The following is a 57,671-nucleotide window of genomic DNA, read 5'->3' as shown; positions in this document are numbered from 1 at the left end:
GATGAGCCCTATACCATAATGTGCAACTAAATATTTGATTGCAATTGGTAAGAAGTGACGTTCAATTTTGAAGCTTAACATCACACCAAGAAGTATCATGGATAATGGCATATTAGCTTTAGAAATGATAGTGAAGAAATCAATTGAAACTTTAGGAAGATGAATGTTAGACATGTTAAGAATAAACATCACAATGTAAGTAACTAGAGGAACAGAAGTAATTAATTTTTTCCCTAAAAATTTAAAATTAAATTGGTCTCCTCCCTCACTAAAATAACTTCCTACGAAATAAGTCACACCAAACATAATTACTGCGCCACCTATATCAGCCATTCCGAAATATATCATGCCGTTTTTCGGCCAAATTGCATCGACTAAAGGATAAGCAAACAAGCCAATGTTAAGTGCTGCTGTCATCATTCCTACTGAGCCTTTAATATGGTTATCATATTTTCTAAATAGCCATACGACAATTATCTTTGAAAGTATACCGTAAATAATCATCATTACTGGTAAGATTGAGAAAGAAAAGTCTAATTCTGCACTATTTAAATTAACGATAACTAAAGAAGGTAACGTGACATTTAAAACAAGCGTGGATAACACTTGACTGTCTGTTGCTTTTAGAAAGTTAATTCGTTTTAAGAAATACCCTAATACAATTAAGAGGATAATCATTACGAATTGCTCTGTCACACATATCCCTTCTTTCTTGCTTTACTTTAATATTACAGTTAAATACTGTAACACAATTTCCATAAATTTTAGAAGTGTCTTGTTTCATGCTATAATTCTAATGATTAAGATATATAAGATAAAGGAGTTAAACTAACTATGGACTTAGAATCACAATTAGCTGAACTTAAATATGATTATACACGTCTACAAAATGACCTTGAAAAGCGTGAATCATTAAATCAAAATATTGATCCTTTATTACAACAACTAGAGAACATTGAGAAAGAAATCTCGGAAGTTCGTTCAAAATTACGTCAGAAATAGCGTGTTACATCGTCTAGTCATTAAATCAACAACATGCTATTATTAGTCATAGTAGAAAGGATGTCATCTGGTGAAACTTTACCTAATATTATTACCCGTATTATATCTTTTTGTTAGCTACATAAGTATTTTTAAAATGAATTCAATTTTCACTCGTATTTTACGTATTATTATGGGAATTTTACTGTTATTTGTAGTAGCAATTACAACCTTACAATTTCCAGCTGAAAATTGGTGGGTCTTCATCGTTTTATTACTTTTAGTAGGTAACGTTGAGGTTACTGCGTTCAAATCATTAAAAAATGATCATAAAGGTGTTTCAATTTTAAACATCTTATCAATTATATTATTTGTTATCTATATTATTTTAACTTTCGTAATGTATTAAACATATACTTAGTCAGTTCAAATTATACTGAGAACTTATTCTCATAACATAATAGCACCGCTTGGAAGGATGAAGTTCCCTCCGAGCGGTGCTTTTCTATATCATAATTAAATTTCGTTTCTAACACAGTATTGTAGCTATGACTGCTTCATGGTAATTAAACACAGTCATAGCTCAATTTACGTAAGATTACTTACGCATTATTTTATTTTTTAACGTGAATAATATTTCATAAATCACTGGTACCAAGATTAGAGTAAGAATAGTTGAAGATACTAATCCACCAATTACAGTAGCAGCCATACCTTTTGAAATTAAGATTGAGCTGTCTTGTCCAAATAGTAATGGTAGTAACGCACCTATTGTAGCAATGGCAGTCATTAAAATAGGTCTAATACGTGTGCCACCTGCTTCTAACAATGCTTCTTTCATAGTCATTCCTTGTTGCTCATTCGTAATCACCCTATCGATAAGTACGATGGCATTAGTTACGACCAGACCAATCAACATCAACATACCTATTAAACTAGGAACAGAAATAGTTTCACCTGTAATCAGTAATGCAAAGACTACTCCGATGACCGTAAATGGTAGTGAGAATAGAATAGTGAATGGTGCTAGGCCGCCTCTAAATGTAATGACCAAGACTAGATAAACAATTACAATAGCCACTAACATTGCAAACGCTAATTGATTCATAGCTTGATTGATATCATCTGAAGCGCCACCAACGTTAACTTTTACGTTATTAGGCTTATCGATGTTATCTACTTCATTCATTACCTTACTTGACGTACCGCCTACGTCAGAAGCAGTGACTTTACCTGAAATCGTTGTAGCGTAGTCGCCATCTTCTTGTACTAACTTACTTGGTGTCGTAGTACGTTCAAGTTTCGCTATATCTTTAAGTTTTACAGTTTCACCAGTTGGAGATTTTAACTCAATATTATTTAATTTATCTTGAGACCAATCAGTTTGTTTATTTTGTTTTACTTTTACATCTATTTTATTACCATTTTCCTTAACTGTGGTAATTGTTTTCTCAGGTAAGTTTTCATTAAGATTTAAAGCTAATTGGCTAGCAGAAATCCCTTTATCTGTCGCTTTATTTTGATCAACTTTAATTTCATATTGATCATATGTTTGTGATAAATCAGATTTCACATTTGCTAATCCATCGATAGACTTCATCTTATCTTCTATTTTAGCTACAGTACCTTTAATATCTTTAGTTGAAGGTCCTTTAACTGTTACTTCAATAGAATCATTTCCCATACCTGTGCCCATGTTTTGATTTTTCCATTCGCCTGGGTCTTTCATCTTAGATAAATGAGAAATAACTTTATCTGGTTCTTCATCAAAGTTAGGCGTGTTTTTATCATATTCCACCATAATCGCCATACTATTAGTACTACCTGTTGGATCGGCTGGTGATGGACCACCTACAGAGTATTGTACCGTTTTAACTTTATCTTTACTTTGAAGATATTGTTGTGCTTTTTCTGCATGATTGAGTACTGCTTTTTCAGTTTCGCCTGGTTTAGGCGTATAAGTGAGTGCTAAGAATTTATCATCACCTGTTGAAATAAAGCTTGTACCTAATTTGGTAGCACCTAATCCAATACTTCCAATTAATATAACTAAACTTATAATTAACACTATCCATTTATGGTTAAGCGACCATCCTAATACTTTACGATAGCCACTACCTACTTTACCAGTGTTGTTTTCATGCTTGTCATTAGCATGTTGTTTCGTTTTAATTCCTTTTTTGAAAAAGGTAGAAGCTAAGGCCGGCACAACGGTAATAGATACGAGTAGCGATGCTAATAAACTAAAGGTAATCGCTAACGCAAATGGTCTAAACATTTCCCCTACCGAACCTGAAACAAAGGCAAGTGGTAGGAAGACAATAATAGTTACGATAGTTGAAGATAAAATAGGTTTAAATACTTCTCTCGTAGCACTTATAACTAAGTTATCGCCTTTAAGTTGTTCATGTGGATCAGATAACCGACGATATATATTTTCTACTACTACAATCGAGTCATCAATCACACGTCCGATCGCAATAGTTAATGCACCTAACGTTAAAATATTTAACGACACATCACTTAATTTTAAAGCAATAAGTGCGATTAAAATAGAAAGTGGAATTGAAACCACTGATATAGCTGTCGTTCTAATATTTCTTAAGAATAACAGTATAACGATAATAGCTACAATTGTACCTAATGCAGCTTTTTCAACCATTGTATAAAGTGAGTCTTCAATTGGTTTCGCTGTATCCATTGTCTTAGTAGCTTTAATGTCACTATTATTTTTAACAAATTCATCTATTTTCTTTTGAACGTTATGTGCAACTTGTACTGTATTTGCGTCTTGCGCTTTCATAATTTGAACATTTACTGCATCTTTGCCGTTCGTTTTAGAAATAGATTCACGTTCGTCGCCAACACTAACTTTAGCTAAATCACTTAATGGGACGCTTGGCATCTTACCACTTGAAGCTTGAGAAGCAGGTTTACTTTGAGATTGACTACTACTAGATGTTGAAGCTTCATCCCCAGTACTACTCATGCTTTCAGCGCCACTGTCGTCTCCACTAGATTGACCTTGTCCACTAATATTTAGAGGGATTTCTAAATCTTTTAACGCGTCGACTGATTTAAATTGACCATCGACTACGATTGATTTTTCATTTTCTCCAAATTGGAATAGTCCAAGCGGTGTTTCACGAGTGGCTGTTTTTATGTAGTTTTCAACATCATCCGCCGTTAATCCCGCTTCGTCTAACTTACTTTGTTTAAATTTCAACGTTACCTGACGTGTTGTTTGCCCGTTAAGTTGGGCATTTTGAACGCCATCAATAGTTTGTAGTTTAGGAATTAATTGGTTATTAATTTCCTTCGTTGTTGTTTTTAAATCATCATTTTTATTAGTAAATGAATACGCTGCTATTGGAAAAGCATCCATAGAGTTACGTGTTAATTCTGGTTCACTTACCCCATCTTTAAAGTCTAATTTATCAATTTCTTTTTTTAGTACTTCTTCTGCTTTATCCATGTCTGTATCATTATTGTATTCAACAGTAACGATGGATGCATTTTGTATCGATTGTGTCTTAACACTCTCTACATAAGCTAAAGAACGGACTTGAGTATCAATTTTCGAACTTATTTCATCTTGCGTCGTTTGAGGCGTAGCCCCTGGCATTGTGGTTTGAACAGAAATTACAGGATTCTCAACATCTGGTAATAATTCAAGTTTCAACTTTGCGCTTGAATATACGCCCCCTAAAATAACCAACACTATCATTAAGAAGATAGCGAACTTATTACCAAGAGAAAACTGTAGCATTTTTTTGATCATTCCTTCACTTCCTTTAACTCAACTTATAAACCGCTATATTGCTATTATTGTCCCATATGATTTGTGAATGTGAATTATCATATTAAGATTAGGACATATTTTGCGTAAATTAGTACTTCAATTTAATCTTTCAGTATTAAGTAGCAGCTATATATGTCCTATCTTCTATGCAACCTATATTGTTTACTATTTTGCCTTAAACAATAGGTTATATATTTCTAAAAAAACTGAACGCTACAATAATTGTAGAATCGTTCAGATTATAAGAATTATTTAAAAATGACTTTATTTACCTTTTAGCTTACGGGAAATTTTAATTTTAGCTTTAGTTAAGCGTGGTTTAACTTGTTCGATTAATTGATAAAGTGGTTGATTTAATACGTAGTCGAATTCACCAATTTTTTCACTTAAATAAGTTCCCCATACTTTTTTAAATGCCCATAAACCATAGTGTTCAGTACCTTTTTCAGGATTATTATCTGTACCGCCAAAGTCATATGATGTCGCACCATGTTCACGTGCATATTTCATCATTGCGAATTGCATGTGATGGTTAGGTAAGAAGTTACGGTACTCGTTTGAAGATGCACCATATAAATAATATGATTTTTCACCAGCAAACATGAGTAAAGCACCTGATAAATAAACACCTTCAGGATGTTCTTGTTCTAAGGTAACCATTTCATCTTTCAATTCACTTGTTTTAGAGATTTTACTCTCTAAATCTTTTAATTTGTTAGTTGTCTTCTTATCATTTTTCTTTTCAAGTTTCTCTTGTAATTGCGTCTTTTCTTGGTGTTGTTCTTCAAGTTCTTGATTGAGTTGTTCTAATACAGGTTTTGGTTCTAACTTAACTAAGAAGAGTTCAGCGTCACCATCTTCATGGAGCGCATCATAAATATTTTCAAAGTAACTTATGTCTCTTGTTAAGAAGCCATCTCGTTCACCTGTAATTTTCATTAATTCTGCGAAAGTTTTTAGACCTTCTCTATTTGACCGTTCTACTTTTGTGCCACGTTTAAGCGCTAATCTTACTTTAGAACGATTACGACGTTCATAGCTTTCAAAGATTTCATCATCTGTTTTATCAATTGGCGTAATCATTGTCATACGTGGTTGAATGTAATCTTTAGATAGGCCTTCTTTAAATCCTTTATGTTTAAACCCTAAAGCTTTAAGGTTCTTAAGTGCTTCAATCCCTTTATCCACTTCAACATCTGGGTCAATTTTAATAGCATATGCTTTTTCTGCTTTAGCAACTTTTTTAGTTTCTTCTAATAGCTTTTCTAGTGCAGCTTTATTACTATAATCTGTTACAAATCCACGAGATACATAGCATAATGTAAATGGTAACTTAGGCACTTTTTTAAATAATAATTGAGCTACACCTTTAATTTCACCATTTTCTCCAACTGCGACGCGCTTTGAATACCATCCAGTTAAGCGTTTTGTTTCTGCCCATTTTGTCAGTTGCAGTAAATCGCCATTCGGATGAGTTTTTACAAATGCGTCATGTTCTTGATTAGTGATGTTCATCTTTTCCATGCTATAAAAAACTCCTTTATCTTTACATTAATTACAATTATACAATCTACCTGAGTAGGTGTCGACAAACACGACACGTAAGTTCAATTTCCTTTAATATATATGCAAATTTGTTATACTTAACAGACTTAATAACGACCCGCACTTTAAATTTACACTTTATATAAAAGAGGTTTTATTCTTGAGAAATATCATTCTAACTATATTTATCATATGCAATTTAATCGCTATTATCTTAACACTTAGCCAACCACTTACTATCGCATATTTTAGTTTACGAGTAATGTTTGTCGCGTTGAGCTTCGTATTAACCATCTTCTTCCTTCTATTAAGAACGACTAGAATGTCAACAATATTAAGTTCTATCTCCTTAATTCTAGTTATTATCCATATTGCTTTAATTGCCCATAGCACGTACGTATATCTCTACTAAATATTAATCTTCAGGTTCGAAGCGATACTTTGCTCCTTTAATATTGATGGAATAAGGGGCTGTCGCTTCTTTATCTTTAAAAATGACAGTACGATATCCTGAATGTTGCCCATCTTGAATACGGTAGATGATGTTATCATCGGTTAATCGTAAATCCGTATAATTGTCCCCTTCTTCAATAACGCTCATTTTAAACCAAGTTTGCCATTTAGCTAATGTCTTAGCACGTTTTGAACTATCAATAATAATCTTATCGATTTTAAATTGCTTTTGGAAAAGGGATTCCAATTTTTTATTGCGTTGTGTTTCACTATCTTCCCATTGAATAAAGAATGGCGGTTTAACCATGTAATCTGGATCAGCAATATATAATAATTTCCATTTAACTTTATCACCTTTTTTATTTTCACGATGCATTTCAACTGGACCAATGGTTTCCACATGATGTTCTTCTAACGATTGTTTAATCGCCTCGATATCGGATGTTCTAAATGCCATTGTTTTAAAACCTTGTTTAAAGTTATCTTGCACAATTTTAGTTGCGAAAGCGACACGTCCCTCTTCAGTTTTTGCCTCTTTCTTCAGTTTTTCAGTATCTTCCACATCTAATAATTCTATATAGTTTTCATTGATAAAAGATAAACGATTAAACGTTCCAAATTTATGATGTTTCCCTCCAGAAGATAATTTTAAAATTTCCCCTGGGTATTTAAAATTCTTAAGGTTATCTACATAGTGAATAATATGATCAAATCTTAATTCCATTAGCAGTATGTCCCTTCACATATATTTCTACTTATCTCTATCTTATCAAACCTCTTACTAGATTACTTCATATGAATTCTACTATTGCATTTTAATCGTATAAGTCATATACTAATTTTTGTCATTAAAACTAGTTAGCAAAGCTAACTTTTAAAAAGGAGTTACTTGTATGCTTATAAATGAATTTTTCAATAGTTTTATTGGAATTTATCGTCCTTATATTAAGCGCACGCAATTTATATTAGATAAATTTGAACTTCACCCAGGTCAATGGTTAGTTCTAAGAGATATTGCAAATACTGGCCCTACAACTTTAGTACATATTTCTAAACGTCGCTTTATCGAAAAACCTACTGCCCGCAAAATTATTAAAATTTTAGCTGAAAAAGATCTTTTAGTTATAACGCCTGGTCAGGATAAACGTGAAAAGCTTTTAACTTTATCTGACAAAGGACAAACATTATTTGAAGATGTTAACCAACACATTATTCCTGTACAGAAAGCGCTCATCGAAAACTCTGGTCTTACGATGGAGGAACTAGAGAATATGATTTCTACCATGAATAAACTTCATCATACGTTGGCTAAGGAGGAAGATGAATGACTCAAACGGAAAATTTAAAGCAACCTATTTTTACAAAGAGTTTTACAGTTAACTTTACTATAAACTTCTTTGTTTATTTATGTATGTACTTATTACTTGTTATTATTGCAGATTATAGTAAAACGGCTTTCCATGCTTCTGATAGTTTAGCTGGGTTAGTAGTAGGCTTATTTATCGTTGGCTCATTGGTCGGTCGTTTTGGAACGGGGAAATACGTCAATAAATTTGGCCCTAAGAAAATTCTGATCGCCGGACTTATCTTTTTAATTATTACTCAATTACTTTATTTTATACCTGGATCAATTACGTTCTTAATGGTTATACGTTTACTCAATGGTATAGCTACTGCTATTGCTACTACTGCAACTGGGACTATTGCAGCACACGTCACACCTGTAGAACGTAAAAGTGAAGGGATAAGCTTATTCTCATTAAGTTTAGTTTTAGGAACAGCTATTGGTCCATTCTTTGGTATTTTGTTATTGAAATCTTTCTCAATTAATTTATTATTTATCATCTGTGTCATATTAGGAATTTTGAGTTTGATTATTTCTTTATTTATCAATATAGATTTCAACCCTTCTACTAATAAAACCGATGAAAAAGTTGCTAAAGCGTCTGACTTTAATATTCATAGCTTTATCGCAAAAGAAGCTGTACCTGTAGCTATCGTAATGATGATTATTGGTTTAAATTATGCTTCGATTTTAACGTTCTTAAAATCATTCGCAGAGCAACGTGATTTAGTAGAAGCATCTAGTTATTTCTTTATTTGTTATGCTGTGGCTTCTCTAATAACTCGTCCTATCGCAGGTCGTCTTATTGATGCACGTAGTGAAAATGTAGTCGTTTATCCCGCATTTATTGCCTTAATCATTACATTTATTTTACTTGTCTTTAGTCATAACAGTTGGATGTTATTACTATCAGGTGTCTTTTTAGGCATAGGTTATGGTAATTTATCTTCTTCTATGCAAGCGATTGCGATTAAAGTATCACCATCTAGTAAGTATGGTATTGCGACTTCCACATACTTTATTGGTCTTGATGTAGGTATTGGCTTTGGTCCTTCACTACTTGGATTATTTACTGGCATGATTTCATATACACAAGTATATTTAATTATGGCTATTGTGGCTGCCTTATGTACATTGCTATATTGCTTAATACATGGACGTAAAGTACAACCAAACACATAATAAAGTTAAATAAAATAGAATACGCATATATAAAATGAGGCTTAGAGATAATTCATAATTGAATTACCTCTAAGCCTTTATTTCGGGACTAAAACATTAATGATTTGTGCTCTGGGAAACCGATATACGGTGTCCCAACCTCTTAATTCGCAATACTAATTGCTTCAATTTCACTTTTCATTTTATCTAATAATTGTTGTTGTGCGACATTGTAGAAGTAAAATACTTGTCGTTCATCAGTTTCAGAACGTATTTTTGAAATCAATTCTTTTTTATAAATTTTACGGATGATAACATCGATTTTACTTGTATCCCATAACATTTCAAAATGTAATGTGTCACGTAATTCTTTACCACTGATTTTTTTACTTTCATAAACTTTGAACAGAACTACAAATTCTTCGATAGAAATTTTATAAGATGATTTTAACCAGTGTTTCAATTGACTTAATTCTCTTTCAGCTTCAATAAATCGTTGTACTTTATTATCCATAATAACAATCCTCCAATGTTGATTCTAAGATGTGGTATTTGAATTATCAGTTAAAATTACTTAATGAAATTATATAACAGAAGTACAATTTAATCTATTAAAAATTTTATTTTATCTCAGATTATTATTTAATCTGCCTCATTATTTTCATAAAATAGCTCCCTTTTATACATTCATATACTTAAACCATAGTTTTTACCAAGATATTTAGAGCTTATTGATTAATAATTATATTTAACTGATGACACACTAAAAAAGCTATAACACAGTATAGGATTAAGGAATATTTCAATTCCTCATCCACCGAGTTATAGCTATAAAATATATTTTTTCTTAACCGCCAATATAATTCATATTAATCTTCTTACGCTGACGGTTTTTAACTGTTTGTTCAGTACGTTCGTCTGAATATCTATCATCTCTTATGTTCCATAAACTAATCAACTGCGCTCTTAATTCTTCATCAGTCACGCCTGAACGTATAAAGGATTTAATATTGAAACCTTCTACCGTACTAAATAGACAACCATAAAATTTACCATCCGAAGATAGACGTGCACGTGTGCATGTCGAACAAAACGACGCAGACACACTAGTAATTAAACCAAACTTCGCTCCATTATCTTTATGTTTATAATATTTAGCTACTTCACCAAAGTATTTCGGCGCGACTGGCTCGATATCAAAGTGTTTTTCAATAAGCTCCAACATTTCATCTTTTGTGACGACTTTACTAAAGTCCCAACCGTTATCATTGCCGACGTCCATAAACTCTATAAATCGTATTTCAATATTTTTTTCTTTAAAATACTCTATCATTGGAAGTATTTGATCATCATTAACTCCCTTTTGAATTACCACATTCACTTTAACATGAAATCCAATTGATACAGCATAATCAATTTGGTCTAGAATCGTAGAAGCTTTAATATTACGATTATTGATTGCTTGAAAGACTTCATCGTCAATGGCATCTAAACTCACATTGATACGACGTAAACCAGCATCATATAAGTTTTGACCATGTTTTTTTAATAATAAACCGTTAGTGGTCATTCCAATATCTTCGATGCCTTTAATTTTACTAAGTTCAGCAATGAGTTGATATAAATTACGTCTTAATAATGGTTCTCCACCAGTAATACGTAACTTTTTAACTCCTAGTTCAGCATAGACTTTTGCGATTCTTACCATTTCATCAAATGTTAATAATTCATCTTTAGGGAGAAATACAAAATCGTCGCCAAAAATTTCTTTAGGCATACAGTAATCACATCTGAAATTACAACGGTCTGTTACAGATATACGTAAATCACGGATCGGTCGGCCTAATTTATCTTTGATTAGTGCTACCATAAACGCGGGCCTCCTTAATTATTAATCTGTTGTTTTAAAGAGTCCAAATCATGTTGGTAGTTAATGTTCTTATACCAATACTCAGGTGATTGAATATCCTTAACATCCAGACATCTCGTCGTTACTTGTTGATAAACATGTTTTAAGCTATAATCATCTGAATCTAATGCATCTTGCATAATTTCTAAGATGTAAGGACTGTAAAATGCGATCGTTGGTATAACTTTTTCATTTTCCGAAAAAGCAGCAATATCGATTTGGTCTTCTATTAATCTGGAAACCATAAATTGATATAGTGCGCTAATTGCCTTTCCGGTAATCATCGGTGTGTCCACAGATACGACGAAGAAGAGCTCTTCATCACTATAACGTTTCATAACCGTATAGATACCTGCTAAAGGACCCTTATCTTTGTTATATGAATCATCTATCACTATATTATTGTAGTCAAATTGGTCAGCAAGCTGATCATTTGTACTAATAATAATTTCATTGAACATATTTGTCGCTTCTAAGGTTTGTATAATTCGTTGATAGAACATTTGTCCATCAATCTTGGCAAAGGCTTTCGCTTCTCCAAATCGTTGCGAATGGCCTCCCGCTAAAATAATTGCTTTCATTTCCCAATTAACCCCCGCTTACTGGTGGAATCAATGCAACCACATCAGTTGGTTGTATGATATCCTCTTTTTGTACGAATTCTTCATTGACTGCCACTTGAAACTTTTTATTGCTAATTGAGGGGTGGCGTTCAAATAACGCTTTTTTAAACGATTCAACATCCATATTTTCTTTAATATCAATATTTTCAGAGTTAGTTTGCAGTATTTCTTTAATTTCTGCAAAGTACATTACCTTCACTCTAGACATCTCCTTTAGTAGCTTGCTCGTGGTTGCCCCGTTGATGACCCTGCCATTCTGATCCATCTTCCCAAATTTCTTTCTTCCATATAGGTACAACTTCTTTAATACGCTCAATCGCATATTCATTAGCACGATATGCATCTTTACGATGAGGCGATGATACTGCAATCAATACTGCAATATCTGAAATTTGAAGCGGCCCTATTCGGTGAACAATTGTTGTACTCGTGCCAGGCCAGCGTTCTTGAATTTCATCGCCAATTTGAGCGAGTTTCTTCTCAGCCATCGGTATATACGCTTCATATTCTAAATACTCAGTTTTAACGCCTTTCGTCCACTCTCTTACATGTCCGGTAAAGACTACTACAGCGCCTTGATGCTCATTTATAGTAAAATCTCGATACTGTTCTGTTTGAATCGGTTCAGTAACAATTTCGAATTGCTTCATTATATGTCAGTCCTTTTGTTCAATCCAATCTGTTAGCCATTTCTCATAATTTGCTAGAGCATTTTCTTCTTGAAAATGATAACAAAAACGCACATGAGATAATTGCTTTAATTGCTTTAATTCCTCTTGTGTACGGTAAACAACCACTTTATCGAAATCTTCATTCTTAAAGCCTTCAATTAAAATGATATTACATGTTATTGTAACAGATTCGTCAATAATCTGAGTAAGGTTTTGTTTATGGGTTCTAGTTACCGTTTGTTGCAAAGAGTTACCTTGCACGATACTTTGATCCGCGCCAGCTTGAAAATGTTTCATATGATCGACATCATTATCTTGTAGTTCAATATCCTGACCATCATGTCCATGATGTTTAATAGTAGCTACCGTAAAACTTTTAGATTTTAAAAATTGGACCGTATGTTCCATTAACGTAGTCTTGCCAGAATTTTTAAAACCTACGATTTGTAAAATCATAGCGACATATCCTCTTCAAAAGCATTGGATTCAGTTAGAATCACATTTACTGTATGTCCTGCTTTAAATCCACGTGTGCCTCCAGGTAACATAATCATTGCATTACTATGCGCAATCGCTACTACAGCACCAGATTTATTAAATCCTGATGGTACCACCGTCGCACCACTTTGTGAAAATGAAGCATGAGCTCTAATAAAGCGTGTAAAAGGATTAGCTTTAGTGAAGTCTTCCATCAACGTTGCTTTAACAACTTGTGGGTAAAAGGCTGTCGCCCCCATCATATGTTTAACAGCTGGTTTTACAAATAGTTCAAATCCTGTAAAACATGCGGACGGATTGCCAGATAAGCCGAATAGATATTGGTCATTAGCTACGGCTACTGTTGTAACACTACCAGGACGCATAGCTACTTTATTAAATAAGACGTCTGCATCTACAGCTTTATAAATTTCTGGTAAATAGTCAAAATCACCTACAGAGACACCACCAGTTGTAATCACGATTTCATGTTTAGCCATAGCGTCTTTGACTACGTCGATACTACTTTGTAAATCGTCTTGTTGTATTTTATAAGCTTCTACTTCTAAACCGAATTTCTCAGCTAATGCCTTAATCATAGGTCCATTAGAGTTACGGATTTTACCTGGCTCTAATTCATCATGCACATCTAGCAATTCACTACCTGTGGCAATAATGGCTACACTTGGTTTTTGAACTACTGGCACTTCAGTATATCCATAAGTGGCCAATACTGCTATAGCTCCTGGGTTAATAGTTTGTCCTTTTTTCAAGACGATGTCACCCGTCGTCGTTTCTTCACCTTTAAGTGAGACATTTTCATATTCTTCAAAAGGTTTACGTATCGTAAAGGTATCTCCACTTTCAACTGTTTGTTCAAACATAACTACCGCATCTGCGCCTTCTGGAATTTGAGCACCAGTCATAATACGTACTGCTTCATTTTTACCTAATGTTTTGTCTGACACGGAACCTGCGCCAATATGATCAATGACCGTGAATTGCTTACGGTTCTCGGCATATGCGCCTGCTGAATCAACACTTCGAATAGCAAAACCATCATAGGGTGATTTATTAAAACGTGGAATATCATAAGTTGCCTCAATATCTTGCGCTAAAATGTAACCTAGACTATCTTCAAGGTTAACTTTAGTTTCACCCATAAAAATAGATTGTTTCACTACACGTTGAATCGCTTCTTTAACTGGGATTGGATTTCTTTTTTCCACTGCCATTTTATCAACTCCATTTTTATAATAAAAAATCATGATATACTAACAAAAGTGCTTAAAAGTTCTGATTAACTTTATGTTTGAGGAGGAATATGATGTCTGAATTTACTCATATTAATGAACAAGGTAATGCGAAAATGGTCGATGTATCAGATAAAAACGTTACAAAACGTACTGCACAAGCGCATTCTAGCATTACAGTTAATGACACAATTTATCGTCAAATTCTTGATAATACTAACAAAAAAGGTAATGTATTAAATACCGCACAAATTGCCGGTATTATGGCTGCTAAAAATACTTCAACTATTATTCCTATGTGTCATCCCTTACCATTAACTGGGATTGATGTCACATTTTCTTGGGAAAAGAACGAAGATAGTACCTACACATTAAATATTACAGCTATTGTCTCTACTACAGGTAAGACAGGCGTTGAAATGGAAGCATTAACTGCTGCATCTGCCACTGCCCTAACTGTCTACGATATGACAAAAGCTATCGATAAAGGTATGATTATCGGTCAAACTTATCTCGAGTCTAAATCAGGAGGCAAGTCTGGCGACTATCAACGCTAATGTAGTTTACAAATGAACATAACGTTTCTATATTAAATATAATAGTCATGGCGCCAAAACTTCAATTAGGGAAATCTATAATTGTAGTTCTAGCTCATGACTATTTTTCTATTTATTCAATTCATATACCATATGGTTAAGTTCAGGTTTAATTAACTTTTCCACCGCAAGTTTTACTGCACCCGTAGAGCCCGGCAATGTGAAGATAAGCTTATTCATCACTGTTCCCGCTATAGCTCTTGATAATAATGATTTAGTCCCTACATCTTCCGTATAGCTTAAATATCTGAATAACTCTCCAAAGCCTTCGATTTCTTTATCTAATAATGGACGCACTGCTTCAATAGTAATATCTTTTTGAGAGATACCTGTACCGCCTGTTGTAATAATTACGTCAATCTCAGAAGCGAGCCATGTTTCAATTTGCGATTTTATAGCTTCTTTATTATCTTTAACGATAGCATAATGTTCATTGCCTATTTCAATATTCATATCTTGTAATAGCGATTGAACGAGTTGGCCACCTTTATCATTGTCTTTATCACGTGTATCGGAAATTGTTAGTACAGCACATCGAATATTTCTATCTACTTTTTCATGTTCATGTTGATGCATTTAAACCACTCCTCTTATCCGAATAATTGATTAATTAAATTTATAGCCTCTGATGTTTGAGTCGTGCCATGTACGAGTATACGCCCACCTTGAAATGCTACAAGTCGATATCCTTTATACTCAAACATCAACATATATTTATTCTCGCGATACTTAAGTTGATGTTGATGCAAGAAATCACGAATCATTTCCTGGGTAATATTTGGGTTATCATACTGTACTGTATCTCTACCACATAATGTCGCATATAATGTATGATTATGCTTTAAATGCGGAAAAGTTGGATGAGACCCACACGTTGGACAATCTTCTCTATGCATACGGCTAAATCCAAACGTATAGTGGTCGCCTTCCCAAATATCACCATATGTGAGTTTTGTAGGAATTACATTGTCAGTAAGCAATTTAAGCGCATCACGTAATTGAAAACTCGTCGTCATTATGACGGCAGGTTGAATGACCCCAACTGTATCGCACGTCATATTAATTGTAGGAAGTTGTGGCATTAAACAGTTGAAACAAGGTGTTTCTCCTGGAATAAACGTTGCTTCAATGTAAGTACTTTGAACCACACCCCCATATATCCATGGAATGTGCTCTTTGTATGAAAAATCATTGATGAGTTGTCGTGTGTCAAAATTATCTGTCGCATCAATAATGACATCGACGCCTTTTCCATAATTCTCTAAAAAATAATAATCTACGTGGGCGATATGCGCATAAATGTCAACGTCATGCCTGATTTGTTCTAAATGATGTTTAGCCGTCATCACTTTAGGCGACATTTGATTGGCGTCATCTTCAGTAAATAACGTTTGGCGTTGTAAGTTACTATACTCAATATAGTCTCTATCTACGATGGTTAATCTTTTAATGCCTGCACGTACTAGTCCTTCGGCAACGTGAGTCCCTAAAGCGCCCATCCCAACTATTAATACATGTTTCTGTTCTATCTTTTCTTGTCCTAGAGTACCAATTCCTTTAAATAAGGTTTGTCTTGAATAACGCCCTGTAGTCATAACACATGCCCTTTCTCATCTCTTCTCAATTAGTCTTATTATATCTAAAAAAAGACTTGAACAAAATCAAACGATTCGACAAAGACAAGCGTCATTTTAATCGAATCGTTTGATAGTCTATATTTTTATTTTTCGTTTATTTAACCAAGTTTGATAATTTTATCTGCTAGTACTTCCGCTTCAAAATTAGAATGCGTTACGAAGACAATTGGAATTGACCATTCTTTGAAAATACGTTTGACCAATTTAATACCTTCATCTCTTGTCGCATCATCTAAACTTGAAAATGGTTCATCTAAAAGTATTAAATCAGGTTTTGTACTCAACGTACGTGCTAATGCTACACGTTGAGATTCGCCACCAGATAACGTTACTGGATATTGATCCATTAAATGACCAATGTTTAATTGTTCTGCTAATTCATCTATATGACTAGAATGCTTTGCCATAAATGTAATATTCTTGCGCACTGTCATATTCGGAAATAATTGATAGTCTTGGAACAAATACCCAATTCTTCGTTCTTGAATTTTAACGTTAATTTTATTTTCAGTATCAAGTAATAAATGATCATTGATTTTGATATAGGCTTTATCAGGTTGACGAAGCCCCGCAATCATATTCAACACTGTCGTCTTGCCTATACCTGAAGGCCCACGAATGGCATATATTTTAGGAGTAGTATCATTGATATCAATATCTATAAACGTCTTTTTTAATTGATATTGTAATTTAAGTCTTAACATCTACTCTACTTCCTGTGATTTATCCCGATTCGCGAAATTTAATACGCCGATAACGGTAATTGAAAATGCTACTAACACAAGAACCCATAGCCAAGCTTGATTTTCTCTTCCTTGTTCAACTAAGAAATAAATTTCAAGTGGTAACGTGTTGGTTTTATTTGGTATATAACCTGCGACCATTAATGTAGCACCAAATTCACCGATAGCACGGGCAAAACTCATCATAATACCGGCAATAATTGACCGTTTAGATAAAGGTAATATCAGACGGTAAAAAATTTTATTCTCACTTGCCCCCATGGTACGAGCAGTATTTAACATCTTAGGGTTAATATTTCTAAATCCTTGAATCGTGTGCTGATACATTAACGGAAAACTAACAATGACAGATGCAATTACTGCACCTGTCATCGTAAATACTACTGGTAGATGTAGTATGTTTCCAAAGAATTGTCCTACAACACTTCTAGGAGAAAATATAATAAGTAGAATAAACCCTAGTACCGTTGGCGGTAGAACAATGGGTAATAGTATAAAACTTTCAAGGAGTTTAGTTAGATGCCCTTTACCTTTATATAGTAATCGACAAATAAAAATGCCTAAGATTGAAACGATAATTGTACTGATAATGGCTACTTTGATCGATATCCAAAAAGGTGTTAAATCAGGCATAGGTTAAACCTCCTTATGCATCAAAATGATATTCTTCAAGAATGTCTTCTGCTTTGTCTGATTTTAAGAAATCCATCCACTCTTTCGCTAATTTCTTATCAGAAGTAGCGCCTGCTTCATAAGTAATTGGTTTTTTAAGTTCAGCTTCTTTAATTTCATTTACTTTATCTGTTTTTTTGTTACCAGTGTATAAATCAGTTTTATATACAAAGCCCATATCGGCATTGCCTTTTTCCACGTAATTTAACACTTGTTTAACATCTTTTGCATAAACTAATTTATCTTTTACGTCGTTGTATAAGTTTTGATCTTCAAGATATTGTTTAGCGTATTTACCTGCTGGTACAGTTTTCACTTCACCAATCGCTAATTTTTCATCATCTTTTAAATCTTTAACTGAAGATTCATTACCATTTTTATCTCCAACTAATACAAGTTCATTATGCGCATATTTATATGTATCATGTGCTTTATCTTTATCTTTTAACATGTCTACATCTTTTGTATTTGCTGACATAAAGACATCTGCTGGAGCACCTTTTTCAATTTGTTGTCTTAATGCACCTGAGCCACCATAGTTAAAAGTGACATCCACATTTTTATGATCTTTTTTAAATTCTTTTTCTAATGCTTTACTTACATCACCTAAGCTAGCTGCAGCTGAGATTTGTAATTCTTGTTTTTTATCACTATCTTTACTACTTGAGTCAGATGATTTTTTATTATCATCACTGCCCCCACCTGAGTTTGAACAACCTGCTAACACAACTGCTGATGTTGCAAGTACCGCTAAAGAACGTTTAAATTTCATTCCACAAATACCTCCTTTTATATATACTAAATTATACACTTTTCAAAATTTTTTAAAAGCCAATATTCAACATTTTTCATTAAATTTTAAATTTATAATTTGAAAATAAACATGCACACGAGTTAATTTTAAAAACTTAATCTTTTCATTATTACTAGATAAGTTTTACTATAGTAATATATATTCTTAAAGGAGACAGACGTATGGATAAAGATGTGTTACAGGGACAAACCATTGTACGCTATGAAGACGGCCAATTGTTTGAAACTGAAGATAGCTATGTAACTGAATTTCCATTAACGATAATGGTCAACGGTACAGAATTTGCTACCGTCATTTGTAGCCCTACCCATATGGAAGAATTAGTTATTGGTTTTTTAGCTTCTGAGGGTGCCATTTTCAAAAAAGAAGAAATAAAATCCATACAGATTGATGATAGTAAGGGGTTTGCGCATGTAGAGTTAACTAAAGACTTAGGAGATCGATTTGAATACTCTACGAAACGTATGATTGCATCTTGTTGTGGGAAAAGCCGTGAATTCTACTTTCATAATGATGCGGCGATTGCTAAAACATCAATGTCAAAGATTACATTAACGCCGAGACAAGTGCTTAATATAATGACTGGTCTACAAAGTGCTAGTACATTGTTTAAACAAACGGGTGGTTTGCACAATGCAGCGATTAGCGATGGCGATGATTTTTTTGAACATAGACAAGATATAGGACGCCACAACGCATTAGATAAGCTATATGGTTTCTGTATTCAACGACATATCCCTGTGCGAAATAAAGTTCTAATATTTAGTGGTCGCATTTCATCTGAAATATTACTTAAAGCAGCTAAAATTGGTGTAGGTGTGATTCTATCTAAATCAGCTCCTACTACATTAGCGATTACCCTTGCGAACGATTTGAACATTACAGCAATTGGCTTTATTCGAGATGGTAACTTTAATGTTTATAGCCATCCCGAACGTATAAAAGGAAGCGAGACTGAAATCTAGGAAGCGAGACGAAATCTAATGTAATTTCTAAGATTTCGTAGTCCCGCCCCGGCAAGGTTGGCTAGAAATGAAGAAAGTGAGACTCGAACGCATCTTCATTTCAGACAACTACTGCCCAATGATACAAAAAACTAGGGAGTGAAGGTAAAACCATGAAAAAAAAGAAAAATCATGAAGGAAAGATTAATTTTTTATTATCAATCCCTGATTTTTTTAGTAGTACATTTAAAATAATTAAAAATCTACTCACTTAAATACATATATCGGTTGTGGAGATTTAAATAGAAGTTTCTATTAGTAGTGTGAGTTGTGTCGTATTATAGTTTTTATACATAAGACACCTCGTTAATTTAGTTTTAGTGATGTTGATTAAATTATACGAAAGTGTCTTATTTTTTAATTGTTTTAACGTAAAATTACATGTATATAACGTAGTATTAATTTAAAAGAAGCGTAGAGGCGATTCATAATTGAATCATCTCTACGCTATTGTTTTGGGATTGATGTCCCAGACATTTTTATAATTTACACAATATTTTCTTTTACAATGTGGTAGATAAAACTTTGATAAGTATACCCTTGTTTTAGGTACATATCTTTGGCAGTATCTTCACCATCAGCTACAAGAATGACCGGACGTTGTCCAGCTAGATCGCCTACATAAGATTGCATTGTAGTACCAATGCCTTGATGTTGATAAGACTCAAGCACGCCAAAACTATCAATCTCAACTGTATTTTCTGTTTCTATAACATCTACTGTCCCTACTGCTTTATCATCCAAATAAGCAAGTAACTTCAGTGTAACGTCTTCCTTGTTTAGTATACTTTGTCTCGCTAAGTTAACGCTCTCTATGGCAAATTCCTCTCCATAAGGTAACGCAAATGAATAATAGATATTTAAATAATCTTCTATATTCTGCTCATTCACTACTTTAATGACTATGTCTTCTCTCTTAGGTAGCGTAGCTAATTGAACCCCTTCGATAATGTAAAATTCTAATATCCCCAATTGGAATCCTTCATCTTTAAATAATTTAAACCATGTTTCATCGAGACTTTGATTTTCAGGAAAAGTAAACGCTAAATGATTAGAATGTTGTTGTTGATGCAATTGTAACTGTTGAGTCATATCTTCATACCATTGTGCTATGGTAGGAATCTTTTTATAAACCCACTTATTAGTGTCGTATTTTAATGGCTCAGAAGAAGTGAGATAAATTATTTTTCTCTCATCTTCTGAGTACAAATGTCCTTCTTGATAAATATTATGGATTGAGATACTAGCCATGTGATTATCCCCCTGGCTATTCAAATTTAATACCTTTATTGTATCAAATTTTTAAAGCGAGAGTGGTTTAACATTGTTGCCCCTATTAAACTAGCAATAATGCCTTTAACAATATCGCCAGGCATGAATGTTAATGATAAAACAATAGCTTTACTTACAGGTATATGTATAATGAAGCCCATAATAATTGTACCAACAATGTCTAATAGCAATATACCAACGACTAATGTTGCTACAAATAAAATTGTAAAGTTGATTCTATCAAGATAACGATCTCTAACTAATCCAATGAGATAAGCTACTACAGGATATAAGAATAGGAAACCAGCTGAAGGTCCTGCAAACACGCCAATTCCTCCACGTCCCCCTGATAAGACAGGTAAACCAGTAGCTGCTAATAATAAGAATACTATGACACTAAGTGCGCCATATTTTCTTCCTAGGATAATACCCGCTAGAAAAATACCAATGTTTTGTAAAACAATCGGTACGGGCATGATAGGTAATGGAATACTTGGCACCAAACCTAAAACACAAATAATCGCTGTCATCAATGCTGTATAAACTAAATTTCTTGTACTCATGTTGTATCCTCCTTCTACGAAAATGATTATACCACTATTGTAAACTTACGTGAATAAAAAGTTTACATTTAATTTAAGATTTAACTTTTTTAGCCAAATCTGTAATATAACGGAAGAAATCATCTCTGTTTACACCGTTAACTACATTGATTGATCGACCATCTTCTTTAATAAATGTACGTCCTTGACTTGGACCATCATTCTCAACATCTACATTCAGTTGAATAGATTGCACTAATTCAGGCTTACCTACATATGCTGTAGTGAGTACATCCCATAAGAAGTATGTGGAATTAGTTACAAAATGAGTAAGTGGAGGTACAGCAGCATAACTTACACCTAGGAAATCCACCCCTATATATTGACGTTCATTTGCCCACATTTGGCGAATATCTAGGGTTAGTGGCACTTGATTCGTACTTTCTAAGGCAATCATTTCAATCTCTATTGGACTATCAAATACTATTTTTACTGCTTCTGGATCCCAAAAGGCATTCCATTCGGCTGTACCATCATGTTCTGGTTCTTCTACATTACCTTTTTCCAAAAATGTACCACCCATCCACACAAGTTTATGAATATTTTGCGTAATGCTCGGGTCTATCGTAAGTGCTTTAGCTAAATCTGTAAGTGGGCCAGTAAATAATAAAGTGACTTTCTCATCACTTTCGGTTAAAACTTTAATAATATCTTCATAAGCTTCCAATTGGCTTATGGCAGACTGACGATTCATTGTGGATTCATTTAAGATAGGTAAGGCGTCCATAAAGAAAGCGTGCATTCTCCATTCTTTTGGAAAAGGATTTCGTCCACGTTCACGAGATGCGGCTACCTTAAGAGACAAATTTGAGAAACGATTAATAATTTTACTTGATGCACTGACTGAAGGTTCGACATAACAATCGGCACCAATTGTACTCACACCAATTAAGTCGACATCTTCCATATGTAATAATAAAAAGAGTGAAATTAAATCATCCACTCCACCGTCGTGATTAAAATAAACTTTCTTCATTGTTTATCCTCCTAGTTACTCTCAATGACTTGATATAAAAAGAGCTATGATTACATTGTACATAATCATAGCTCAATAGCGTATTAAAATTGATATTCGTTTTAAATTCTACCTAATTATTTACTAGCTTTAATTAATTTGTCTTTTAAGTCTTTTCTCATGAAGTCAAGAGTATAAGGATCATTGTACCAGTATGTTTCAGCTTTAACTTCAACTACACGATCATTTTGAACTGCTGGTAAGTTTTTCCAAATATTAGTTGTTTCATAACTTGGTTTAGATTTACCTTCACCAGTTGATACGATGTAATCACCAGCTACGTCATCTACTTTTTCTTGACTTACTTCAGCCCAACCTTCTTTTTTAACTAAATCTTGTTGGCCTTTAGGCATATTTAAACCGAATGCTTGATATAAAACTTCTCCACCACGGCCCCAGTTGTCGCCGTATGTGTATAATTTTTTATCGAATTCGTCAAAGATTGATACAGTTGAATCTTTACCAATTGCATTTTTGATTTCTTTGCCGTCTTTTTCAGCTTATTTTTTCCATTTTTCTTCCCATTTTTTAACTTCGTCTTCTTTACCTAAAATTTTACCTAACATTTCTTGTTGTTCTAAGTATTTATGTTTACCGTAATCAACAACGATTGTTGGTGCAATTTTTTGGTATTTTTTAATATTTTTATCAGTAGAATAAACGATAATTAAATCTGGTTTTTTCTTAGTTACTTTTTCTACGTCTTCGTCACCGATTTTAGTAGTATCTTTAAATTTATCTTTTAAAATTGGGCTTTGATCAACTTGTTTGTTAACTGCTACGATGTTAGCGCCTAATTTATGTAAACCACCTGCAAACGTAGGTGCTACTACTGCAATACGTTGAGGATCTTTAGGAATTTTAATTGACTTACCACTATCTAATTTATATGACTTTGTTTCTTCTTTTGAATCTGATTTATTTGAATCACCTGAACCACCGTTATTGCCACATGCAGCTAACACGATGATTAAAGCAATCAATGGAAAAATTAACTTTTTCATAACATCCTCCTATTGAAAACGATTATCAATTTCATCAAAATTATACATGAAGCAATTGATATTTACAATAGAATTTTTAAATATTTAAAAAATAAAAAATTAGTCTCATAACAATAAACAGATGAGACTAATTAATAAATTTCAATATATTTTTAGTTGTTAGGTTTAAAACAGCTCTAATACTGATTTTGCAATATTAGTGTAAGCAGCGTCTTCCATTGGAGGATTGTGTAAACCTGCGCGCATATCGCGATAATAACGTTGTAATGGACGTTCCATCTCTAAACTTTTCGCTCCAACAATTCGCATAGCTAAATCTATGACTGTTAATCCTTGATTCATTACAAGGACCTTACTGGCTGCGGTCTCGTTCCAGACGTTAGGATTATCTTCATTAGTTTGATAGCCTTTAGCAGTACTCCATAAGAAATGACGTGCTGAAAGTAATAATGATTCCATTTTACCAACATTTTGTTGCACAGTGGGAAGATTGGCAATAGTTCCTTCAATACTATTTGGACCATAGCTTTTAGCAAATTCCACTGCATAATCTCTTGCTGCTTGTGCTATACCTAAATACGTGCTTGGAATGTGTAATATCCAGCCATTAGGTTGAGGTTTACGCTTTCCTTCTACGAAATACTCATCTGGTACAATCACATCATTTAATACTAAATCATGACTTTCTGTGGCTCTCATGCCAATCATATTCCAATTATCAGCTATTTCTACGCCTTTGAATTCACGAGGTACTAAGAAGAAACCTACTTCTTCGAGTTCCTCAACGTAAGCAGCCACGATATAGTGCGTGAGTGCTTTACTCATTGAGGTAAATGTTTTAACTCCGTTTAATTGATAGCCCTTTTCCGTTTTAACGGCATGTGTTGCAGGTCGGCCGCCACGTGTAGGACTTCCTGTATCCGCTTCGCTTACCGCTCTATTAACAAGTGCGCCATTTTTAATTTCTTCGGCAAATTGATCAAGCATTTCTTGTTGCCACATATTTTGCTCATATAATTGGCCTACCACGCTTAAATGCCAACCAATTGAAAGCGCAGTCGCTCCATCAATTGATCCCAAGTAACTTTGTAAAACTACCATATCTTCAATCGTAGCGCCTTCTCCTCCGTATTCAACCGGAAGTGTTAGTAAACTATAGCCTTCTTTAACAAGCCATTCGATATTTTCAAATGGAAATGTTGAATGTAAATCATTATATTCTGCTCTTTCTTTAAAAGTATCTTCAATTGTTTTAAATTTCTCAATCCACTTTTTTTGTAACTCACTATTAATTAAAAATAAATCTATCACTTACATCACCTATTCATTATCTTAGTTATTTATTCTTAGTTTACCACTCAACATTTATAAGTTAAAGAATGCCACTTATAACTATAGCCAAATAAAAAAGTCTTAAGTTTAAGAGAATTTCATCCTCAACTTAAGACTGGGTGTAAGTAGATTACTCGTTGATTATTTAATATATTTTTCAAGATCAGCAATCAACTTATTAATTTTTTCACGTTGCTCATCAGTAACGTAAACAATAACAATTCTTTCATCTCTAATACTACGTTATTTTGATAATAATTGTAAATCTTTCAATTTTTGTAATGCTTTAGTTAAGTAATAAGGTTTAAACTCTGAATACGTTGCGATTTCTTTCGAAGTTATTTCATTTGTTTTACTTCTAGCTATGTAATTTAAAATATAAATCTCTTCATAATTTAAATTATACTTCTTTTTAGTATCCTTGAAGAATTTCTTAACTTGGAATGTTGCATTAACTAAATCATTAATATCTTTAATTTGTCCCATATTCTAAACCACTCCTCCGATGTACGTCTTGTTGCTACAAGGTTCGTGTACTATTTACTACTAACTAAAGATTTCTAATGCTATAAAATTTATTTTATAATATTTAAGTATAATATTTCAATGTTTTTATGAACTTAAAATGATATTACATAATAAAAACACGTTGACTAAATTAAATTATACTTAATCAATTAATCTTCAATACTAAAAAAATGAAATAAAAAACTAGGAAGTTTGTCGCTATTTATTACATCGTACAAACATTCCTAGTTATATATCGTTATTTAATTTTTGCTTCTACATATTCAACAAAAGTTTTAACATCTTCTGTTTGAATTTGTTTCATCGGTACCTTGCCAATATTAAAAGTAAATGTAATATTTTGGCCATCATACTCAATAGCTTCTACTTCATTATAAGGGATATTTCTATAATAAAATTGTCCATTCATATCCACATTCATTATTAAACGTTCTGAAGTCGCAATGAAGGCACCTTCAAATTCGCTTTGCCCTTGTACACTGTATTCAATCATTCCTAATACAGAGGGTCCTTTTTGTTCAGTTGGGAATAAATCATCAGGATTTACATTATCTAAAATCATATTTTGATACTCCTTATTGTCTATGTTATAAAAATTGATTTCATTTCCGCTTGAAACTCATTGTAACATTCAGCAAATAAGCTTTCTGTTTTATTGAGTTGAGACTCTAAAAATTTTATATACACCATGCGTTCATCTTCTGGCTTTCTATATTTTATTATATACCCTTTTTGATATAAACCATTAAGAATTGAATTGATGCAAATTAAATAGTGATGTGAAAAGGCCTGAAATGCTTTTAAAGAACTCACTTCTTGATGGGTAGTTAGTTTTCCTAATACAAATATTTCATCTAATGTTAAATCAAACCGTTCCCCCACTAATTTAACTCGATTTAATGCTTGATAAACAATAGTAATATAAGAAAGTTCTACTAAAATTTTAAAATCTTCATGCTTATTGAGGTATCTTACTTTTAACAATTCTTCAACTTCACAAAATAATATTTGTAATTTTTCTTGATATTGCGCAATGGGAAGAATTAATATCCTTCTTTGATCCACCTCATCACGCAATTTAATAATCCATTTTAAATGGTAAAGTTGTTCTAAATGATAGCGCACATTTCTTTTAGATAATTCCACTTTTTTAATTAAGTCTTCAATATAAATACCTTGATGTTGTACTTGGTAATAGTTGATGATTTCATTTAGTATCATTAAATGTTCAAGATTTAGATTATGTGTGTACTTTAATATTGCGTTAATAGCTTTTGAGAACATCAAATAAAATAAGAGTGTTTCAATCTTCTTTTTATTCATAATACTTGCCACCTCATGTCCTAACTTAATGCTTCCTTTAAGCATCGTTTTAAAGATAGACATTTTGGTATTGTAGCATTTTTAAATATCATTATCTTCACATATAAGTATTAATTAGATGAGAGTATCAATACTATCTAATATGAATAACGCTTTGTTTAACAACATCACACTCAACTTTTTATCTTATATGTTTAGGACAAAACATCCGATTTAAACACTCTCGAACAATGGAACAATGATTCTTCACTATTCGAAATTCATAATAATTGTTGAAACCTTAATTTAGTGAACTATTAATCTCTTTTGAAAAGTACAAAGAATCCATTTTCCATTTTCTAATAATAATTACTTTTAGCTTCGGCTATTAACAATTGTGCTTCCTTATCAAATGGAATTTCTATCGTTTCTGAACTATTATAATGTATAAGTTGCTTATTCTTCCTAATTTGCCCCGGCGTTGCGCCATATTTGTTATTAAATAAAGCAATGAATCGTGGGTAATGATTAAATTCATGGTCGAAGGCAATATCTTGAATTAGCGCATTCGTTTTTAATATGTCTATCAAACATAATTTCAATCTCACATCATTGATATACTGAGTAATATTATTGTATGGCGTATGATATTTTATAGCCTCGCTCACTTCTTTTACAGACATATTCAAAGAATTTGCAAGTTCTTGCCTATTAATTTTTTGAGCATGATGTTCAATAATATATTCATGCATTTCATCGATTAACGTATTTTCCAATTTATAACTATCCCGACGTTTACGTTGAATATAGCCTAACTCTACGCACAAGTGTTTCACTAATTTATCTTTAATATGCAATATATGCGGTTTCCGACTTTCAAATTCAAGTAAATTTATAATAAATGGTTCTAACTGTCTTCTTTCAATTGATGAAAATTTATGCCCGTTTAATCTAATGTAATCATCAGCAAATTTTAAATAATCTTTAAAGGCTATTTCAATCAATACTACAAAAGAATCCTCTTCACCATCAATTGAGTATAAGTCATTTAACATGACAAACATCAAATCGCTAGACTTCATTTGAAATTTGTCTAAGTTTAAATTAACTACGCCTGAACCTTTTAACCAATAGATTAATTTTATATTCGATTCCTTTTGCCTACTTATCTTTATATTTTTTAAAAGTTTTACCGAAAAGTTATCAATCATACGTACGTCCTCTCACTTTATAATATATAAAGACATGACATAAATAGAAATAGAGTTACCTCCCCAATAACTTCTTTAGCTATTCTGAGGATGAGACATTAATAGTTATACTCTTAAAAATTGATAAACTTTGTCTCAACCTCATTCTTCCTCGAATGTCTATCTTCATATATAATTGTATGTTTTCTTTCGGCATTACCAGTAGCAAATTTTTGACTAATTATATCACTTTATTACCTTATTCAAATAAAATTATATATATAGCGCACTTAAAACATCACTTTTGGCAAAAATAGTATACGCTTTTTTACCTAGTTCATATTTGATTTTAACCACGAGTAGCACATAAATGTGTTTTATATGTAAAAATATCGCACAAAATATATGATTTTTATAGTTATTTCTTCAGAAATAAAGTTTGCTATTTTTTTACAATAAGATTACAAAGAAATGAGTATTCTTTTCATAATAATCTCCAAACATTGATATATCAATGTTTTTTAAAATTACAAAACATTACTAAAAGTATGTATGTCAAAACATAATATTAGCAAAAAATTACAAAATGATAACAACGCCCACAAACTCAAATTTTTTTGATAAAGTATGTTTTGTCGTTAAGAAACATTGAAACAAGGGACTCAAGGGTCATCAAATGACTATTAAATAATAAATAGAAATTAATTTAATTCTCAGGAGGATATTTACAATGAAAAAAATCGCTACAGCTACAATCGCTACTGCAGGAGTTGCTACAATCGCTATCGCTGGACATGGTCACGAAGCTCACGCAGCTGAACAAGGTTATAACCCAAATGATCCAACATCTTATAGCTATTCTTACACTATCGACCAACAAGGTAATTACCATTACACTTGGAAAGGTAACTGGAGCCCTGATCAAGTAAATCACTCTAGTCAATCAAATTATTCAAACAACAACTACAGTAATAATAATTACAACAACTACAATTCAAATTATTCATATAGCTACAACAATAACAATAATACTCAATCATATAATTCAAATGCACAACGTACTGGTGGCATGGGTGCTAGTTACTCAACTTCAGATCGTAACATCAAAGTAACAACTACAACTGCACCATCATCACGTTCAAATGGCGTATCAATTTCTAACTCTGCAAGCTCAGGTAGTAATTTATACACTAGTGGTCAATGTACTTACTATGCATACGAAAGAGCTGGCAGTAAAATTGGTTCAACTTGGGGCAACGCTAATAACTGGGCAAACGCTGCTGCAGCTTCAGGTTACACTGTAAACAACTCACCTTCAGCTGGTGCTATTTTACAAACTTCTCAAGGTGCATACGGTCACGTTGCATACGTTGAAAGTGTTGGTAGTGACGGTTCAGTTACAGTATCAGAAATGAACTATGGTCACGGTGTAGGTGTTGTTACTTCACGTACAATCTCAGCTAGCCAAGCTTCATCATACAACTACATTCACTAATATGAACTTATAATATATTTTAAATAAACTTTACTTCCGCAAACCGTTTCATTTAACAATGAGATGGTTTGCGTTTTTTTTATTAGAGAGCAGTGACAGTAATCTAGGGAGTGGGACACTAATGTAATTTCAAAGATTTCGTAGTCCCACCCCGGTAATATTGTCTAGAAATGAAGAAAGTGTGGCTCAAACGCATTTTCATTTCGGATAACTACTGCAAAAAATAAGAGACTAAACCATTTTTATGTTAATGGCTTAGTCTCTTATTCTAATCTAGCTATATTCTTACAATAAATTTATTATTTCATGATTGAGTTATATCTATTAAACTTGTTGTTAATAAATTCATTTACTCATCGTTCATGGATTCAATTCTCGCTACAAAAATTGAATCCACTACTTTTGAATATTTCGAGGATATTTACAGTTAAAACCTTATAGGGATAAATATCATCGCTACAATAATATCTATTTACTGTTCTAACATATAAATATATTTCTTTTTTATACATAAATTAAACATAAAATTATAATTAATTTGATTTTTTACGAATTCCTATACCTGTAAAGCCGTAAAAGACTGCTAATATGGCACATAAATAACATGGCACTGCCCAAATAAAGAATTGATTTACTGATACACCTAATTGTTGCGTATAATAAATACCTGATGTTCCCCATGGTATAAGTGGAAGCACCATTGTACTTGAATCTTCTAGTGTACGTGAAAGATTGCTTCGATCTAAATTCATATCTTCAAACATGTCTTTCATCAATACGCCAACCATGATAATAACAATTGAAGCGACACCAGCAGCAAAGACCATCATTAAACAACATGCGACTGTTATTAATATCAATGTCCCTACTGACTTCACGCCTTTAGCTACTGTTTGTAACATCACATCTAGACATCCAGATTTTTCCACTATTCCAGCAAACGCATAACCACAGAAAATCGTTACAAGAATCTCCGTCATACTCATCATTCCGCCTTGTTCTAACAGCGTTTTAGCATTATCTGAGATATGAGTATGGCCAGTCATAGCAGGTGTAAAACCATTAAATGTCGCTTTAAAACCATCTACAATATTAAATTGGTGAGCGAACGTCCCAATAACGATAGCCGTTATACTCGAAGCCAACATTGAAGGCACGGTTGACACTTTACATACTAAACATATAACAATAACAATTAACGGTATCCATACCCAGAAATTTAGATGATAGATACTTGATAATTCATCGAGCAAATGATTAATTTGCTTTGAATCTACACTTCCTTTAGATCTTAGACCAGCAAAGAACCAGACTACTAGTCCAATAATAGAAGCGGGTATAGTTGTCCACATCATTGCTCTAATATGAGAAAAGATATTTACCTTAGTCACTAAAGCAGCTAAGTTGGTTGTGTCAGATAAGGGTGACATTTTATCGCCAAACACTGCACCAGAGATAATAGCGCCGGCTGCCATCCCTAAATCGACATTTAATTGGCCAGCGATGGATATTAGCGCAATACCTGCCGTAGAGGCAGAACCCCAAGCTGTACCTGTCGCAAGACTACATATAGCTGAAATAATAAATGCTGAAACTAAGAAATAGTGTGGGTTTAAAAATTTCAATCCGTAATAAATAAGCGCCGGCACGGTACCTGAGTACATCCAACTACCTACAATAATCCCAACGGCTAAAATAATAAATATAGCAGGCATAGCTGTAGTTAAGCGTTTCGTAATACCTTCTTCTAAATCTTCCCATTTCAGTCCTACTCGTACTGCTATAAATGCAGCATAAGCAGAAGAAATAAGGAGCAATACTTGAATAGGTATATCAAAAATAATAAATCCCGTTGTTACAACAATTACCATTACAATGATAGTGGAGATAGCCTCCAAAAATGTTGGTGTTCTTTTCATACACAAGCTCCCTTCCCCTTATTTGATACAAGACCTCTTTTCTTTAATAAATAGTTATTGTTCGATTGATAGTGTTAAATTTTCGTAATCTAGTATCTTACCTGACTAGTTTATTCTAGTCCTAGCTTTTCAAGACCAAGTTCTTCAACTGTAAGTCCTTCTTCGAAAAAGTCACGTTCTAAAATCGTTGAAGCAATCATAATCACTGCATCAATATTCGGTGTCTCCACGTCAATTGCACGTCCTAAACTAGACCATAGTACAAGTCCGTAAGCGATATCTTCAGTTAAATAACGATTTTGTACGGAATTAGGACCAGGAATTTGTGAAAATACTGGACTTGTATTAAACAAACGATTTAATGGTTCATCTTCGTCTTTACGTTCTAAATAGCCACGTTGTATACGGGCTTCTTTCGCTGTTAATAATTCAAATCCTAATTTACGACCAAGTGTTAGACGTTCTAACTCAATAGCGTGTAGTAATCTCACTGTATGTTTCGTAATTCCCTCTTTGTACAATGCAAATGAATCGGCATAATCAATACGGCCAACGTTTAATAATGTTGGTCCTGGATGAACTTCAGGGTTACCATTTTCAAGATTCGTCTTCCATAAATTTTCTTCTTTCACTAGATAAGGATAAATTTGACTAACTTTTTCGAAACTGTCACTTAATTCTTTTTTATTAAAAGTAGAGAAGAAGACTTTACGAACATTTAAAGATAAGTCTACACGTGCTTCGTTAAAATCAACACGTGTGCCGTAAGTTAACGTGTTCGCTTCAGCAAATTTTGGACTGACATCTACGCGACGATCATCAAGTACGTTCATGAAACGAATAGAAGCCATTGCAGCGGCTATATTAAAGAAGATGAGTTGGTCATCAGTAATATGTTCAGCCATAATTTCTGCATAATATTCTATATATGAAGACGGGATAACTACTTGTACAATCTCCGCATCTTTAAGAACGTATTCAATATCATCACTGACATCAGTGAAAGGAACAAATTTTTCTTCTCCTTCATTATTAAAATCGAATCCACCTTTTTCTAAAGCGGTATTGAACTTTTTAATGGAAGAATTTCGGCAATATAATTTAACTTCGTGTCCTTGATCTACCATGTCTACTGCTGCTGTAACAGCACCATTACCTGAACCTATAACTGCTATTTTCATACTAATAACTCCTTTATCTTTTTCTATCATAGAGATGTCATAATTATCTTAATTAAAAGAACTCAAAGTAATTGAAACTGTAGATTTCTATTTCATCCCCTTGAGCGATATAAAGAATAACACGTTTAAAATCAGATTCATTACTTGTTCTAATAATTTCATAAATAAAGGAAGCGAGACAGAAATCTAAATAATTTAAAAGATTTCGTAGTCTCGCCCCGACAAAAATCAACTAGAAATAGAGGTTGGGACACCGTTTATTAGTTTTCTAGAGCACCAAATACACATGCCCCACTCTGCATTAATATCTTGATAATATATATCCAAATTCCCTTAATAATAAACACTTGTGTGTGAACTAGTTCAATTTTAGAAACTAGGCTAACGTTCTTTGGAGAAGTTTGTTATATTAAGGATGAATGATAATAAAAAAAGGAGTGTTCTCATGCAAGAACAATATAATGATTCGCAGCGTACTGAAATTATGAGAGATAATGAACAAGATGCACGTTTAATGTCTATGTTGATATTTTTATTAGGCTTCTTTACTTCTATTATTGGTCCGATTATTATTTGGGCTATCAAGCGTAATGATTCACGTTTAATTGATAAAGCTGGTAAGAATTACTTCAATATGCTCATTTCATACTTTATTTGGAATGTCGTACTCGGATTATGTTTTATTCCTGTTTATCTTGGATTCTTATTTAATAATGATGCCCTTAGTATTATTTGCGTCATCTTATTAATCATTCTTTTTATAGCAGTATTTGTACTTTCAATTCTTTATTTTATTTTCCACATCGTCGCTTGTGTTAAGTATTTTGGTGGAAAAGAATATGTGGTACCGCTATCAATTCGCTTTTTCAAATAAATCGATTGGCACCTATTGTTACAAACTGTTGTAACAATAAACATTTAAAATTTACTGTATGATATTAGATTAATGTAGAAACCATGCATTAATCACGTATTGTTACAGCCTGTAACCTTGGACGCTCTATTATTACGGAGTTGTTCAAGGGTTTTGTATTTCATTTACGAAATCGTAACATTGCACACACCTCTCAATTAATTTGCTAAAGTATGAGTTGTCGTTGGGAGCGACAGTTAATGAAACATAATAACTATTCAACATTTCGCTAAACAAACCAGTGTTGAATACAAATTTTGGGAGGACTTATTACTATGAAAAAAATAATTACAATTTCAACTTTAACAGCAGGTATTGGTATTTCAGCATTAGGTATTAATGCTAATCATGCAGATGCTGCAGAATATAATCATGCACCACAACCTCAAGGACAACATCATGGCGCACAACAACAAGGCCAATTTATGCCACAAGGTTATCATCATTCAAATCAACAATGGAATCCTCAATTCAACCATCATTCAAGAGGATATCAACAAACTCAATTTAAACAACAATCGTTTAACTCAAATACAACTGCGACTAGTACTCAGTCAACTAGTTCATCATCAAACACAAGTGAAACAACTTCATCTTCTACAACATCTACATCAACTCAAACAACTTCATCTACATCTGGTAATTTATACACTGCCGGTCAATGTACTTGGTATGTATATGACAGAGTTGGAGGTAGTATTGGTAGTACTTGGGGTAATGCTAATAACTGGGCTAGCGCTGCACAATCAGCCGGCTATACGGTAGATAATAACCCAGAAGAAGGATCAATTATGCAATCTTCTGCCGGAACTTATGGTCACGTGGCTTATGTAGAAAGTGTGAATGACGATGGTTCTATCACTGTTTCAGAAATGAACTATAATGGTGGCCCATACGTTAAAGACACACGTACGATTTCCGCTTCACAAGCAAGTTCTTTTAATTACATCCATTTATCATAATGATTTAAAGAGGGAGTGTTCTCAGACATCTTTGCAAGTCTAATAGATGTCTGTTACCACTCTCTCTTATTTGTTTACGTTGCGCAAGATGACCTCTTTTGAGAAAATACTTATATTAGACTTTTAAAATGGAGGTATAGTCATGCAATGGCTTAAAGTTGTGTTGGCGGGACTTGTAGAAGTGGTATGGGTTACTGGTTTAAACAACGCCCATAATATTATAACGTGGTTATTCACACTTATTTTCATAGCATTAAGCTTTTATTTAATGCTTTCTGCCTCTAAATATTTACCTGTAGGCACTGTCTATGCCGTCTTTGTAGGTATAGGTGCGGCAGGAACTGTAATCGTTGATATGATATTTTTCAACCAGCCGTTTACTTTTTCAAAAATTTCCCTTCTCTTATTACTTCTTATCGGAATCATTGGTTTAAAACTGTCTACTAATGATGATGTTGAAGGAGGTCATTAATATGGCTTGGTTATTTCTTATAGTCGCTGGCTTATTTGAAGTGTTAGGCGTTATTTTATTAAATGAATTATCTCGAACAAAAAAACGTTTCTATATCGTCTTAATGGCTATAACATTTGTTCTTAGTTTCAGTACATTAAAAGTAGCAATGAATACTATACCAATGGGTACTGCTTATGCAATATGGACAGGTATTGGAACAGCTGGTGGTGCCATCATAGGTATGATATTTTATAGAGAATCAACTCATTTTAGTCGGCTATTTTTTATTTTCCTTATAATCGTCTCAGTAATAGGCTTAAGACTTATTCAATAAAACTGATAACAATTTAATTTGTATACGCTTACTTCTTTTATTATACTAAGGGAGAAGTATTCATTAAGGAGTGAGTGTAATGGAAAAAGTATATATTGCCGGTGCAATTCCTGAAGCGGGATTGAATCTACTTAAAGAACATTTCGAAGTTGAGATGTATGAAGGTGAAGGCATCATTGATAAAGAAACACTTAAGAAAGGTGTTAAAGATGCATCAGCTTTAATTAGTATATTATCTACTAATGTCGATCAAGAAGTGATTGATAGCGGTAAAAATCTTAAAATCATTGCTAACTATGGCGCTGGGTTTAACAACGTTGACGTGAAATATGCACGTGAAAAAGATATCGACGTTACTAACACGCCTAAAGCTTCTACAGCGGCAACTGCTGAATTAACATTCGGATTAGTTTTAGCAGTAGCTCGTCGTATTGTAGAAGGTGATAAATTATCTCGTACAAAAGGATTCGACGGTTGGGCTCCACTATTCTTTAGAGGCCATGAAGTTTCAGGTAAAACAATTGGTATTATCGGTTTAGGTGAAATTGGTGGCGCAGTAGCTAAACGTGCTAAAGCCTTTGATATGGACGTCTTATATACTGGCCCTCATCAAAAGAAAGAAAAAGAACGTGAAATCGGGGCTAAATACGTTGATTTAAATACGTTATTAGAAAATGCTGACTTCATTACAATCAATGCAGCTTACAATCCAGATTTACATCATATGATTGATACTGAACAATTCAAAAAAATGAAATCTACAGCATATTTAGTTAACGCTGGACGTGGCCCTATTGTTAACGAAGAAGCGTTAGTTAAAGCTTTAGAAAATAAAGACATCGAAGGTGCAGCATTAGATGTTTATGAATTTGAACCTGAAATTACTGAAGGATTAAAATCATTAGATAATGTAGTCATCACACCACATATCGGTAATGCAACATTCGAAGCTAGAGATATGATGTCTAAAATTGTCGCAAATGATACAATCAAAAAATTAAATGGCGATGAACCTCAATTTGTCGTTAACAAGTAATATGAAATAATATTAAGGACCTGATTCTATGGGTGAACAAATACTCATAGAAGCAGGTCCTTCTTTTATCACTTTATTTACTTTTAGCTTTATATAAAAACTTCGTTTGACCACTAACTAAACGCTTAGGCATACGTTTCATTAAGCCATTACGTAGGCTAACGGTCAACTTATTATCTTTTTGCGCAATTGTGCCTATTTTTCTAGAACGCTTAATAACTTTTGCAGTATGTTTAACTCTCAATTTATCATAACGTGTTAGTGCTTTATTAACATCATACTCCGCTAAACAGTTAGCTAATACAATGGCATCTTCCATAGCTTGGCCTGCGCCTTGTCCCATATTCGGCGTAGTCGCATGGGCTGCATCACCTAGCAATAGTGTACGACCGTAGACAAATGTTTTTAACGGCTTCATATCGTACATATCATGTTGAAGAATGCCCGTTTCACTTTGTTTGTCCAAAATTTGGCGTACTTCATTAGGATAATTATTAAAATATGCTTGTAAATGAGGTTTCTCAAATGTTGAATATTTAGCGTCCTTTTCAGCAGCATTAATTGTAATAAACCAATAAGCTTGATTATTAATTAAAGGTACGATGCCTACACGTCCTCGCGTGCCCCAATATTCATCTGCAGTTTCACGATTTTTCAAATCCGCTTCTTCTACTAAACCGCGGAAGCATGTATACCCCTGATAGAGCACTTTGGCGCTAGGATTAACCGTTTGTCTAATCGTTGAATGGATTCCATCTGCCCCAATACATAAATCGAATGTCTGACTCGCATGTTTTGAAAAGTGAACCATCACATCTTGTTCATGATTATCCACTTTCATTACTTCATAATTTATCATAATACTGTTAGGTTGAACATAAGAGTGGATTAACTCAATCAATGTTTGGCGTGCTAATGTCACATTCAGTGTACCTTCTTTTAATTTAGCAGCAGTTAACATGCGTCCTTTCGTATCAAACACGTTCATTGCTGATAAATTTTGACCAGCATTTTTAATACCTTTAGCCAAATCATGTGTGCCTAACTTTTTGAGCACATTATCACCGATACCAATACCGGCGCTAACTTCACTAATATTTGATTTCTTTTCAAATATCGTTACCTCATGCCCCTGTTCTTGTAAAAGTGCTCCAGTAGTTAACCCACCGATGCCAGCACCTATTATTGCAATCTTCATTTATTTACACCTCAAAATTCAAATTCTTATATATTATTGATATTTTAACTTAGGTATTAAACACGTTTAAGTCATTGTAGCCGATGTCCCGTCTTTAAGAAGCATAATAATTTTTACGTACATGATCTTTCTTGATACCAAAATGTTCATAGTATGCTTTCATATAATGGGCTACATTATCAGCCCAAGCCACGTCACTTGCATACTGATGTTCCCCAGGTTGTTGAGGATTCCAACGCATTTGATACAGTGTTATTTGCTCATTATCGAAATACTGTGTACGCACAAACTTTGCCCCGCCTAGAATAGCTTTATAAGGCGATGTCCATGCTTGTTCTTTAGCGTAACTTTTACCTGTATGTACTGCATTCTCGTCAAAAGCACCTACACCAAAGAAATTATAATAACGTTTCCCATCATCTTTAATACCCTTGGCAAGTTCTGAATCTCCATTTGCAGTTTCTACACGTGCATGACTAATTAAATAAATAATATTCACATCATATTTGTCTTGAGCTTTGATAAAAGCATTCGCTTGGTCTTCAAGAATTCCCTGTCCTTTTAGCATAGTTTTAACTTCACTTTTAGACATTGGTACTTTTTGAGAAATATCCATGTACTTTAATGTATTATCTTTATGAGTAATCTTCATTGCTTGTTCAACTTCACTCTCTTGTGCATCGACAAACTTCCCATTCTTATCAATCGTATTTAATACACTGGGTTGTGTTTGCTTTTGAACTGCTTCTTGAAAAGTAAACTGCCGATCTTCACGTAGAATATTAGTTTGATTGATAACTAACAAGACAATGAGTATACCCAATAAAAGAATAAGTATAGTTATAGATAAACGTAAATTAAACTTCTTTTTCATGTGCGCTACAATCCTTTGTGTGCCTAATTAAGTTAAAAAGAAATATGTAATAATGATAACGATAACGACAATCGCAAACGATAGATTGATAATTATCTTCATTCCTGTACGGTCACGGAATAAAACGTTAAAAATCACTAGACTAATTGCTAGAGAAACAGCAAACATCGAAATAGCTAACATTAATTGCATCATAATTAAGAAGATAATCCCTAATACGATAAATACGTTAGAAACGATAGCCATTAATTTAATTATATTTGGATGAATAGGTCCTCACCCCTCATTTTTAAAATTTAATATATAGTACACCTTACCATAATTCAATATGAAAGTACTGTTAAATTATAATCAAATTTCAAAGAAAAATCTCTATCAAGAACTACATGAAACCATGCATTTCTCAATAGAGATTCTTTAAATTGTTAGAGCCTAGTCTTCGCCTCGAGACATACCTTTTAGTAAATTCAACATGTAAGTTAAACTACGGTTCATATCGTCATCTTTAAGCACGCCCATTAAACTACGCACACTTGTTTTAGCGTTAGGGCTAGCTTGGTTAGCAACATGTAAACCTTTATTCAATTTATTTAAGAATTGACTTAATTCTTGAACATTTAATTCGCCTAACATAAAGACCATAGGTGCCAAGTTAGTAATTAAACCTGCATATAAATCTTTATTTAATTCAGTCATAAATTTATTTACAATGACTTGACGGCCTCTAATACCGCCATTCATTAAATCAAGAATTTTGGCATCGTCTAAGGCTTTAACGATACGGATGGCTTTTAAAATACTATCTTTATTTTCAGCAATCGCATCAGTGACTTCGTTTAAACTTTCAAGTTTGATTTGTTCTTCTGACTTTTCTAAACGTTTAATCTTTGTTATTCTTTCAGCCATTATTTATCCACCACATTTCCAGGGAAGACATAGTCTTGACGCTCCCATTTTTTCTGTACTTGGACACTATATTGAGGATTACGTTCTTTATCAACACGGAAGTTTGTAGGGTTTAATGGTGATTTACCTTTTCTAGTTAGTACTTCCATACGACAACTTGTACGTTTATATGATGGTGTATCAGTATATTTATCGACATCACTATTTGTTAGTTTGTTGATAGCACCTAAATCACCATTTGACATAGCGTCATTATTTAATGGAATATAAATTTCTTTACCTTTAACGCGATCTGTTACCGTAGCAATCAATGTTGCTTCTCCAGTTTCAGAAATTAAGCGTGTTTCCGCACCTTCGTGAATATCTCTTTCTTTTGCAAGTTCTGGTGAGATTTCAACGAATGCATTTGGCATTTTATATTTAATCATTTCAGTTTGATATGTCATATTACCTTCGTGGAAGTGTTCAAGTAATCGTCCGTTATTAACATGTAAATCGTAAACTTCATCTTCTTTAAAGAAGTTATCAAATGTTAATGGGAATAATTTGGCACGTCCATTTTCAAAATTGAAACCGTCTAAATATAATGTTGGTTGATCTGTACCATCTGGAGCTACAGGCCATTGTAAACTATTGAATCCTTCTAAACGGTCGTAACTTACACCAGAATAAGATGGTGTTAAGCGTGCAATCTCATCCATGATTTCGCCTGGATGACTATAATTCCAATCTACACCCATGCGCTGTGCTATTAATTGGAAGATTTCCCAGTCTGGTTTAGATTCGCCTAATGGTTGTAACGCTTTATTAATACGTTGAATACGACGTTCAGTATTAGTGAATGTACCATCTTTTTCAAGTGATGGACTAGCTGGTAATACAACGTCAGCGTATGTTGCAGTAAACGTTAAGAATTCATCTTGTACTACTAAGAAGTCTACTTTTTCTAATGCGGATTGAACGAAATTGATGTTTGAATCTACGATACCAGTATCTTCACCGTATAAGTATAATGATTGAATATCTCCGTTATGGATACCTTCCATCATTTGGTGATTGTCTCGTCCTGGTGTTGGATTTAATTCCACACCGTATTCTTTTTCAAATTTAGCTCTAATTTCATCATCTGCAACTTTTTGATAGCCAGGGAATTGGTCTGGCATACTACCCATGTCGCTGGCACCTTGAACGTTGTTATGACCACGTAATGGATATGCGCCTGAGCCTGGTTTTCTGTAGTTACCAGTTACAAGTAATAGGTTTGAAATTGCTGTACTTGTATCACTACCAATATCTTGTTGTGTAACACCCATAGCCCAACAGATTGACATTGATTCTGCTTTAGCCGCTTCTTCAGCAAAGCTAATAATTTGTTCTTTAGGAATGCCTGTTGCTTCTTCTGCGAAATCCATTGTAAATAAATCTAATGATTTGTAGTATTCTTCATAGTTATCTACCCATTCACTTAAGAATGCTTTATCGTGTAAATCATTATCGATAATATATTTAGTGGCTGCGCCTAACCAAACTAAATCTGTACCTGGTTTAGGTTGGTAGAAAGCGTCCGCACGTTCTGCCATTTCATGTTTTCTTATATCAAAGACATGCATTTTTTGGCCAAATAATTTTTGAGCACGTTTCATGCGAGAAGCGATAACTGGATGTGCTTCAGCAGTATTTGTTCCAATTAATACCGTCATTGCTGCTTTTTCAAGATCTTCGATTGAACCTGAGTCACCGCCGTGACCTACTGTTCTGAATAATCCTTTAGTAGCTGGTGCTTGGCAATATCTTGAACAGTTATCTACGTTGTTTGATCCAAAGACTTGACGTGAAAGTTTTTGCATTAAGTAAGATTCTTCATTTGTACCTTTGGATGAAGCGATAAAGGCTAAATGATCGCCACCGTATTCATTCTTAATACGAGTGAAATTATCAGCAACAACATTTAATGCTTCTTCCCATTCAACTTCGTGGAATTCTCCGTCTTTTCTTACTAATGGTTTAGTTAAACGTTGGTCTGAATTGATATGACCCCAAGAGAATTTACCTTTTACGCATGTAGCGATTTTATTCGCTGGTGAATCATGTGAAGGTTGTACTTTAAGAACTTCTCTATCTTTTGTCCATACATCGAATGAGCAACCTACACCGCAATATGTACATACTGTTTTTGTTTTATTAATTCTTTCTTTACGCATTTCTGCTTCTGAATCTGATACTGCGAATAGTAATCCATCGCCTGGTTCTGCTTTTTTAGTTAAATCAATCATAGCAGCTAATGAACCTGGTTCAGTATCTGTCATGTAACCTGCGTTACCTTCCATATTCACTTCCATCATAGCGTTACATGGACAAACTGTTGCACATTGACCACATGATACACATGATGACTCGTTAATTGGAACATCATTATCCCAGATAACACGAGGGTGTTCGCGATCCCAGTCGATTGAAATCGTTTCATTAACTTCGATGTCTTGACACGCTTCAACGCAACGACCACATAAGATACATTGATCAGGGTCATAACGATAAAATGGACCATAATCTTTTTCATATGGTTTTGTTTTATATTCATAAGATTGTTCTTCTAAGCCCCACGCGTCCATAGCATTATGGATTTCACAATCTCCGTTATTATAGTCACATACTGTACAATACAACATGTGTTTTTCTAGAATTCTATCTAATGCTTCTTTTTGACTCGTTTTAACATCATTATTTTGAGTATTTACTGTCATAGGTCGATCTACAACAGTACTACACGCACGTTCAATTTTGCCGTCAATTTCGACCATACATGTATCACATGTTTGGATAGGTCCCATCGATTCGTTATAGCAAATTGAAGGTACGAAAGTATCACGAGATTTAATAAACTCGAGTAAACTCGTTCCCGGTTCTACAAGATAATCTGTACCGTCAAGCGTCACGATTAAATGTTCTTGCATACTCTCCACCCCATATATATAAATTTTCCGTAAAATCTTTAGACTAAGTTAATATTCCACATCAATACCCACATATATTGAACATAGAATTACATTCATTGTATAACTTATCACTATTATTGTTAAGACTTTCATAAATATTTTCAATATTTAAAGTATTGTTTTAAACTTTTTTTATTTCTGAAAATTAAATTCACTTTCTAATGTACCTTAATTATGCATTAATAACTAAGTTACAAAGATGTATATGTACTATAATATCAGAATTTAAAATAAACTAACTAACTCAAAAAATAGCTTAGGATATTAAAAAAATCATAAAAAAAGAGCAGCGACTAAAATCTACTATAATTTCAAAGATTTCATAGTCCTGCCCTAGCAAGATAAATATATTGCTATTAATTATTTAAGTTGTTATTTAAAACATCAGTTGCTTGTTGTTTAGAAGAGTCGTTAGGGATGAAATACCATAAGCCATCGCTTTGTATGCCACCTTGACCTTCTAATTGATGACGGTTCACTGTAGAATTAGCATTTTTATAATTACTGCGAATAGCATTCATATCACTTAAAGTTAAATCTGTCGTTACATTTTTTTGAACTTCACCAATTAAAGATGGGAAATGGGCAAGTGCTGAAGCGCTTGTCATTTTGTTCGCCATCACTTGTAAAATCAGTTGTTGTCGCTCTTGACGGCCAAAGTCTCCACCGGCACCCTCTTCTTTACGACTGCGAATAAAATACATTGCTGTATCTCCATCCACATGTGTCTTTGTTCCTTTAACGAAATGTGTGCCATGAGCTGTAAATGTGTCATTGCTTACTACGTCTATGCCACCTAGTGCATCAATCATATCATGCAACCCGTCCATGTCTATCGTTGCATAATGATCAACAGGTACGTTCATTAACTTTTCCAAAGATTTAACAGCCATTGTAGGTCCACCATAAGCATAGGCATGGTTAATCTTCTCTGTAGTCCCTCGACCAACAATTTCAGCTTGCGTATCACGTGGTACGCTGACGATTTCAGTCGTCTGTTTGTTAGGATTAATAGATAATAACATGACCGTATCACTACGTTCTCCATCATTTGCACTTTTACGTTGTGCATCTGAATCCACTCCGAACAATGCGATTGTAAATGGATCACCATTTTTTAAATCTACGTTTTTCGAACGTAATTCTGAATGTTGGCGATTCAGGGGATTATGAATCTTTCCACCTGTAATATATATACTCGCAACAACAAAGATAACTACTACGATTGCAAAAGCAGCCAAAATACCAATAAACCAAAGTAAAACTTTAACGGGCAGGCTCATTCTTCTATGAGATCTACGCATCCCACCACTCCTATTCTATTTTATGAAATATATCGTTTTAATTATATATTAAAATTAACATTTTACTATACGTCTCGAGTAGTAACTTTAAATAAAATAGAAGCCGTTGACGCCTATTTGTGATACCCCCCATTACGATTTAAAATAGTTATCATATCGTTATAACAACCTGGGTTACTAATAATAAATGGTCCACTTGTCGCATAATCTAACGGTTGTCCATCTAATTGTGTCATCACTAGATTAAGCTCTTTAGCAAAGAGAAATTGTGCCGCTATATCCCATGGTTTAGGATTTGTATTAATATGAGCGCCAAATTGTCCTTTAATAACTCTCACTGAATCCAAACCACATGATCCAATGTTTCGCACGCCAAAAGCCGCATTGTATAATTCTTTCACTGTCTGTTCATTCATATATTGGCTTCCAAATGAAATAATAGCATCGTTTAAAGATAAATGTGACGGTGAAGTCATAGGTTCTCCATTTACATAAGCGCCTTCACCTGCTATTGCCTTATACAATTTGTCATGCGGATAATCATATATATAGGAGAGTTTTGGTTCAGCATTTTCAAAATAAGCTAATATAATACAGTAATCTTCTTGTTGTTTAACTAAGTTTGCCGTCCCGTCGATAGGATCCATAATCCATAAATGACCGTCATAAGGTTCGATATTATCGTTATTCTTTTCTTCGCCTAACAATTGATGACCTGGAAAATGCTCAGCCAAATAGCTTTCAAATTGATGTTGTAATTGCTTATCAACATTTGTAACTAGGTCAAAACGATCCACTTTCGTGTCTGTGGTCATTTCTTTTATTAAATGAGGAAGCACGTCATCTAACTGTTTTAGCCATTCTATAATTTGACTATCTATATATTGAAGTCGGTTATGTTGCATTTTATCACCTCAAATTGATGTCTCAGTTTATTATATTCAAGTATACTAATAATTACTGTTGGATTAAATTATTTTATTAATAATGATGTTCGTATAATGACAAAATGATTCAATAACATCATATTATTTTTACGTATGCATTTTAAACACAAAAAAATCGGCTAGTCTTCTGCTAGCCGACAAATAGAAAGGAAAGTAAGTAATAAATATTGAAGATGTTTCGATGTAAATCGAACGATTCACAATAAGCTATCTGTTATATAGCTTCTACCCCTTTGTTTGAACTCGTTCTCCCCTGTTACAAATAATATACTAGCACAAAATAACTAAAATTGTAAGCGTTTTCCTATTAAAAACTTAATTTTTAGCAATAAATTCTACTTTTATTTAATAAATGTCTTCATTGCCAGTCTTATGTTATAATTATTGTAATATGTAATGTCCATAGGTGGTGTACAACGTGAATAAATTGGAGAGACAGAATCAAATTATTTCATCTATACAACAAGGTCATAAAATGAATGCAACAGAATTAGCTAAGCAATTAAATGTTTCTGTGCGTACAATCGGACGTGATATCGCTGATTTAGAAGCTCAAGGCGTCCAAATTTATGCGCACAAAGGCAAACTTGGTGGCTATCAAATTCAAGAAACTGAAGATAAAATCCAACTTAAGCTAGATGAACAACAACTCATCGCCTTATTTTTAACCTTAAAAGAAAGTCAATCGTATTCGACTTTGCCTTATACCAATGAAATTCAATCAATCATCAAGCAATGTTTTAAAATTCCAAACACTCGCATTCGTAAATATTTAGCCCATATGACTGATTTAATTAAATTCGAAGATACTGAGCAAGTTACCTTACCTCACCTTTTCTCTGACATTTTAATCTATAGTGCCGAAAGAAATGTCATGCTAATTGATTTTAACGATGGCTCTAAAACAATTGCCGAGAACGTTATTTTTATCGGTCTATTATGCCGTGACAGCGTTTGGTTAGCTATCATTTATGAGATTGGTTTAGGCCGTACACGCGAACTTCCAGTACTTGATATTTACGATATTTCTTATTCATTTGAAAAGATGATCAAAACATATGACATCTCTACTGATAACTACACGCAATTTCTAAATCCAGTCGAGAACGAAGACTAAGGTCTCTCGATTGGATGATTTATTCATCATCTCCTCTTATTATTCTCCACTCATTCTCTCTAGAAAAAGGAGTTCATTAACAACCATGTCCAATCAATTTATAGACTATCAACAACATTTAATCCATTTCATCACACTCATTGAAAAGATTAAATATTACTACTTTATGGATGAATCATCTCTTCTACAAGCAATTGAACACTATAACGAAGAAGTTAAAAACTATGCTTTAAATCCTGTATTAAATGAAGAAATTTACTCAATTGCACCTAGTCAATTGTCCTCTACTTCTCCCAATCATCTGTACTATAAATTACTTATAGAACTTTCTGAACAACCGCTTCACAACTTTCAACAAGGCACATTACTTTGTGATTTAAATAAACGACAACAACGTATTTATCATACCTATCTTAAAATTAAAGAACTTCAAAATGACTTATAAAAAACATTATATATAATTTATTAATTATATAGGTAAATTGTAATAGCAAGGTTAAACAGGTATAATTATAGGTGATTACAGTAATATAGAAGGTTACTTTTATGGTCATCTTAATGCATAGAAACATACCATTGCATAAACCTTAGCATTTAGATATGTTTGAATAGAGTTTTTAACTTAACTGGCACCTATTTAAAAGGACTATAACGATAAACTAATATATTTGGGAGAATTATATTAGTTGTTCAATTCTTTATCATTAACCTAAACCTTCGAAGTGTATTCACCTTTACTGAAATCATCGTTTTATACAGTATATATGGGGAGTTTATAACACATTAATGGTGTATTAAATATGTTATTAATTTATATCATGATGCGACGTAAAATATAGTATTTAGTGAGCTATTACACCTACGCGCATTATAAAATTTAAGTTATACAGGGATTTTTGCCCGTGCCTATTTTCACGATAGGGTTAAATAATAGAGAAACTTAGACAAATTAGGTGATTAAATGACAAACATTTTATATATCATTGATGAAGAATATCCTTCTTTTTCGAAGAATGAACAAAAATTATCGCGCTTTATTTTAAATTCACCTCAGAAGCTCATTCAAATGTCGAATCAAGAAATTGCTGATGAACTTAACATTAGCGTTTCCACAATGAATCGGTATAGTCAAAAATTAATTAACGCTAATTTTCAAGAGATTAGAACAGAATTAAAGAAGCTCTTTCCTAAACAAATGTCGCCTTACAATATTGAACTAGTCCGTGATGAACCGATTGACACATTAAAAAAGAAACTTTTTCTTCAAGCTGAAGATGCGTTACAAAGAAGTTCAACGTTTACAGATAACACGACAATCGACAATATATGTAAGAGATTTAAATCGGCAAATAAAATATTTGTATTCGGATATGGCACGTCGTTTGTCTGTGCCACTGATTTATATCAAAAACTTTCAAGAATAGGTCTAAATATACAATTAATACAAGAGACTCACTTATTTACTACTATGTTATCGACATATAATAAGGATGATTGTGTCGTCTTAATTACAAATAATGGAGAACAAAGCGAATTACATGCCTTAGTTAAAGTTGTGTCGAACTACAACATCCCTATTATTACGATTACGAGTTCTGAGAGTAATCATGTTGCCAAGCATTCAGACATCGTTTTGACTTATGGACATTCCGATGAAAACGAATTGCGTATGGGAACAACTACGTCTCTGTTCGCTCAAATGTTTACGATCGACCTCTTGTTTTATCGTTATATAGCACTTAATTATCAGTCATCTTTAGACTTTATTACACAATCAAAGATGGCATTAGATAATTATCATAAATACCTATCTCATATTGAATTTAAACATTGAATCATTATTCAAAACATTAATCACTATAGAAAAACGGCGGTGAAATCAAATTCACCACCGTTTTTTATGTGTTGTTTAATGTTGATTTAATTATTGTTTTACTTTGCGTGATCCATCTCTTTTATGATGTCCACGAACGAAGTAATAAACTGTTACGCCTGTTAAGAAAACAATACCGATTAAAACTGATACGACTGTTTCTTTATTAAATAGCATACCCACAAGTACAACTAATAGGAATAAAATTGTAATCGCACTAGCAACTGTTCCGCCAGGCATTTTGAATGGGTGGCCTTCTACTTTTTCAGGATGTAATTTTCTAAAGCGAATGTGACTAATTAAAATCATAAACCATGGAATCATACCTGGTAAGATTGATGCACTATATACATAAACAAAGATACTGTCTGCGCCTTTAACGAATAAAGGAAGAATAACATTTAATAATGCGCCAAGTAAGATACCTAGTGAAATCGCTAATACTGGATAGAATGGTACACCGTTTTTCATAACGCGTGTAAAGATTTTAGGTAATTGTCCTTTTTGAGCTAGTGTATAAATCATACGACTTGCACTAAAGATACCTGAGTTACAACCTGATAATGCAGCTGTTAATACTACAAAGTTGATTAAACCTGCTGCGAATGTGATACCGATTTTAGCAAATGTTGCTACGAACGGACTACCAATATCTCCTAATTGATTCCAAGGATAGATAGATACAATTACGAAAATCGCACCAATATAGAAAATTAATATACGCCAAATAACCCCATTAACAGCGCTTTTAATATTCTTTTGTGGATCTTTAGTTTCCCCAGCTGTAATACCAATCAGTTCAACCCCTTGATATGAACCAATGACGATTGATAGAGCGAAGAAGAAACCTAGGAAGCCGTTTGGCATAAAGCCCCCGTGAGACCATAGATTTGAAATCCCAATCGCATGTCCTCCGTTACCTATACCAAAGAAGATTAATCCTAAACCTGCAACAATCATTAATAGAATTGTTACGACTTTAATCATTGCAAACCAAAATTCAAATTCACCAAATGCTTTAACTGAAGCTAAGTTCGCAGCTAATAGTAGTAATACAGCAACGACACCTGGAATCCATTGTGGTAAATTAGGGAACCAATAGTTCATATATTCACCAACGGCTATAACTTCACTCATACCTACGACAATCCACTGGAAGATATTACTCCAAGCCGTCATATAACCAGCAGCAGGATGTATGTAGTCACTTGCAAATGTGGCAAATGATCCAGTAGTTGGATTTAAATAAACCATTTCTCCCATTGCTCGCATGATTAAGAATAAAAAGATACCTGCGATTAAATACGCAAAAATAACTGAAGGACCTGTCCACTTAATTGTACTAGTCGCTCCCATAAATAAACCAACACCGATAGTACCACCAAGTGCTATCATTCTAATTTGACGAGCACTTAGCCCCCTATGTAATTCATTGTTATCCATTTAAATAACCCCATCTCTATTAAATCTAAGGCATGAATACTTTCGTCTTTAAGAGCTAGGATACGACTTGTTTTTATTTTGATAGCTACGTCCGAATCGACACAATTTTCAAAAAACATTTACTAATCGTTCGTTGGCATTCAAATCCCAAACAATTCCCAATCTCTTGCTTTCCCCTAAAAGTTCCCTTACCTTATTGAGGATATTATACTATAATTTGACAAAATTAAAACATAATTTTTACAAATTTTTGAAATCGCTTCCAATACTGTTGCAATTATATTTTTAGCGTTTTTAAAAAACGTTGATTTTACAACATTTTAGCATGCTAAAGTACCAAAATATCTAAATAAATTTTTTTGAATAAATTTTACGTTTTTCAATTTTTCTTCTTCAATTTTGAAATATCAGTCGCTTTATTTTAATGTTGTCTTGTGTATGTAAGTCAAAGTAGAAACTAGAATATGATATACTTTTGATAGATTATTTAAGGGAGCATATTTAAATGCAGAAGTTAGTAAAAAAGAGCGCTAAAATATCACTTATTTTTGGAGTACTATTTTTCCTATTAAATTATTTTAGTGCACATCATGATACTATTGACCCGTTATTAATTAGATCATTAATAGCTACTATTGCTTTTTTTATACTTTATATAGTGGTATTTTCAATATTTAATTCTGATGAACGTAAACTTAAATTCGGTATTACGTTGCCCATCGCTTTAGTTATCTTCTTAATTATTGGTGGAATATTTTTCACTGTGAAAATTGGTTTAATTATTGGTCTAATCGTAGGTATAATTGCTGGTTTTATTTGGGAATGGATGGAAAAGCGAAATGGAGGTACTAAATAATGACCATTACTATTGGGATTATTTTAATTATCGTTTTATTATTTCTAAGTTTAATTCCAAACTATAGCGCTATGAAACAAAATAAAGCGCAAGGCCAAAAGGCTACTCGATATACCGTCATGGTTGGTATCGATTTGATTCTTATCGTATTATTAGTCGTAACAGTGATTTTAAAAATAATTATATAGAAAAAAGTTGGGACTTAATTCTCAATATAATAGCGTAGAGGTGATTCATGATTGAATCACCTCTACGCCTTTTTTAATTCAATGTTCTATTTTTTAAGATTTTATATTTTAAATTTTTCCTTGTAAGAGTAGGAAGTATCCTATCATTGCTAGAATTAAATAAATAATGGTTCCAACTATGAATGAGCGTACTTGAACTCTAAAGGGAATGTGCTTTTTAAAAATAGGTCCGAGTACTAAATTACCAATACCTATAATAATGGGCCCGGCTAGAAAGAATATAATAATTTGCCAAGACATCTATACTACTCCTTATCCTTTTCAAAAAAACGTGTAACAATCTCGTTAAAACTCATATCTCTACCAATATAAGAAATATTTGAAAAGTCTTGTTCTACAGTCATTTCATTCGTATTAACAATGACGTCTAACCCAGCATTCATTGCTGCTGTCGCCCCATTAACAGAATCTTCAATAGCTAAACAATGTGCTGGAGAATAATTTAAACGTTGTACCGCAGTTAAATATAATTCTGGATTAGGCTTAACCGCTTCTACGTCTTCTCGCCCTACTATCACATCTATAAACTCATCTAATCCTAATGCGTTAAATGTAGGTAGGATTTCTTCTCGATAACTACTTGTGGCTATTGCCATTGGAATATGATGCTGTTTTAGATATTTCATCAGTGCATAGACTGTATCAATAATATCTAATTCATGACTTGTATCATTATGTTCATCATATATATTTTGTTTATTTTCAAGGCCAAGTACTTCTTCAAGATAATCATGTAAACCACGGGCATGTCCACCAATGTGGCTACGATAAAATTCTAAAGAAATAGGTGCTAATTGATGATGCGTTAAATGTTTATTAATGATTTCAAATAAGTGTTTTTCTGTATCTATAATCGTGCCATCGAAATCAAATACAACTGCTTTATACATATGCTTACTCCTTTAATTTCTACAATTACAATTACAATTACAATTACAATTAAGTTTAACATATGTTATTAATGCTTTTCATGAGCATTTTCAAACATCAGCGTTTAGACCAATACTTAGCTAAGATCGGACCGGAAATATTATGGACGAAGCTAAATATTGCTCCTGGGACAGCTGCTAAAGGACTGAAATGCACTGTAGCAAGAGATACGGCAAGGCCTGAATTCTGCATACCTACTTCAATTGCGACAGCTTTCTTGTCACGATAATTGAGTTTTAGAAGTTTCGCTAAGGTATAGCCAAGGACATAACCTAAGACGTTATGGAGTACGACAACTAAACAAACAAGTGCCCCGGTTTGTAGTATTTGATCTTTGTTACCGCCAACTACGGCTGCTAAAATTAATGAAATTGCTACAACTGAAATAATCGGCAATGCTTCTGACACTTTATTAGTCATACGTTTAGAGAACAGTTGTAACACAAACCCTAAGGCAATAGGGATTAAAATAACTTGGACCACTGACCATAACATACTCATAAATGAAACATTTAACCATTCATGTGCAAAGACATAAATTAAAGCCGGTGTAACAAAAGGCGCTAATAATGTTGAAACACTTGTAATAGCCACCGATAATGCTACATTAGCTTTAGCAAGATAGCTCATTACATTACTAGAGGTACCACCCGGGCAACATCCTACTAAGATGACGCCTATAGCTAATTCAGGGGGTAATTGGAATAGTTTTGCAATAAGGTAGGCTAACGTAGGCATAATCGTAAACTGCAAAATTACGCCGATGATGACAGGCTTAGGTGTTTGAAATATGGCTTTAAAATCACGAGGGTTAATTGTCATACCCATCCCTAACATGACAATACCGAGTAACCATGGCACGGCTGTCCCAAGTGATGCAAGCTGACTAGGAAATATGAATCCGATAATAGCTGCCACCAACATCCATAATAGAAATGTACTTGTTGCAAATTGACTGAGCTTATTTAACATTTTCTCCACCCCCTTTTAAAAGAAATAATGACCAAAGATTACCACAGGTTGTAGCTACTATCAATAAACTTTTCTGAAATTTTAAAATAATTAATATATATTCAATTCTTGAGTTTAAAATTAGTTAAGATTATATTACAAAATAATTAAATTAAAGCTCGTTCAAAAGTCCTAGTGATAATATTAAAAAAGAGTGATACAATCAGTGTGTATAAAAGAACGGCGCACGATTTTATAAGACAACATAGCTTATGCTGTAGATACGTTTAAGAAAAATAGGAGGTCATTGCATGTTGTTAGACAAATTTGAAACTTACATTTTAAACATTGTAGGTTTAAAATCCAGATCTACTCGAAAACAATTAATCAAAGTTTGCAAAGACGTTAAATTTTGCGACTCATTTCAATATTCAATAACAAAGCACGATAATATTCCAGTCTTAGAAGTAAGCTTACCTAAACAACAATTGCCATACTTAATTAGCTTTCTAAGCTTTTACCAATTCTCGATTTATCAAATTCTTTCTCCAAGACATTTAAATACTTTATTAGATACAGAACAATCATATCAATCTTCTAAGCGCTTTGATTTAGCGATTGATGGCCTCCAAGATGCTTTCATTAAAGATAAAGTAATTGATATCATGACATATTTCTCTAACCATTACGATATTAAATATACATTAAACAATAATTGTGCAAGTGTGTGCTGTGCACCTGAGATATTCACACAATTACTACAAACAATCGCATGTCGTAATATTGATATCCTATCAGCATCATATAAAGCACGTGTCATTCATAAAGCTAATATATCTTAATAAAGAGTAATAAAAAGTGAGTAGCCGAATAAAATAATAATATTAATATAAAAGGAGACGTAACAGTGAGTTCTGATTGAATTCACTGTTACGTCTCCTTTAATTTTGGAATTTATTTACTAAATTCTATTGTATTCTTTATTATGCTTTATCGTTCTCATCGTAAACTAAATGTTCAAATGCTTCACGTACTTGAGGTACTGTCATCCCTACAACTACTTGAACATTTTTACCACTTTTAACTAAACCATGAGACATTTGTTCATGTGTAAAGTAGCCACTGTCTTCTACTTTAGATTCGTCATTAACTGTCAAACGTAAACGTGTTGTACAGTTTGTAACGTCTTTAATATTCTCTTTGCCGCCTAAACCTTCTAAGTAATACTGTGCTTTCGCTTCATATTCATTACTTGGTTTAAAGTCTGAAGTTGTCGCACCATCTTCGCCTTTTTTCGCTTTGTAATCTTTTTTAGAGAATAATTTCACTTCTTCTTCAGCACGACGTCCAGGTAAAGGAATATCGAATTTTAAAATTAAATATCTAAATACTACAAAATAAATACCAGAGAAGATTAAACCAATCACTACTTGGGCTACATAAGTTAACCAGTGATTTTGACCTAATGGAATCCAGTTTGTAGCGATAAAGTCTAGTAAGCCACCGCCCATGTTACCTACTACACCGAAACCGTACATAATTGTATCCATTGTCGCTGCTAATAATGCATGAATAACGAATAAGTATGGTGCAATAAATAGGAACGTAAATTCTAATGGTTCCGTAATACCAACAACTACTGCTGTTAATGTAGCTGGTACAAGTAATGCTGCCACTTTTTTACGATTGGCTTTTGGCGTGGTCGTATACATCGCTAAAGCGATACCGATTGCACCGAAGACTTTACCATTACCTTGTAACATGAAACCATAATGGAATTGATCTTTTAATGGTTTGCTACTTTCAGCAAATTGAGTTAAATGCTTGAACCATTCTGCTTTCAGACCGTCTTTTGCTACGACTGGTCCAACTTCTATTGGCGCATAAATAAAGTGATGTAATCCTGTTGGAATTAATACACGTTCTAAGAAATGATATAACCAAACTCCAATATAACCTGAAGCGATAATGAAGTGTTGCATTGATTCGATACCATTTTGAATTGTTGGCCATACCACACAAGTAATCGCAGCAATTGGTAACATTACAAAGAATGAAATAGTTACTACGAATGTTAACCCTTGGAACACACCTAACATTTCAGGTAATTTCTTACTGTAAAATCTATTATGTATCCAAGTTACTATAGCTGAAATAATGATACCGCCTAAGATATTAGTATCTAATGTTTCAATACCGGCAATGGCTTTTAAACCTGTAACATTTTCAACGCCTTTTTCTAAATTAGCGCCGAACGTATGTGGCCATTGCGTTAAGATAGCATTGATAAATGTGTTAAACATTAAGTAACCCATTAACGCAGCTAATGCAGCATGTCCTGGTGCTTTTTTAGCTAAAGATAATGGTAATCCTACCACAAAGACAATTTCCATATGATTAAAGATGACCCAGCCGCCTGATTCAATCACTGACCAGAACTTAAACCAAAATGTATGGTCATCTGCTAATCCACCCATAATCGTTGGATTTTTAAATAATGTCGCAAATCCCAATACAATCCCGAAGAATGCAAACATTAATACAGGAACGATCATCGCACTCCCAAACCGTTTAATTGCGTTCATATATGTACCCCCATATTCTTTTTTCTATATTATTTAACAATGATTAATGTATAAATTAATAATCGTTTATCTCTTTATACTTATTATAGTAAACGCTTTCATATATACAACGCCATTGACTGATTTTGAAATTTTTTTGTATAATCAGTTTATGTTTTCTATATGTGAAAATTTTTTCAAGAAAAAATATGAGGTGTTTTTGTGTTATTAGATGAACGAGTAAATGCCAACTTTAATAAATTAAACGACAACGATCTACAAATTGCTCATTTTGTTAATACGAATGTCAATAAATGTAAGACTTTAAAAATACACGAACTTTCAGCTTATACTCACGCATCAAATGCTACAATTCATCGTTTCACTCGTAAGCTTGGCTTTGATGGATATAGTGATTTCAAATCGTATCTCAAATTTGAAAGTGAAAATCTAAGTCAACTTTCTACTGACTCTATGGATGCTTTTAAACAAGAAATAGAAACAACATTCACATATTTAGACCGCATTGATTATAACTTAGTCACAGATAAAATTAATAATGCTTCCACTGTATATTTATATGGTACTGGACGCGCTCAGAAAAATGTAGCTGAAGAAGCACAACGTATTTTACTAACGATGCATAAAAATATTATTGTGTTACACGATGTTCATGAACTTAAAATGGTACTTAATCGCTCAGTAGACGAAGATTTATTCTTTATCATTTCATTATCAGGTGAAACGTATCAACTTACAGAAGTAACCAATATATTGCAATTACGTCAAAAGTACTTTATTTCTGTCACGACTATGAAAGATAATACATTAGCGCAAAAAGCAAACTATAATATTTATGTCTCAAGTAACACCTTCTATCTCTACGACGGCACAGATTATTCAAGTTTCATTAATTACCATATCTTCTTTGAAACATTATTAAGAAAATATAATGAACGCAAAGAAAAAGGCGAACTATACTAAATAATATATTTTAATTAAGTGACTTCTTCTCATGCTTTTTTTAAATTATAAAAGAAAAGCAACGTAGTATTGTAGGCGAGACTCCTGAGGGAATAGGATGAGCGTCGAGACCGTGGCTCGACTTGGCAGTAGTTGTCTGAAATGAAGATGCGTCCAATCTGTACTTTCTTCATTTCTAGTCAACCTTGCCGGGGCGGGACTACGAAATCTTCGAAATTTCATTAGATTTCTGTCGCCGCTCCCCCCTAAGAAAGCGAGCCATCAATACTAAGTTTAAAAAAAGGAGCGAAACAGAGACCTAATACATTAGATTTCTGTTCTCGCTCCTTATTTAATACATTATTTTAATAAATCATTATCTTCTACATATTGTTCTAATACTTGGTGCATCTTATCAAACATTAATTCTAAGCCATGCACTGTAGAGTCATGATATTCTTTTTTCTTTTGTTTATATTCTAATGTTGTTAAGCGTCGTTCTCTTTCAACTAATGATTGATAAAAGAAAAACATTTGTGTGCCACCAGTCTCACGCTCTTCAAACTCAACTTCTATCACATCTTCATGGTTGCTCAATTCTGGCATACCAATCGTCATCTTGATGTACTCATTATCAACTAATTCTTCATAAGTCCCTTGGATGACATTTTGTTTACCATTACGTGAATCAACAATACGGTAAACACCACCTTCATGCATATCGACATCAAAGGTTTGGTTGGTACGTTGCGACGTCATAAACCATTGTTTTAATAAATCAGCATCCGTCCACGCTTTGTACACGAGTTCTGGTGAATATTTTAATAAACGCTCGATATGAATTTCTACATGTTCATTTTCCACATTATACTTTGCCACTTGTTTCACCTACTTTCACTCTTACTTCTATTTTAACGCATTTATAAATAGTACCAAACTTTCAACTATTAAAATCTTTAAATTATTTTTCTATTTTCAAAAATTAAGCTACTTTACTTACGCGTTAGTACGTTTTTTAGTAGTATGTTTAGGTTTAACACGTGGAAAGCGGAATACAATAGCTAAAATACCACATACACCTAATAATATTGAATAAATACAGTATGGCATAACACTAAGCGGTGAAATACTAGCCACGCCCGCTACCGCAATCACTTGTGGACTATAAGGCAATAATCCTTGGAAACACCCAGCAAAAATATCTAATAGACTAGCTGACTTACGTGGGTCAACATCATATTCATCTGCAATATTCTTAGCTAATGGTCCAGCCATAATTATTGAAATCGTATTATTTGCCGTCGAAATATCTGCTGCGCTTACTAAACTGGCAATACCAAACTCAGCACCACGTTTAGATTTCACTCTAGACCTAACAAAGTTAAGTAACCATTCGATACCACCGTTATGTTGAATAATTCCAACAAGACCACCAATAAGTAATGCAATAATAGCGATATCTTCCATACCAATAATACCTTCTGATACAGCTTTTAATAAACCTTTCCAGTCGAATGAATGATCGAATAAACCTATTATTCCAGAAAGGAATGTTCCGCCAATGAGTACAATAATGACGTTTACTCCAATAAGCGCTAGAATGAGCACTAACACATAGGGAATAACCTTGATTAAGTTATAATCATAACTTTTCGAATGATCAATCGTTACACCATTAGTTAAGAAAAATAGCACAATAATGGTTAAAATCGCACCAGGTAGTACAATCCAAAAATTGACCTTGAACTTATCACTCATTTTAGTCTTTTGGGTACGAACTGCAGCAATTGTAGTATCTGAAATCATAGATAAGTTATCTCCAAACATAGCGCCACCTACTACAGTACCCATAGCTAAAGCGGCCGGGATGTCAGTAGCTTGTGCGAAACCAAATCCTACGGGCGCGATAGCTGCTACGGTTCCAACCGATGTCCCCATAGAAATAGAGACAAACATACATATAATAAATAATCCTACAATAATTAAATTTTGTGGAATTAATGATAAACCTAAGTTAACGGTAGACTCTACGCCACCCATTTTCTCAGTAGTTGTTGAAAAGGCACCTGCTAATATAAATATAAATACCATTAAGATGATATTTGAATGCCCGGCCCCTTTCGTAAATACTTCAACTTTATCGGCAAATCGTTCTTTTCTATTCATCAATAAAGCTACAATCACAGTAACCGTAATTGCAACATTGAGAGGCATAGTTGTAAAATCACCTGTAACTGCGCCGACGCTTAAAAATAGTGCAATAAATAACACTAGGG

The 57,671-nt window shown here is 33.3% G+C and carries 59 protein-coding genes and 2 pseudogenes (2 of these 61 running past the window's edge); 20 read left to right on the top strand and 41 right to left on the bottom strand.

Features of this window, described 5'->3' with window-relative positions; translation table 11 throughout:
- Nucleotides 1-696: the 5' portion of an AEC family transporter gene (locus tag FH144_RS05835; RefSeq protein ID WP_107506628.1), read on the bottom strand. Its footprint begins 213 nt before the window's first position; only the first 696 of its 909 coding nucleotides appear in the window; it begins with the start codon at nt 694-696; its stop codon lies off the left edge, out of view.
- Between the two features lie 138 nt (nt 697-834).
- Between FH144_RS05835 and FH144_RS05830 the strand changes: the two genes are divergently transcribed.
- On the top strand, nt 835-1,002 hold the full coding sequence (locus tag FH144_RS05830; RefSeq protein ID WP_107506629.1) for an SE1832 family protein: 168 nt from the start codon (nt 835-837) through the stop codon (nt 1,000-1,002).
- Between the two features lie 70 nt (nt 1,003-1,072).
- Nucleotides 1,073-1,390, top strand: a complete 318-nt coding sequence (gene mspA / locus FH144_RS05825) for a membrane stabilizing protein MspA (RefSeq protein ID WP_107506630.1) — start codon at nt 1,073-1,075, stop codon at nt 1,388-1,390.
- A 189-nt stretch (nt 1,391-1,579) separates the two neighbouring features.
- Here the strand turns inward: mspA and FH144_RS05820 are convergent, their stop codons facing one another.
- Together FH144_RS05820 and FH144_RS05815 are read right to left on the bottom strand one after the other, a co-directional pair.
- A complete protein-coding gene (locus FH144_RS05820; protein ID WP_242314351.1) occupies nt 1,580-4,762 on the bottom strand; it encodes an efflux RND transporter permease subunit in 3,183 nt (1,060 codons plus the stop codon).
- Nucleotides 4,763-5,047: 285 nt separating this feature from the next.
- A complete protein-coding gene (locus tag FH144_RS05815; RefSeq protein WP_242314349.1) occupies nt 5,048-6,307 on the bottom strand; it encodes a lipid II:glycine glycyltransferase FemX in 1,260 nt (419 codons plus the stop codon).
- A 181-nt stretch (nt 6,308-6,488) separates the two neighbouring features.
- Here FH144_RS05815 and FH144_RS05810 point away from each other — a divergent pair, with 181 nt between their 5' ends.
- Nucleotides 6,489-6,740 (top strand): hypothetical protein, encoded by a 252-nt coding sequence (locus tag FH144_RS05810; protein WP_107506633.1) that lies wholly within the window; start codon nt 6,489-6,491, stop codon nt 6,738-6,740.
- Between the two features lie 3 nt (nt 6,741-6,743).
- Here the strand turns inward: FH144_RS05810 and FH144_RS05805 are convergent, their stop codons facing one another.
- Nucleotides 6,744-7,505 carry a VOC family protein gene (locus FH144_RS05805; RefSeq protein ID WP_107506634.1) on the bottom strand — a complete coding sequence of 254 codons (762 nt, stop codon included), beginning with the start codon at nt 7,503-7,505 and terminating at the stop codon, nt 6,744-6,746.
- A 169-nt stretch (nt 7,506-7,674) separates the two neighbouring features.
- On the opposite strand from FH144_RS05805, the gene FH144_RS05800 reads away from it, so the two are divergent.
- Together FH144_RS05800 and FH144_RS05795 are read left to right on the top strand one after the other, a co-directional pair.
- A complete protein-coding gene (locus FH144_RS05800; RefSeq protein ID WP_242314347.1) occupies nt 7,675-8,109 on the top strand; it encodes a MarR family winged helix-turn-helix transcriptional regulator in 435 nt (144 codons plus the stop codon).
- Nucleotides 8,106-9,308, top strand: coding sequence for an MFS transporter (locus tag FH144_RS05795; protein ID WP_242314345.1), 1,203 nt, complete (start codon nt 8,106-8,108; stop codon nt 9,306-9,308). The genes FH144_RS05800 and FH144_RS05795 overlap by 4 nt, the downstream gene beginning before the upstream one ends.
- Before the next feature lie 142 nt (nt 9,309-9,450).
- On the opposite strand, the gene FH144_RS05790 is transcribed toward FH144_RS05795, so the two are convergent.
- The 7 genes from FH144_RS05790 to FH144_RS05760 all read right to left on the bottom strand — a co-directional run bounded on the left by FH144_RS05790 (nt 9,451) and on the right by FH144_RS05760 (nt 14,202).
- The gene (locus tag FH144_RS05790) at nt 9,451-9,801 is read right to left on the bottom strand and encodes a transcriptional regulator, SarA/Rot family (protein WP_242314343.1); all 351 of its coding nucleotides are present in this window, start codon (nt 9,799-9,801) and stop codon (nt 9,451-9,453) included.
- Between the two features lie 333 nt (nt 9,802-10,134).
- Nucleotides 10,135-11,157: a GTP 3',8-cyclase MoaA gene (gene moaA / locus FH144_RS05785; protein WP_242314341.1), complete on the bottom strand. Its 1,023-nt coding sequence runs from the start codon at nt 11,155-11,157 to the stop codon at nt 10,135-10,137.
- Nucleotides 11,158-11,171: 14 nt separating this feature from the next.
- Nucleotides 11,172-11,777, bottom strand: coding sequence for a molybdenum cofactor guanylyltransferase MobA (gene mobA, locus FH144_RS05780; RefSeq protein WP_242314340.1), 606 nt, complete (start codon nt 11,775-11,777; stop codon nt 11,172-11,174).
- 7 nt (nt 11,778-11,784) lie between these two features.
- Nucleotides 11,785-12,018 (bottom strand): molybdopterin converting factor subunit 1, encoded by a 234-nt coding sequence (moaD, locus tag FH144_RS05775; RefSeq protein ID WP_107506640.1) that lies wholly within the window; start codon nt 12,016-12,018, stop codon nt 11,785-11,787.
- Between the two features lies 1 nt (nt 12,019).
- Entirely contained in the window at nt 12,020-12,469 is a 450-nt protein-coding gene (locus tag FH144_RS05770; protein ID WP_242314338.1) for a molybdenum cofactor biosynthesis protein MoaE, read from the bottom strand.
- Nucleotides 12,470-12,475: 6 nt separating this feature from the next.
- The gene (gene mobB, locus FH144_RS05765; protein WP_242314335.1) at nt 12,476-12,946 is read right to left on the bottom strand and encodes a molybdopterin-guanine dinucleotide biosynthesis protein B; all 471 of its coding nucleotides are present in this window, start codon (nt 12,944-12,946) and stop codon (nt 12,476-12,478) included.
- A complete protein-coding gene (locus FH144_RS05760) occupies nt 12,943-14,202 on the bottom strand; it encodes a molybdopterin molybdotransferase MoeA (protein ID WP_242314334.1) in 1,260 nt (419 codons plus the stop codon). Before FH144_RS05760 ends, mobB begins: the two co-directional genes overlap by 4 nt.
- A 92-nt stretch (nt 14,203-14,294) precedes the next feature.
- On the opposite strand from FH144_RS05760, the gene moaC reads away from it, so the two are divergent.
- On the top strand, nt 14,295-14,777 hold the full coding sequence (moaC, locus tag FH144_RS05755) for a cyclic pyranopterin monophosphate synthase MoaC (protein ID WP_242314332.1): 483 nt from the start codon (nt 14,295-14,297) through the stop codon (nt 14,775-14,777).
- A gap of 108 nt (nt 14,778-14,885) precedes the next feature.
- On the opposite strand, the gene FH144_RS05750 is transcribed toward moaC, so the two are convergent.
- The 5 genes from FH144_RS05750 to modA form a co-directional block, all read right to left on the bottom strand.
- A complete protein-coding gene (locus tag FH144_RS05750) occupies nt 14,886-15,392 on the bottom strand; it encodes a MogA/MoaB family molybdenum cofactor biosynthesis protein (RefSeq protein WP_242314330.1) in 507 nt (168 codons plus the stop codon).
- Between the two features lie 14 nt (nt 15,393-15,406).
- A complete protein-coding gene (locus FH144_RS05745; protein WP_242314328.1) occupies nt 15,407-16,411 on the bottom strand; it encodes a ThiF family adenylyltransferase in 1,005 nt (334 codons plus the stop codon).
- Between the two features lie 140 nt (nt 16,412-16,551).
- Entirely contained in the window at nt 16,552-17,157 is a 606-nt protein-coding gene (locus FH144_RS05740; RefSeq protein WP_107506647.1) for an ATP-binding cassette domain-containing protein, read from the bottom strand.
- Entirely contained in the window at nt 17,158-17,829 is a 672-nt protein-coding gene (gene modB, locus FH144_RS05735; RefSeq protein WP_107506648.1) for a molybdate ABC transporter permease subunit, read from the bottom strand.
- A gap of 13 nt (nt 17,830-17,842) precedes the next feature.
- A complete protein-coding gene (gene modA, locus FH144_RS05730; protein WP_242314326.1) occupies nt 17,843-18,640 on the bottom strand; it encodes a molybdate ABC transporter substrate-binding protein in 798 nt (265 codons plus the stop codon).
- Nucleotides 18,641-18,843: 203 nt separating this feature from the next.
- On the opposite strand from modA, the gene fdhD reads away from it, so the two are divergent.
- The gene (gene fdhD, locus FH144_RS05725) at nt 18,844-19,647 is read left to right on the top strand and encodes a formate dehydrogenase accessory sulfurtransferase FdhD (protein ID WP_242314324.1); all 804 of its coding nucleotides are present in this window, start codon (nt 18,844-18,846) and stop codon (nt 19,645-19,647) included.
- A gap of 525 nt (nt 19,648-20,172) precedes the next feature.
- Here fdhD and FH144_RS05720 read toward each other — a convergent pair.
- From FH144_RS05720 to FH144_RS05680, 9 genes and pseudogenes are all read right to left on the bottom strand, one after another.
- Nucleotides 20,173-20,937, bottom strand: a complete 765-nt coding sequence (locus FH144_RS05720; protein WP_242314322.1) for a GNAT family N-acetyltransferase — start codon at nt 20,935-20,937, stop codon at nt 20,173-20,175.
- Nucleotides 20,938-20,972: 35 nt separating this feature from the next.
- Nucleotides 20,973-21,521 carry a biotin transporter BioY gene (locus tag FH144_RS05715; RefSeq protein WP_242314320.1) on the bottom strand — a complete coding sequence of 183 codons (549 nt, stop codon included), beginning with the start codon at nt 21,519-21,521 and terminating at the stop codon, nt 20,973-20,975.
- Between the two features lie 73 nt (nt 21,522-21,594).
- Nucleotides 21,595-22,536: a nucleoside hydrolase gene (locus FH144_RS05710; RefSeq protein ID WP_242314318.1), complete on the bottom strand. Its 942-nt coding sequence runs from the start codon at nt 22,534-22,536 to the stop codon at nt 21,595-21,597.
- A gap of 116 nt (nt 22,537-22,652) precedes the next feature.
- Nucleotides 22,653-23,579, bottom strand: a pseudogene (locus FH144_RS05705) (ABC transporter substrate-binding protein).
- Nucleotides 23,580-23,744: 165 nt separating this feature from the next.
- On the bottom strand, nt 23,745-24,887 hold the full coding sequence (locus tag FH144_RS05700; protein WP_242314433.1) for an acyl-CoA dehydrogenase family protein: 1,143 nt from the start codon (nt 24,885-24,887) through the stop codon (nt 23,745-23,747).
- 165 nt (nt 24,888-25,052) lie between these two features.
- Nucleotides 25,053-25,397, bottom strand: a pseudogene (locus FH144_RS05695) (transcriptional regulator, SarA/Rot family).
- Between the two features lie 280 nt (nt 25,398-25,677).
- Nucleotides 25,678-26,001: a PH domain-containing protein gene (locus FH144_RS05690; protein WP_107506656.1), complete on the bottom strand. Its 324-nt coding sequence runs from the start codon at nt 25,999-26,001 to the stop codon at nt 25,678-25,680.
- A gap of 20 nt (nt 26,002-26,021) precedes the next feature.
- Nucleotides 26,022-26,825 (bottom strand): transcriptional regulator, SarA/Rot family, encoded by an 804-nt coding sequence (locus FH144_RS05685; protein WP_242314316.1) that lies wholly within the window; start codon nt 26,823-26,825, stop codon nt 26,022-26,024.
- Between the two features lie 275 nt (nt 26,826-27,100).
- Entirely contained in the window at nt 27,101-27,952 is an 852-nt protein-coding gene (locus FH144_RS05680; protein ID WP_242314314.1) for a helix-turn-helix transcriptional regulator, read from the bottom strand.
- Nucleotides 27,953-28,661: 709 nt separating this feature from the next.
- Between FH144_RS05680 and FH144_RS05675 the strand changes: the two genes are divergently transcribed.
- Nucleotides 28,662-29,426 carry a CHAP domain-containing protein gene (locus tag FH144_RS05675; RefSeq protein ID WP_242314312.1) on the top strand — a complete coding sequence of 255 codons (765 nt, stop codon included), beginning with the start codon at nt 28,662-28,664 and terminating at the stop codon, nt 29,424-29,426.
- A gap of 533 nt (nt 29,427-29,959) precedes the next feature.
- On the opposite strand, the gene nhaC is transcribed toward FH144_RS05675, so the two are convergent.
- Nucleotides 29,960-31,345, bottom strand: coding sequence for a Na+/H+ antiporter NhaC (gene nhaC, locus FH144_RS05670; RefSeq protein ID WP_242314310.1), 1,386 nt, complete (start codon nt 31,343-31,345; stop codon nt 29,960-29,962).
- Nucleotides 31,346-31,455: 110 nt separating this feature from the next.
- Complete coding sequence (locus tag FH144_RS05665) at nt 31,456-32,526, bottom strand: NAD/NADP-dependent octopine/nopaline dehydrogenase family protein (RefSeq protein WP_107506661.1); 1,071 nt, start codon at nt 32,524-32,526, stop codon at nt 31,456-31,458.
- 445 nt (nt 32,527-32,971) lie between these two features.
- Between FH144_RS05665 and FH144_RS05660 the strand changes: the two genes are divergently transcribed.
- The 5 genes from FH144_RS05660 to FH144_RS05640 all read left to right on the top strand — a co-directional run bounded on the left by FH144_RS05660 (nt 32,972) and on the right by FH144_RS05640 (nt 36,225).
- Nucleotides 32,972-33,400 (top strand): magnetosome magnetite crystal formation protein family, encoded by a 429-nt coding sequence (locus FH144_RS05660; RefSeq protein ID WP_242314308.1) that lies wholly within the window; start codon nt 32,972-32,974, stop codon nt 33,398-33,400.
- A 314-nt stretch (nt 33,401-33,714) separates the two neighbouring features.
- A complete protein-coding gene (locus tag FH144_RS05655; RefSeq protein ID WP_107506663.1) occupies nt 33,715-34,401 on the top strand; it encodes a CHAP domain-containing protein in 687 nt (228 codons plus the stop codon).
- Nucleotides 34,402-34,543: 142 nt separating this feature from the next.
- Nucleotides 34,544-34,873, top strand: a complete 330-nt coding sequence (locus FH144_RS05650; RefSeq protein WP_242314306.1) for a DMT family transporter — start codon at nt 34,544-34,546, stop codon at nt 34,871-34,873.
- Nucleotide 34,874: 1 nt separating this feature from the next.
- A complete protein-coding gene (locus FH144_RS05645; protein WP_198612078.1) occupies nt 34,875-35,189 on the top strand; it encodes a DMT family transporter in 315 nt (104 codons plus the stop codon).
- Between the two features lie 79 nt (nt 35,190-35,268).
- The gene (locus tag FH144_RS05640; RefSeq protein ID WP_242314304.1) at nt 35,269-36,225 is read left to right on the top strand and encodes a 2-hydroxyacid dehydrogenase family protein; all 957 of its coding nucleotides are present in this window, start codon (nt 35,269-35,271) and stop codon (nt 36,223-36,225) included.
- Nucleotides 36,226-36,298: 73 nt separating this feature from the next.
- Here the strand turns inward: FH144_RS05640 and FH144_RS05635 are convergent, their stop codons facing one another.
- The 7 genes from FH144_RS05635 to FH144_RS05605 all read right to left on the bottom strand — a co-directional run bounded on the left by FH144_RS05635 (nt 36,299) and on the right by FH144_RS05605 (nt 44,408).
- On the bottom strand, nt 36,299-37,423 hold the full coding sequence (locus tag FH144_RS05635) for an FAD-dependent monooxygenase (RefSeq protein ID WP_242314302.1): 1,125 nt from the start codon (nt 37,421-37,423) through the stop codon (nt 36,299-36,301).
- 94 nt (nt 37,424-37,517) lie between these two features.
- Nucleotides 37,518-38,297, bottom strand: coding sequence for an N-acetylglucosaminidase (locus FH144_RS05630; protein WP_242314300.1), 780 nt, complete (start codon nt 38,295-38,297; stop codon nt 37,518-37,520).
- Between the two features lie 27 nt (nt 38,298-38,324).
- Nucleotides 38,325-38,543, bottom strand: a complete 219-nt coding sequence (locus tag FH144_RS05625; RefSeq protein ID WP_103165813.1) for a hypothetical protein — start codon at nt 38,541-38,543, stop codon at nt 38,325-38,327.
- A gap of 186 nt (nt 38,544-38,729) precedes the next feature.
- A complete protein-coding gene (locus tag FH144_RS05620; RefSeq protein WP_107506669.1) occupies nt 38,730-39,203 on the bottom strand; it encodes a helical membrane plugin domain-containing protein in 474 nt (157 codons plus the stop codon).
- A complete protein-coding gene (gene fdhF, locus FH144_RS05615; RefSeq protein WP_242314297.1) occupies nt 39,203-42,157 on the bottom strand; it encodes a formate dehydrogenase subunit alpha in 2,955 nt (984 codons plus the stop codon). Before fdhF ends, FH144_RS05620 begins: the two co-directional genes overlap by 1 nt.
- A 398-nt stretch (nt 42,158-42,555) precedes the next feature.
- Nucleotides 42,556-43,503, bottom strand: coding sequence for an LCP family glycopolymer transferase (locus tag FH144_RS05610; protein WP_242314295.1), 948 nt, complete (start codon nt 43,501-43,503; stop codon nt 42,556-42,558).
- Between the two features lie 113 nt (nt 43,504-43,616).
- Nucleotides 43,617-44,408, bottom strand: a complete 792-nt coding sequence (locus FH144_RS05605; RefSeq protein WP_242314294.1) for an inositol monophosphatase family protein — start codon at nt 44,406-44,408, stop codon at nt 43,617-43,619.
- 460 nt (nt 44,409-44,868) lie between these two features.
- On the opposite strand from FH144_RS05605, the gene FH144_RS05600 reads away from it, so the two are divergent.
- The 3 genes from FH144_RS05600 (at nt 44,869) to FH144_RS05590 (ending at nt 47,401) form a co-directional block, all read left to right on the top strand.
- Nucleotides 44,869-45,567 (top strand): helix-turn-helix transcriptional regulator, encoded by a 699-nt coding sequence (locus FH144_RS05600; RefSeq protein WP_242314292.1) that lies wholly within the window; start codon nt 44,869-44,871, stop codon nt 45,565-45,567.
- Between the two features lie 85 nt (nt 45,568-45,652).
- The gene (locus tag FH144_RS05595; protein ID WP_198612073.1) at nt 45,653-46,012 is read left to right on the top strand and encodes a hypothetical protein; all 360 of its coding nucleotides are present in this window, start codon (nt 45,653-45,655) and stop codon (nt 46,010-46,012) included.
- Nucleotides 46,013-46,528: 516 nt separating this feature from the next.
- Complete coding sequence (locus FH144_RS05590) at nt 46,529-47,401, top strand: MurR/RpiR family transcriptional regulator (protein WP_242314290.1); 873 nt, start codon at nt 46,529-46,531, stop codon at nt 47,399-47,401.
- A gap of 90 nt (nt 47,402-47,491) precedes the next feature.
- On the opposite strand, the gene FH144_RS05585 is transcribed toward FH144_RS05590, so the two are convergent.
- Nucleotides 47,492-48,883, bottom strand: coding sequence for an amino acid permease (locus FH144_RS05585; protein WP_198612071.1), 1,392 nt, complete (start codon nt 48,881-48,883; stop codon nt 47,492-47,494).
- Between the two features lie 505 nt (nt 48,884-49,388).
- On the opposite strand from FH144_RS05585, the gene FH144_RS05580 reads away from it, so the two are divergent.
- Together FH144_RS05580 and FH144_RS05575 are read left to right on the top strand one after the other, a co-directional pair.
- Nucleotides 49,389-49,739 carry a hypothetical protein gene (locus tag FH144_RS05580; RefSeq protein ID WP_242314288.1) on the top strand — a complete coding sequence of 117 codons (351 nt, stop codon included), beginning with the start codon at nt 49,389-49,391 and terminating at the stop codon, nt 49,737-49,739.
- Nucleotides 49,739-49,927 (top strand): hypothetical protein, encoded by a 189-nt coding sequence (locus FH144_RS05575; RefSeq protein ID WP_103165735.1) that lies wholly within the window; start codon nt 49,739-49,741, stop codon nt 49,925-49,927. The genes FH144_RS05580 and FH144_RS05575 overlap by 1 nt, the downstream gene beginning before the upstream one ends.
- 108 nt (nt 49,928-50,035) lie before the next feature.
- Here the strand turns inward: FH144_RS05575 and FH144_RS05570 are convergent, their stop codons facing one another.
- The 3 genes from FH144_RS05570 to FH144_RS05560 all read right to left on the bottom strand — a co-directional run bounded on the left by FH144_RS05570 (nt 50,036) and on the right by FH144_RS05560 (nt 51,889).
- Nucleotides 50,036-50,227, bottom strand: a complete 192-nt coding sequence (locus tag FH144_RS05570) for a hypothetical protein (RefSeq protein ID WP_198612069.1) — start codon at nt 50,225-50,227, stop codon at nt 50,036-50,038.
- A gap of 5 nt (nt 50,228-50,232) precedes the next feature.
- Nucleotides 50,233-50,877 carry an HAD family hydrolase gene (locus tag FH144_RS05565; RefSeq protein ID WP_107506679.1) on the bottom strand — a complete coding sequence of 215 codons (645 nt, stop codon included), beginning with the start codon at nt 50,875-50,877 and terminating at the stop codon, nt 50,233-50,235.
- Between the two features lie 97 nt (nt 50,878-50,974).
- Nucleotides 50,975-51,889: a bile acid:sodium symporter family protein gene (locus tag FH144_RS05560; RefSeq protein ID WP_242314286.1), complete on the bottom strand. Its 915-nt coding sequence runs from the start codon at nt 51,887-51,889 to the stop codon at nt 50,975-50,977.
- A 290-nt stretch (nt 51,890-52,179) separates the two neighbouring features.
- Here FH144_RS05560 and FH144_RS05555 point away from each other — a divergent pair, with 290 nt between their 5' ends.
- The gene (locus FH144_RS05555; protein WP_107506681.1) at nt 52,180-52,710 is read left to right on the top strand and encodes a hypothetical protein; all 531 of its coding nucleotides are present in this window, start codon (nt 52,180-52,182) and stop codon (nt 52,708-52,710) included.
- Between the two features lie 141 nt (nt 52,711-52,851).
- Here FH144_RS05555 and FH144_RS05550 read toward each other — a convergent pair whose 3' ends face one another.
- Nucleotides 52,852-54,453, bottom strand: a complete 1,602-nt coding sequence (locus FH144_RS05550) for an alpha-glucoside-specific PTS transporter subunit IIBC (RefSeq protein ID WP_198612066.1) — start codon at nt 54,451-54,453, stop codon at nt 52,852-52,854.
- A 201-nt stretch (nt 54,454-54,654) separates the two neighbouring features.
- Between FH144_RS05550 and FH144_RS05545 the strand changes: the two genes are divergently transcribed.
- Complete coding sequence (locus FH144_RS05545; RefSeq protein ID WP_242314284.1) at nt 54,655-55,416, top strand: MurR/RpiR family transcriptional regulator; 762 nt, start codon at nt 54,655-54,657, stop codon at nt 55,414-55,416.
- A 339-nt stretch (nt 55,417-55,755) separates the two neighbouring features.
- On the opposite strand, the gene FH144_RS05540 is transcribed toward FH144_RS05545, so the two are convergent.
- Nucleotides 55,756-56,274: an SRPBCC family protein gene (locus tag FH144_RS05540; protein WP_107506777.1), complete on the bottom strand. Its 519-nt coding sequence runs from the start codon at nt 56,272-56,274 to the stop codon at nt 55,756-55,758.
- Between the two features lie 117 nt (nt 56,275-56,391).
- Nucleotides 56,392-57,671 carry the 3' portion of a Na+/H+ antiporter NhaC family protein gene (locus FH144_RS05535; protein WP_242314282.1) on the bottom strand. It continues 40 nt past the right edge of the window, so 1,280 of the gene's 1,320 nt are visible here — the last part of the coding sequence; its start codon lies off the right edge, out of view; its stop codon occupies nt 56,392-56,394.

The organism is Staphylococcus sp. acrmy, from assembly GCF_022690565.1.
Taxonomy (GTDB): Bacteria; Bacillota; Bacilli; order Staphylococcales; family Staphylococcaceae; genus Staphylococcus; species Staphylococcus caledonicus.
The sequence above is the reverse complement of the archived record's forward strand: the minus strand, read 5'-3'. Positions and strand labels throughout refer to the sequence as shown.

What these genes read in the sequence shown, in the direction of transcription:
- FH144_RS05830 (WP_107506629.1), top strand. Translation starts at nt 835, where the DNA reads ATGGACTTAGAATCACAATTAGCTGAACTTAAATATGATTATACACGT.
- FH144_RS05820 (WP_242314351.1), bottom strand. Translation starts at nt 4,762, where the DNA reads ATGATCAAAAAAATGCTACAGTTTTCTCTTGGTAATAAGTTCGCTATC.
- FH144_RS05815 (WP_242314349.1), bottom strand. Translation starts at nt 6,307, where the DNA reads ATGGAAAAGATGAACATCACTAATCAAGAACATGACGCATTTGTAAAA.
- FH144_RS05805 (WP_107506634.1), bottom strand. Translation starts at nt 7,505, where the DNA reads ATGGAATTAAGATTTGATCATATTATTCACTATGTAGATAACCTTAAG.
- FH144_RS05800 (WP_242314347.1), top strand. Translation starts at nt 7,675, where the DNA reads ATGCTTATAAATGAATTTTTCAATAGTTTTATTGGAATTTATCGTCCT.
- FH144_RS05795 (WP_242314345.1), top strand. Translation starts at nt 8,106, where the DNA reads ATGACTCAAACGGAAAATTTAAAGCAACCTATTTTTACAAAGAGTTTT.
- FH144_RS05790 (WP_242314343.1), bottom strand. Translation starts at nt 9,801, where the DNA reads ATGGATAATAAAGTACAACGATTTATTGAAGCTGAAAGAGAATTAAGT.
- moaA (WP_242314341.1), bottom strand. Translation starts at nt 11,157, where the DNA reads ATGGTAGCACTAATCAAAGATAAATTAGGCCGACCGATCCGTGATTTA.
- mobA (WP_242314340.1), bottom strand. Translation starts at nt 11,777, where the DNA reads ATGAAAGCAATTATTTTAGCGGGAGGCCATTCGCAACGATTTGGAGAA.
- FH144_RS05770 (WP_242314338.1), bottom strand. Translation starts at nt 12,469, where the DNA reads ATGAAGCAATTCGAAATTGTTACTGAACCGATTCAAACAGAACAGTAT.
- mobB (WP_242314335.1), bottom strand. Translation starts at nt 12,946, where the DNA reads ATGATTTTACAAATCGTAGGTTTTAAAAATTCTGGCAAGACTACGTTA.
- FH144_RS05760 (WP_242314334.1), bottom strand. Translation starts at nt 14,202, where the DNA reads ATGGCAGTGGAAAAAAGAAATCCAATCCCAGTTAAAGAAGCGATTCAA.
- moaC (WP_242314332.1), top strand. Translation starts at nt 14,295, where the DNA reads ATGTCTGAATTTACTCATATTAATGAACAAGGTAATGCGAAAATGGTC.
- FH144_RS05750 (WP_242314330.1), bottom strand. Translation starts at nt 15,392, where the DNA reads ATGCATCAACATGAACATGAAAAAGTAGATAGAAATATTCGATGTGCT.
- FH144_RS05745 (WP_242314328.1), bottom strand. Translation starts at nt 16,411, where the DNA reads ATGACTACAGGGCGTTATTCAAGACAAACCTTATTTAAAGGAATTGGT.
- FH144_RS05740 (WP_107506647.1), bottom strand. Translation starts at nt 17,157, where the DNA reads ATGTTAAGACTTAAATTACAATATCAATTAAAAAAGACGTTTATAGAT.
- modB (WP_107506648.1), bottom strand. Translation starts at nt 17,829, where the DNA reads ATGCCTGATTTAACACCTTTTTGGATATCGATCAAAGTAGCCATTATC.
- modA (WP_242314326.1), bottom strand. Translation starts at nt 18,640, where the DNA reads ATGAAATTTAAACGTTCTTTAGCGGTACTTGCAACATCAGCAGTTGTG.
- fdhD (WP_242314324.1), top strand. Translation starts at nt 18,844, where the DNA reads ATGGATAAAGATGTGTTACAGGGACAAACCATTGTACGCTATGAAGAC.
- FH144_RS05720 (WP_242314322.1), bottom strand. Translation starts at nt 20,937, where the DNA reads ATGGCTAGTATCTCAATCCATAATATTTATCAAGAAGGACATTTGTAC.
- FH144_RS05715 (WP_242314320.1), bottom strand. Translation starts at nt 21,521, where the DNA reads ATGAGTACAAGAAATTTAGTTTATACAGCATTGATGACAGCGATTATT.
- FH144_RS05710 (WP_242314318.1), bottom strand. Translation starts at nt 22,536, where the DNA reads ATGAAGAAAGTTTATTTTAATCACGACGGTGGAGTGGATGATTTAATT.
- FH144_RS05690 (WP_107506656.1), bottom strand. Translation starts at nt 26,001, where the DNA reads ATGATTTTAGATAATGTAAATCCTGATGATTTATTCCCAACTGAACAA.
- FH144_RS05685 (WP_242314316.1), bottom strand. Translation starts at nt 26,825, where the DNA reads ATGTCTATCTTTAAAACGATGCTTAAAGGAAGCATTAAGTTAGGACAT.
- FH144_RS05680 (WP_242314314.1), bottom strand. Translation starts at nt 27,952, where the DNA reads ATGATTGATAACTTTTCGGTAAAACTTTTAAAAAATATAAAGATAAGT.
- FH144_RS05675 (WP_242314312.1), top strand. Translation starts at nt 28,662, where the DNA reads ATGAAAAAAATCGCTACAGCTACAATCGCTACTGCAGGAGTTGCTACA.
- nhaC (WP_242314310.1), bottom strand. Translation starts at nt 31,345, where the DNA reads ATGAAAAGAACACCAACATTTTTGGAGGCTATCTCCACTATCATTGTA.
- FH144_RS05665 (WP_107506661.1), bottom strand. Translation starts at nt 32,526, where the DNA reads ATGAAAATAGCAGTTATAGGTTCAGGTAATGGTGCTGTTACAGCAGCA.
- FH144_RS05660 (WP_242314308.1), top strand. Translation starts at nt 32,972, where the DNA reads ATGCAAGAACAATATAATGATTCGCAGCGTACTGAAATTATGAGAGAT.
- FH144_RS05655 (WP_107506663.1), top strand. Translation starts at nt 33,715, where the DNA reads ATGAAAAAAATAATTACAATTTCAACTTTAACAGCAGGTATTGGTATT.
- FH144_RS05650 (WP_242314306.1), top strand. Translation starts at nt 34,544, where the DNA reads ATGCAATGGCTTAAAGTTGTGTTGGCGGGACTTGTAGAAGTGGTATGG.
- FH144_RS05645 (WP_198612078.1), top strand. Translation starts at nt 34,875, where the DNA reads ATGGCTTGGTTATTTCTTATAGTCGCTGGCTTATTTGAAGTGTTAGGC.
- FH144_RS05640 (WP_242314304.1), top strand. Translation starts at nt 35,269, where the DNA reads ATGGAAAAAGTATATATTGCCGGTGCAATTCCTGAAGCGGGATTGAAT.
- FH144_RS05635 (WP_242314302.1), bottom strand. Translation starts at nt 37,423, where the DNA reads ATGAAGATTGCAATAATAGGTGCTGGCATCGGTGGGTTAACTACTGGA.
- FH144_RS05630 (WP_242314300.1), bottom strand. Translation starts at nt 38,297, where the DNA reads ATGAAAAAGAAGTTTAATTTACGTTTATCTATAACTATACTTATTCTT.
- FH144_RS05625 (WP_103165813.1), bottom strand. Translation starts at nt 38,543, where the DNA reads ATGGCTATCGTTTCTAACGTATTTATCGTATTAGGGATTATCTTCTTA.
- FH144_RS05620 (WP_107506669.1), bottom strand. Translation starts at nt 39,203, where the DNA reads ATGGCTGAAAGAATAACAAAGATTAAACGTTTAGAAAAGTCAGAAGAA.
- fdhF (WP_242314297.1), bottom strand. Translation starts at nt 42,157, where the DNA reads ATGCAAGAACATTTAATCGTGACGCTTGACGGTACAGATTATCTTGTA.
- FH144_RS05610 (WP_242314295.1), bottom strand. Translation starts at nt 43,503, where the DNA reads ATGCGTAGATCTCATAGAAGAATGAGCCTGCCCGTTAAAGTTTTACTT.
- FH144_RS05605 (WP_242314294.1), bottom strand. Translation starts at nt 44,408, where the DNA reads ATGCAACATAACCGACTTCAATATATAGATAGTCAAATTATAGAATGG.
- FH144_RS05595 (WP_198612073.1), top strand. Translation starts at nt 45,653, where the DNA reads ATGTCCAATCAATTTATAGACTATCAACAACATTTAATCCATTTCATC.
- FH144_RS05590 (WP_242314290.1), top strand. Translation starts at nt 46,529, where the DNA reads ATGACAAACATTTTATATATCATTGATGAAGAATATCCTTCTTTTTCG.
- FH144_RS05585 (WP_198612071.1), bottom strand. Translation starts at nt 48,883, where the DNA reads ATGGATAACAATGAATTACATAGGGGGCTAAGTGCTCGTCAAATTAGA.
- FH144_RS05580 (WP_242314288.1), top strand. Translation starts at nt 49,389, where the DNA reads ATGCAGAAGTTAGTAAAAAAGAGCGCTAAAATATCACTTATTTTTGGA.
- FH144_RS05575 (WP_103165735.1), top strand. Translation starts at nt 49,739, where the DNA reads ATGACCATTACTATTGGGATTATTTTAATTATCGTTTTATTATTTCTA.
- FH144_RS05570 (WP_198612069.1), bottom strand. Translation starts at nt 50,227, where the DNA reads ATGTCTTGGCAAATTATTATATTCTTTCTAGCCGGGCCCATTATTATA.
- FH144_RS05565 (WP_107506679.1), bottom strand. Translation starts at nt 50,877, where the DNA reads ATGTATAAAGCAGTTGTATTTGATTTCGATGGCACGATTATAGATACA.
- FH144_RS05560 (WP_242314286.1), bottom strand. Translation starts at nt 51,889, where the DNA reads ATGTTAAATAAGCTCAGTCAATTTGCAACAAGTACATTTCTATTATGG.
- FH144_RS05555 (WP_107506681.1), top strand. Translation starts at nt 52,180, where the DNA reads ATGTTGTTAGACAAATTTGAAACTTACATTTTAAACATTGTAGGTTTA.
- FH144_RS05550 (WP_198612066.1), bottom strand. Translation starts at nt 54,453, where the DNA reads ATGAACGCAATTAAACGGTTTGGGAGTGCGATGATCGTTCCTGTATTA.